This is a genomic window from Streptomyces sp. NPDC052040, from assembly GCF_044548405.1.
Classification (GTDB): Bacteria; Actinomycetota; Actinomycetes; order Streptomycetales; family Streptomycetaceae; genus Streptomyces.
The window spans coordinates 259,037-314,687 of record NZ_JBIUBV010000008.1; the positions used below are offsets into that span (position 1 = coordinate 259,037).

Consider the following 55,651-nt stretch of genomic DNA (forward strand, 5'->3'; position numbering starts at 1 on the left):
CACCGGGTGAGCGGCGCGGTGGTGCTGCCCGGTGCCGCCTACTGTGCCCTCGCCCTCACCGCCGCCTGCCAAACCTTCCGGGCCTCCCCGCAGGACGTCGAAGTCGCCGACATCGCCTTCCACGAACTGCTCACCCCGGCCGACCGCACCGACATCACCATGACCGCGGACCTCACCGCGCCGGACCGGGCCGCCTGCCAGATCTACGCCCGCGCCGACGGCGGGGACCGCGACGACGGCGACGAGAGCGCCGAGCAGTGGACCCTACACGCCGGTGCCACCCTGCGCACCGGCGGGCCCGCCCGGGAGCCCGAGCCGCTCTCCGTGCCCGAACTGGCCCTGCGCCACCCCGTGGCGCTGCCCGCCACCACCCTGTACCAGCGCCTGCGCTCCCGCGGCCTCCACCACGGGGCCGCCTTCGCGGGCATCGGCGAGGTGCACTTTTCACCCGGCGGCGACAGCGTCTGGGCCCGGGTCGCCCTCCCGCCCCCGGCGGGCCCGGTCCCCGGCTCGCTGCGGATCCATCCGGTCCTGCTGGACCTCTGCGCCCAGCTGGCGGTCGCGCCGCTGGCCGCGGACGACACACCGGGCGGCCTCGTCCTCCCGGTGGGCGCACGCTCGTTGCGCGTCCTGGGCAACCCCGCCGAGATCGTCCACGGCCATGCCGAGACCGTCCGGAAGCAGCCCGGCGGCATCACCGTGGACGTCCGGCTGCTGACCGCCGCCGGACACACCGTGATCGCCCTGACCGGGCTGCGCCTGGTACGCCGCGACATCACCGCGGACACCGACGCCGACCGCTGGTTCTACGCCGTCGACTGGCAGCCCGCCCCCGAGGCACCGCCCGCCGGGCCGGACGGCGACCCCGTGGCGGGCGGCTGGCTGGTGACCGGCGAGCAGGGCGCCCCGGCGGAGGCACTGGCCGAGGCCCTCCGTGCCACCGGAGCCGACGCCACCACGGTCCAGCTGGAGAAGTGCGGACACCGCGCCGACGCGCTGCGGACCCGACTCGCCGAGCCGGCCCGGGCCGCGGCGCCGGGCGCGGTGGTGTTCCTCTGCGCACCGGCCGCGACGCCGGAGACACCGTCCCCCTCCGGGGCGCCGCCGGCCGACCCCACGGCGGACGCCCTGGAGCGCGCCCGCCGCCTCCTCGACGTCGCCCGGGCCGTGGCCGACGCCGCCGCACCGCCCCGGCTCCACGTCCTGACCCGGGGCGCCCGCGCGACCGCCGCAGGGGAGAGCGAGGACCCGGCACAGGCACCGGTACGGGGCCTGCTGCGGGTGCTGGCCCATGAACACCCCGACGTACGGCCCGTACTCCTGGACATCGGCCGTACCGACGACGATCTGCGGCGGGCCGCCCGTCTGCTGTCCGGATCGCTGCCCGGTGACGAACTCGCCCTGCGCGGGGCAGAGGTGAAGGTGGCCCGGCTGGTCCCCGCTCCCGTGACCGACACCGAACGCCTGGCCGCGACCGCCCGCGCCGTGCGCTACGGCACGGACCGCTTCCGGCTGCGCGCCGAACGCCCCGGAGACCTCGGCTCGCTGCGCCTCGTACTGGCCGAACCCCGGCCACCAGGCCCCGGGGAGGTCGAACTGCGGGTCCACGCGGCCGGACTGAACTTCCGTGACGTCCTCACCGTGATGGGACTCCTGCCCGCACCGGAACGGGGGGCCGCGGGGGAGCGGATCGGCTTCGAATGCACCGGCACCGTGACCGCCGTCGGCCCCGGCGTCGACCATGTCCGCGCCGGGGACACCGTGCTGGCCGTGGACCTCGCGGGCGGCGCCTTCGCCTCCTTCACCACCGTCCGCGCCGACGCGGTGGTGCCCCTGCCCGAGGGCCTGGACACCGTCGCCGCGGCGGCCCTGCCGACGGCCTGCCTCACCGCCTGGTACGCCCTGCGCCATGTGGCACGCCTCGGGGAGGGCGAGCGGGTGCTCATCCACTCCGCCACCGGCGGCACCGGCCTGGCCGCGGTCGCCGTCGCCCGCTGTCTGGGGGCCGAGGTACTGGCCACCGCCGGGAACGACGAGAAGCGCGGATATCTGCGCGGGATGGGCATCGGCCATGTCATGGACTCCCGCTCGCTCGACTTCACCGAGCAGACCCGCGCGGCCACCGCGGGCGAAGGCGTCGACGTCGTCCTCAACTCGCTGTCGGGACCGGCGATCCGCGCCGGACTCGAGGCACTGCGCCCCTTCGGACGGTTCGTCGAACTGGGCGTCCGCGACATCCTCGGCGACACCGCGCTCGGCCTGGCGCCGTTCCGGCACAACGTCACCTTCAGCACCGTCGATCTCATCGAACTCCAGCAGCACCGGCCGAAGACCTTCCATCACCTCCTCCAGGAGGTGATGGACCTGTTCGCCGCGGGCCATCTGCGGGCGCTGCCGCACCGGGAGTTCCCGCTCGCCCGGGCCACGGAGGCGTTCCGTCTCATGGCAGGCGCCGGTCACCTCGGCAAACTCGTCCTGACCATGCCCGAACACGGCACGGGAACGGCCGTCCTGGCCGAGCCGCCGTCACCCGTCCGCCCGCAGGGCGCCTACATCGTCACCGGCGGACTGCGCGGCGTGGGCCTCGCCACGGCGGCCCACCTCGCCGCCCGGGGCGCCACCCATCTCGTCCTCAACGGCCGTACGCCGCCCGGCGACAGCTGCACCGCCGAACTCGCCCGGCTGCGGGCGGGCGGCACCCGGGTCACCGTCGAACTGGGCGATGCCGCGGAGCCCGGGGTCGCCGAACGGCTGGTGTCCGCCGCTACCGCCGACGGGCTGCCCCTGCGGGGAGTGGTGCACTCGGCCATGGTCCTCGACGACGCGGCCCTCACCCGCATCACCGACGAGCAACTCGACCGCGTCTGGCGGCCCAAGGCCACCGCGGCCTGGCGCCTGCACCAGGCCCTCGCGGGCCACGCACCCGACTGGTTCGTCCTCTACTCCTCCATGGCCTCCCTGCTCGGCAACCCGGGCCAGGGCGCCTACGCCGCCGCCAACGCCTGGCTGGACGCGTTCGCCTCCTGGCGCACCGCCCGCGGACTGCCCACCCTCGCCGTCAACTGGGGACCCTGGGGGCAGACCGGCGTCGCCACCGGATTCGCCGACCGCGGCTACGAGACCATTCCCACCCGGGACGGTCTGCGCGCCCTGCTCACCCTGCTCACCCACCGGCGGACGGCCGTCGGTGTGCTGCCCGGTCCGCCGTCCACCTGGATCCTGCCCAACGTCCGCACCAGCGCGTTCTTCGCGGGCCTGGTGGACGCTCCCCCCACCGGCGGCGAGGGCGGCGCACCCGCGCGCGGCGAGCCCGTCGCCGCAGCCGACATCCGCTCCCGGCTCGCGGGACTCGACTCACCGCTCGCCCGCCGCACCGCACTGGAGGCCTATCTCGCCGACGAGATGCGTACGGTCCTGCAATCCGGCAGTGCCCGGCCGGACCCCCAGACACCGCTGCGGAGCCTCGGCTTCGACTCGCTGCTCTCCATGGAGCTGCGCACCCGGCTTCAGACGGGACTCGGCATCCGGCTCGCAGGCGACTTCGTCTGGAAACATCCCACCATCGCCTCGCTCGCCACCGGCCTGGCCCAGCGGATGGGCCTGGACCTGGCATGACCGGGGAACAACGGCGCCTGTCACCACCCGTACACTCGGCAGTTGCCCGTAGGCCCGTAAACCGCCGACAGGAAGGTGTCGTTGCACGTGTTCCAGGATGCCCCGATCTATCACCGGCTCGTCGCGGAGCGTGGTGACGTGCCCGCGCGCGTCCGCGACGCGGCCGAGAGCATACGCCGCGAGCTGGAAGGAGTCATGCGAACGGGGCAGCCGCCCGGCCCTTCCCGGCAGGACCTGTTCACCCCCGCTCCGCAGCTGCGGCCGAACTCCGCGCTGCCGCCCGGTTCACTGCCGGGCTGACGCCCCGCGGGCGCCGCCGCCCACTCCCGTGGGCGTGGCGGCGCCCCCTCGGGCACGACGGACTGCACCGGGACTCCCGGTGGACACACCCCGTGTCCACCGGGAGTCCCTCGTTGCTTCCCGCGGCCCCCACGGCACACTGGGGTGCGTGGACGAAGACGTCAGGACCCTGCACGAGCGGCTCGCCCGACTGGAAGAACTGCTCACCGCGGCCCAGGAGGAACCGGCCGCCCCCGCCTGGCGCCGCCGCACCCGCGGCGAGTCGCGGTGGGCCGTCAGCGCGGCCGTGCTCGCCGCGGTCGCCCTGCAACTGCTGCTGCCCGAGCGGCTGGCCTTCCGGCCGGAGTGGCTGCTGCCCACGCTGGAACTGCTGCTCCTGGTGGTGCTCTTCCCGGGCTCCCGGCCCCGCACGGAACGGACGGCCTCGCTGCTGCGCGGCGGCGGGCTGACCCTGGCCGCCCTGGTGAGCCTGGCCAACGGCTGGTCCGCGGTGCTGCTGATCCGGGGCCTTGTGCAGGGGGCCGAGGGACACGACGCCCAGGCCCTGCTGACGAGGGGGGCGGCCATCTGGCTGACCAATGTCATCGTCTTCGCCCTCTGGTACTGGGAGTGGGACCGGGGCGGACCCGTGGCCCGCGCCGAGGGCAAGGCGGACCAACCGGACTTCCTCTTCCCCCAGATGCAGAGCGGGACGACCGCCCAGGCCGACTGGGAACCGGCGTTCGCCGACTACCTCTATGTGTCCTTCACCAACGCGACCGCCTTCAGCCCCACCGACACCATGCCCCTGTCCCGCTGGGCCAAGCTGCTGATGGCGGTGCAGGCGTCGATCTCCCTGCTCACCCTGGCCCTGGTCGTCGCGCGGTCGGTGAACGTCTTCGGCGGCTGACCGGCCGGGGCGGCACGGGTCACGGCTTCTTGCCGTCCGGTGCCGCCGGGCTCGGATGTGCCGTTCGCGCCGGTCCCTTGGAGTGGCTCGGGGACGCCTTGGGGCGAACGGGGTGCGCAGGGCGCGGGGGGTGCGCCGGATGTGCCGCGTGCGGCCGGGCCGGGGGCGGCACGGTACGGGTGCCGTGCGAGGCGCGCGCCGAGGGCCTGGCGGGCAGGGAGCGCTTCACCGGACCGCGGGGCGCCGCGGGCACGGGCCGCCCGGCCGACGCGGACGGCGCCGGAAGCGGGGCCTGCGGATGGGGCGTGGGCCGTGCCACGAACGGCCCGTACGGGGTCGCCGTGGGCCGCAGCACGAACGGTCCCCTCGCGCTCGCGGTGGGCGGCACCAGGAGCGGGACCCGCGGCGGCGCCATGGGCCCGGAGGGCGCGGCCGACGGCGTGGGAGTGGCGGTGGCGGTGTCCTCGGAGTGCGCGGGCGTGATCAGGTGGGCGAAGACCACCGTGTTGGACAGGTACTCGTGGGCGGCGTGGTCGTAGGAGCCGCCGCAGGTGATCAGACGCAACTGGGGGGTGGGGGCGTCGGCGTAGACCCGCTGGTCGGGGAAGTGGGCCTTGCTGAAGGTCTCCACCGAGTCGATCTGGAAGCGCAGCGTGGTGCCGTCGGCGCGGGTGATGTCGACGATGCCGCCGGGCTTGAGCAGCCGCAGGAAGACGAAGACGGCGGGACCGGTGGTGGTGTCGACATGACCGGCCACGATCGCCGTGCCCCGTTCCCCCGGTGAGGCGCCGTTCTTGTACCAGCCCACGAGGTTTCTGTCGTTCGGCGGCGGCGGGTTCAGATGCCCCGTTGCGTCCAGGGAGAGTTCGGTGAAGGGCGCGTCCACCCCGATCTGGGGGATGACGAGCCTCTTCGGTGCCGACCGCGCCAGCGACTGGAGCACGGAGGAGGAGCCGCCCTGCGGGGCGGGCCGGGCGGAGAGGGCCGCGGGCGGCGGCCCGGCCGGCGGCTGGAGCGCGGCCCTGGGCGGGGTGGGGGGCTTGGGATCGGCCGGGGGCGCCATCGAGTGGTGGATGAGCAGGCCGCCCAGTGCCACGGCCGCGGCCGGCCACAGCAGGGCGCGGCTGACGAGGCGGGCGGATGCGGCGGAAGGCCGGTCCTTCGAGGCCTGCGGTGAGGGGGTCATGGGAGCGCGCCTGTTCATCAGCGGGTGCGGCGATCGGGCACCGGCGGTCGGCCGCCGGTCGGTACCGGCACCCGTGCCGGCACGGCGGCCGCGGCTGCTGTCGTCCCGTTCCGGAGCGACAGCAGCCTGCGACCGCGAGCGCACGACTGCCGGCGAGGGGCCGGTCAGGCTCCCGCGGTGCCGGAGACGTTGCGGCGGCGCAGCATGTACGCGCCCGCACCGAGACCGCCCAGCAGCAGGATCGATCCTGCGGCCAGCCCGCTGCCGCCGGTGGCCTGGGACAGCGCACCGCCACCGGCACGGACACCGCCGCTGGGAGCCGTACGCGGTCCGTCGTGGTGGTGGTCGTGGTGGTCGTGGTCGGCGTGGTCGGAGTCGTCGTCCTCGTTGGTGACGGCCGGGGCGTCGTTGTCGTCCTGCGGGTCGGCCTGGGCGTCGTCGCTGTCGTCGTGGTGCCCGCGGCCGTGGTGGTCCTCGGCCAGGGCCAGCGCGCCGCCACCGGCACGGACACCGCCACGGGGAGCCTCCCCGAACCGGCCGTGGTCCGCACCTTCTTCGCCGTGGTGGTGGTGGTGGCGGTGGTGCCCCTCGTGGGAGGCGACACCGCTCGGAGCGCTCACGGCCTGCGCGGCCGGAGCGGCCAGCGCGACGGCCGCGGCAACGGCCGCGGCAGCGAACATGGTCCGGGTCACTCGCATCAGAGGTCGTCCTTTCGCCGCCGCCGCGAAGGCCGGCACCACGCCGGCACATCGGAATCGCAGCGGCAACGTGATCACCCTCAACCCGCCCCCGCCCCGCACCCCTCAAGGACACGGCCGGGGCGCCGGCGGTGTACTCCCTCCGAGTGCCTCCAGGTCGAAAAGTAACCCGGGTGGCCCCATCCCGGATCACCCGAAGGGCCGTACGTGGTGGTACAAGTCCGACCGCCGTCCGCGCCGCGCCCGGGCCGCCCGGCGCGGATCCCATACACGCGGGGCGGCCGGGGCGCATCCCGGGCCCTACTCCCTCGGCCGCCCCCACCGGCCCCCGGTACGCGCCGCCGGGCCGATGCGATGGCGCAGCAGAAGCCTCCGGGCGGGACGCTCCACCGCCTCGAAGAGCACCCAGGCCAGTCCGAGGGAGAGGGCGAAGGCCAGGGCCGTGACGGCGAGGGCCGTCGCGGGGCCGAACTGGGGCGAGACGCCCAGCAGATGGGTACCGGCCCGCAGCACCAGCAGGTGAACCATGTAGAAGGCGAAGGAGAGTTCTCCCAGCCGCACCAGTCTCCGGCCCCGCCAGAGCGAGGGCAGGCCCCCCAGATCGGCGACCGCCGCCGCCGGGATGAGCAGGGCGAAGCCGACGAGGGTGCAGGGAGTCGCCGGATACCCCGCGGTCACCTGCGGAACGAAGAAGTAGCCGATGATCGCCAGCGCGAGCGAGGCCTCCGGGCCGGGGCCGCGCCAGCGGTCCAGGATCACCAGCCGTGCGACGGCGGCACCGAGGAGGAACTCGGGCAGCCGCGCCGGGGGAAGGGAGTTGACGGTCCGGCCGAGCCAGTGATGGGCGTCGGCATGGCTCAGGAGCAGCACCGCGCACACCGACGCCGCGGCCAGCACCGCCGAGCCCCGGGCACCGAGGCGGCGCAGCGGGGCGGCCAGCAGCGGGAAGAGGGCGTAGAAGAAGGCCTCGCAGGCCAGCGACCAGCTGACCGGGTCGAGTGTCTGCCACCACGGCCGCCACCAGGAGTGGACCAGCAGGAGGTTCGCCAGTCCCTGGAGCGGTGTCGGCCTCGCTCCGTGGTCCAGCGTGCAGGCCAGGAGCAGCGCGAGCGCGGCGGTGACGAGATGGACCGGGTAGATCCGGGCGAGGCGCCGCCGCCAGAAGCCGAGCGCGCGGTCGCCGGGCCGCGCCGACCACATCAGAACGAACCCGGACAGGATGAAGAAGAACGACACCCCGGTGGCGCCCGCACCGAACCCCCAGGTCATGACGCGGCCGCCGGTGCCGCCGAAATAGCCGAAGTTGCGGACGTGCAGTCCGAACACCAGCAGCGCGGCGATCCACCGCAGCCCGGTGAGCGAGGGCAGCGCGGGCGCCTGAGGGCGCGGGGGGATCCCGGCGGTGGGTGTGTCGGCGGACTGCGTCCGGATCTCGCCGGTCGCCGCCGTCATCGTGCCGCCCGGCGAGGGTTTGGGGAAGGACATGGGAGGGAACGTTGCCGATCCGGACGATTTCATTCGGGAGCCGTAGCGCATCTCACATGCGTTGCGCCTCCCGCTCCCCGCGCACCGGTCAGCAGGGTTTGCGCCACACTCCGAGTTCCGGCTTCTTCTGCATCGACGACAGCTTCAGCCGACGGGACTCGGCGCAGAACTTCCCCGTCGGCTCGGCGTATTCGACATGGAAGACCGCCTTGCCCGCCGTGACGAAGGGGGTGAGTTCCGCGCATTCGTCGTACTGGGCGCACTCCTCGTTGACCGCGAAGTCGAAGTCCCCGACCAGCTGGGGGATTTGCGGCAGGTCGTTCTTGAGGCCCACCGACAGGCCGCGCTCATGGGCGAGATCGGCGATCATGCGGTTGTAGGCGAGCTGGTCGCGCGCGGTGAGCGGAAAGCCCGTCCGGTTGCCGTAGCCCTCCACCAGATCCGGCTCCACCGCGTCGAAGCCCTTGTCCCGGCACATGTCGAAGCGCCGCCCCATGATCGGCCGCAGCTCCGAGCGGCGGCGGATGTCCAGCCAGCGTTCCCCGGACCAGCCGTTGGAGCCGCCGAGCAGGGAGCGCGGGAAGGCGTCCTTGTCGGGGCGGAAGTCCTCCCAGGCGCCCACGTTGACATAGCAGATGACCTTGCGTCCGGCCCGGTGCAGGCGGGCCACGTCCGCCGCGGAGTTCTCGAAGCCGTCGATGTCGTAGACGGGCACGTTCACCGACGGATCGGCCCTGCCGTCCAGTTGCCACTGCCAGGCCAGCCCGGGGCGCGGCCGCCAGCGCGCCTTGGCCGGATGTGAGGGACGGGCCGTGGCGGGCGGCCGGGCGGTGGGAGCCGTACTGCCGGACGAGCCCCCGGACGTGCGCGCCGGGCGGCCGCCGTCCGGGTCGTGCCCGCCGTCCGGGCCGGAACAGCCGCTCAGTACGGCGCCCGCCAGCGCGGCCACCAGGGCGGTGCGGGCCCACCATGCGTTCCTCATCGCTCCGTCCCGGTCAGTGCGGGGGTCAACTCGGCCCAGGGATTGGGCGGTTCACCGGTCACCGGACCCGAGACCGCCGCGCCGCGCTCGTGCGCGGTGCGCACGGCGAGCGGCACCAGCGCCTCGGGCACCCCGTACACCAGGTGGCAGAACCGCTCGGGCGGCTGCCGCGCCGTCCACCGCGGTCTGCTGAACGCCGACACATACGTCGACCAGTGCCCCTCGAAGGTGACGGTCAGATCCGCGAGGCGGGCGTACCCCGGCGACGGATGGACCCCCGGATTCAGCACCACCGTTGTCGCGCCCAGCCGACGCAGGGAGCGGACCGTCCGACGGCATCCGGGCAGCCCGGCCGGGGACGCGGTCACCCGGTCCAGGAAGCAGCCGTCGGCCGCGTACCACCTCTGGTGGCGGCGCAGGTCCTCGGCGATCTCGGCCCGGTCGCGCTTGCCGTAGTCGGTGTCGACATAGCCGAGCAGCCGCGCCCCGGACCCCCGCAGCGCGTCGGCCACCGAGGCGAACGCCCGGTCCGGATCCGTGCCCGGCCCGTTCGCGGGGTTCAGTACGACGGCATAGGTGCGGGAGGCGGCCGTGATCAGCCGGTGCCAGGCGCCGGGGTCCTCGGCGGGGTGGACATACAGCGGAACCAGGAGGGTCACGGGACGCGCTCGCCTTCCGGACGGGAGGAGGAACCCTCGGCCGTGGCACTCCACAGCGCGGCGAGCGCGTCGTCCAGCGTGCGGGACGGCCGCCAGCCGAGGGCCTGCTCCGCGGCGGTGATGTCGGAACACTGCCAGGACACCACGGCCGAGCGGCCGGAGCCGCCCCCGTTCTCCTCGATCCGGCCCCGGAAACCCGCCGTGCGGGCCAGTCCCCGTACAACTGCCCGAACGGGCACGGCCCGGCCCGCGCCGATGTTGAGCACCGGGGGCAGCGGCCCCGCGGCGGTGACCGCCAGCTCCACCGCTCGGGCGACATCGCGTACGTCCACGAAGTCGCGATACGCGGACAGGTCCCCGAGCCGCAGCACCGCCCCCGGGTCCGCCCCCGCCGAGCGCAGCGATGCCACCACCCGGCCCGGCAGTCCGGTGGCCGGGGCACCCGGCCCCACCGGATTGCCCACCCGCAGCACCACCGCGTCCAGCCCCGAGGAGGCCACCGCGACCGTGCCCGCGAGCTTGGTCGCGCCGTACGGGGACACCGGCGAGGTTGGCGCCGACTCCGGCACCCGGGAGTCCGGGGTGCCGGGGCCGTACTCGGCGGCCGAGCCCAGATGGACCAGGCGCGCCGCGGGTGCCGCCTCCCGCAGCGCGGCGCACAGCACCGCGGGCCCGCGGGCGTTGACCTCGGCGAGGGTCACCGCGTCGCCGCCGGTGGAGCCCGCGCAGTTCACCACGGCGTCGGGTGCCGCCGCGGCCAGTGTCCGCACGAGCGCCTCGGGCCGGTCCGAGCCGAGGTCGACGGCGAAACCGGCACCGGGGGAGCGGCCGCCGTCGAGGACCAGCGCGCCCGGCAGGGCCCGCAGCCGCTCGACGGCATGGCCGCCCAGGAAACCGGTACCGCCCAGGACGAGAATGCGCATGCGGTGCTCAGGCTCCCTTGAGCAGAAGCGGCTTGCGGCTGGTGAACTCGGCGTTGGCCCGGTCGTAGTCGTCCGGACGCCCTATGTCCAGCCAGTAGCCCTCGAACTCGTAGGCGTGCGGCGGTCTCTGCTGGCGCAGCAGGTCCAGGACCAGCTCGTCGAAGCCCAGCGGCAGCCCGGCGGTGTAGCCGTCGAGCGTCTCGCGGGACACGCCGTAGACCCCCATGGAGACGCGGTAGTCAATGCTCGGCTTCTCGGTGAACGCGACGACCTTGCTGGACTCCGTGGTCAGCACCCCGAAGTCGATGTGCACCTTGCGGGCGTACGTGGCGATGGTCAGCGGCGCCCCCGATCCGCGGTGTGTGCGCAGGACGTCGGCGTAGTCCAGGTCGGTCAGGACGTCGCCGTTCATCACGAGGAACGTCTCGGGCAGCCGGTCCCGCAGGGTGAGCAGCGGGCCCATGGTGCCCAGCGGGCTCTCCTCGGTGGCGTAGCCGACGGTCATGCCCCACTGGGAGCCGTCGCCGACATAGGCGCGGATGATCTCGCCCAGATGACCGATGGCGATGGTGCAGTGGGTGAAGCCGGCCGTGGAGAGCTGGCGCAGCACGATCTCCAGGATGGCGTGCTGGTCGCCGATGGGGACGAGGGGCTTGGGCAGCGTGGTGGTGTAGGGCCGCAGCCGGACGCCCTTGCCTCCCGCCAGAATCACTGCGTGCATGGGGGCTCCTCCTTCGTGGATGCCGGGGACAGACGTGCCGGTGGGGATCAGATGTTGTAGATGCCGGTCTTGTAGCGCGCCAGGTTGGCCGGGTCGCGGAAGAAGTCCACGGTGTGCCCGAGGCCTTCCTCCAGCGAGTGGGCAGGGCGCCAGCCCGTGGCCGCGGCCAGCCGGGAGGCGTCCGCGACCAGCCGCATCACCTCGGAGTTCGCGGGCCGGATGCGCTCGGCGTCCTCCCGTACGTCCAGCGGGGTGTCCATCACCTTGCCGATCAGCGCCACCAGGTCGCCCACCGAGATCTCTCCGCCGGTACCGGCGTTGAAGGTGTGGCCCACGACCTGCCCGGCGGGCGCGTTGCCCACAGCGAGGAACGCCTGCGCGGTGTCCCGGACGAAGGTGAAGTCCCGCGTGGGACGCAGATCGCCGAGGGTGATGGTGCGCTGCCCGGCCGCCACCTGGCCGATGACGGTGGGGATCACCGCACGCATCGACTGGCGCGGGCCGAAGGCGTTGAAGGGCCTGAGCGTCACCACCGGGGTGTCGAAGCTCGCGTGGTAGCTGTCGGCCAGCCGGTCCCCGCCCGCCTTCGAAGCGGCGTAGGGGGACTGGGTGTTGATGGGGTGGTCTTCGGTGATCGGCACGGTCTGCGCGGTGCCGTAGGTCTCGCTGGTGGAGGTGTGCACCAGCCGGGGCGTGCCATGGGCGCGCGCCGCCTCCAGCACGTTCAGGGTGCCGGTGACATTGGTGTCCACATAACTGTGCGGCGCCCGGTAGGAGTACGGGATCGCGATCAGGGCGGCCAGGTGGTAGGCGACGTCGGCCCCGTCGAGCAGGCCGCGGACCGACCCGGGGTCGCGGACGTCGCCGAGGACGATCTCCACCTGGTCCAGCACGTCCGGGGTGAGGGTCTCCAGCCACCCGTAGGAGGAGAAGGAGTTGTACAGGACCATGGCCCTGACCCGGTGTCCGGAGGCGACCAGCGCCTCGGTGAGATGGGAACCGATGAAGCCCTCGGCTCCGGTGACGGCGGCGAGCGGTGCTGAGGTCAACTCGTCTGTCCTTCCAATGGGTTGGAGATGCGTGGTGGTACGGGGACCCGCGGCGCGGCCCGGCTGCGGCGTGCCCGGGCCGGTCCATCAGGCGTGCGGGGCGGGCCGTCCGAGCAGGCGCAGCGTGCACGCCGCCAGACACAGCGCGGCCGCGCCGCAGCACAGCGGCAGCATCACCGCGCCCGGTGGCAGACGCAGCAGGGTGACCGCCCCGGCGCCCACCGCGGCGGCGAGGCAGATCACCGCCGACGGCCAGGCCGCACCGAACGCCTGGAGCAGCAGCGCCGTCCACAGCGCGGCCGCGAGCGGCAGCAGGGTGCCCGGGGCGGCACCGGTGAGCAGCGCGGCGGGCAGCAGGGGCAGGACGTAGACGAGCAGACAGCCGGCGAGCACACCCGCCGACCGCACCAGGAATCCGGCGGGTGTCGCGGTGGCGCGCAGCGCGGACACCGACAGCCCCCGGTAGCGGTAGAGCAGCCATTCCGCCGGGCCCATGCTCACCGTCAGCACGATCACGGCATACGGCTCCCGCTGCCCCTCCAGCAGCACCAGTGTTCCCGCGGCCAGCCCGAACAGGCCGTACGGCACGGACACCCCGAGCCCCGGCCTGCTGCCGCCGGCCGCCGCCGGGACGGCGAGAATCTGCCGAAGAGCGCAACCGGCGGCGGCGAGTGTCGCGGCCAGCGCCAGCAGCGGCAGCCCGATCCGCAGCGCCCTCCCCGGCTCCCACCAGGGCAGTACGGCGGCACCTGCGGCCAGCGGGGACAGCGCGGCCAGCAGCAGCCGCTCCCGGCCCAGCACCAGCAGCACGCCCGCCGCCGCGAGATAGAGCGACTGTGCGGCCGCCGCCAGGGTCACCGGGCCGCCCCCGGCGGGCACCGCGGCCAGCGCGGTGGCCAGCGCCGCCCCCAGGGGCGCACCGGCCAGGAGCGTCCGCCCGGCCTCCCGGCGGCCGGTCGCCATCCGCAGATGGGCGCGGTGCCCGAGCGCCTGCCCCCAGGCCCAGGAGGCGAGTCCGGCCACGACGAGCACGGCGGCATGCCGACCGGGGTGCCACACCGGCCCGGTCAGCAGATAGGCCAGTCCCGGCAGGGCGAACAGCACACCCCGCAGCAGGCACCGCACCGTGTCGGGGCGCCAGGGGTCGGCCGCCGGGGCGGGCTCGGGGAAGACCCGGGGCACCCGCTCGTAGAGGGCGGCCGCGAGGGAGAACAGATCGGGGTGCCCGTAGCGCTGCCTGATCACCTCGGCGGACAGGCCCTCCGCCTCCAGCAGCGCGGCCACCTCGTAGGGATGGACCGCGGGACCGACGCGGTCGGCCAGTTCGGCGGCGAGCACGCTGACGGCACCCTCGTCGGGGCCGCGCCCCGGCAGCCGCAGCGCGAGGGTGCTGTCGTCCGCCCGGGGCCGCGGCGCGCGCCGCTCGGTCCCGGCCAGCCGCAGGGCCAGCGTGTCCCGTTCCGCACCGCCCGGTTCGAGCGCCATCGGCCCGCTCATCCGGCCAGACTCCCCGCTCCGGAGGCCGCCGGGGCCGCAGCGCCGTCCGGACCCGGCCCCGCGGGAACCCCCGGAGCACCGGGCGGCACGGGTGCGCGCGGCACCCCGGCCGACCGGGGCCGCCCGCCCGCCGACGGCGCGACGGGCGGTGCGGCGGGGGAAGTCCGGGCGAGCAACGGCAGCTCCAGGTAGATGGAGCGGAAGGTGTCGATGGTCTGGCGCAGGGTGAACTGCTCGATCACCCGCAGCCGCGCCGCCTCTCCCATCGCCCCCCGGCGCCCGGCGTCGCCCAGCAGTTCCAGCGCGGCTGCGGCCATGGCGGCGGGATCGCGAGGCGGCACGACAAGTCCGGTGTCGCCGACGGCCTCCCGCACCCCGCCGACATCCGTGGAGACGGTCGCCCGGCCGCAGGACATGGCCTCGATCAGGGTGAACGGAAAGCCTTCGCTGATGCTGGAGAGCATCACCACATTGCCCGCCGCGTAGGCGTCCCTGATGTCGTCGACCCGGCCCTCGAAGGTGACCGCGTCCGCATGCCCGAGTTCGGCGGCCAGCGCCTCGCACCGCTCCCGGTACGCCTCCCCGCCCCGGGGCGTCCCGCCGAACAGCCGCAGTCGCGCGTCGGGCAGCCGCTCCCGGACCAGGGCGAAGGCGCGGATCAGGGTCTCCAGGTCCTTGATGGGGTCGACCCGGCCCGCCCAGCTCAGGGTGGGCACCTCCGGTTCGGGCCCGGCAGGCGGGAAGGCCGCGGGGTCGACGCCGTTGTACACGGTGCGGATGGACTCCGGGGCGGCACCGCCCTGTTCCTCCCACAGCCGGTTGTAGCGGTTGCCCGGAGTGATCAGGGCCGCCCGGCGGTAGCTCTCCTCCGCCAGCAGCCGGAAGAAGCCGAGGACGACCGCCTTGACCGGCCAGCGGTAGGGGGCGGTGCGGTAGCCGAGGTAGCGTTCGCGCAAGTAGACCCCGTGCTCGGTCAACAGCAGCGGAACGTCGTACCGTTCGAGCCCGGCCAGCCCCGGCAGGACCGCGACACCGCCGCTGACCGCGTGCGCGACCCCCTGCCTCGGCGGCGGCGCGGCCAGCGGGCGCAGGGCGTGCTCCAGCAGTGCGGTGGCGGTGAGTGCGTCGTGCAGGGTGGGGCGGGCCTCGCGCACCGCGAGACCCGGGCGGTTCCACACCGCGGTGAGGATCGCGATCGCCCGGTCGCCGCGCAGGAACGGGCTGAGCGACCCGTCCCCCGCGGCCCGCGCCATCTCGTAGAGAGCCGGGGCGAATCCGTCCTCGGCGCAGGGGTCGAGCAGTGCGGTCAGAAAGCGCTCGTACGCGGCGGCCAGCCGGTTGCGGGCGCGGCCGTGCGGCGGACGGCCCTCGGGCGGGGCGCCCCACATCGGGACCGAGCGGACGCTCGCGACCTGTGCGGGCAGGTCCCAGACGACGGGTTCGCGTCCGGTGCCGGTGACGGCCACGACGTCGAAGTCGATGTCGGGCATGCCCTGGACGAGCTGGTCGCACCAGACGCTGACACCGCCGTGGCTGTGCGGGTAGGTGCCTTCGGTGAGCAGGGTGACGCGCGTCGCCCGGGGGCTACGGGCGCCGTGGTGAACGTGCATCGATGGGCTCCACGGCCGAGGTGTGAGTGGTCGTGCCGTCCCGGCCGCCGACGGGCGGCCGGGACCTTCGGTCGGTGCGCCGTTCAGTGGCCTGTGGGAGAGGCGGTCTGCTTCACGCCCGCCGGAACGCGGACGGCGGGGGCCGGCCGGGTGGCCGGAGCCGGGTGGGCGGCGTGGGCGGCCGGAGCCTTGGTGGCGGTCTCCGGCAGGGTGAGGACGAGCGGGAGGCCGATCGAGGGCGTCCAGCCGGACATCTCACCCGCGTAGGGCGTGCCGAAGGTGAGACCCATGAGCCGGGTGCCCGTGGGAAGGGTGGCGCTGGACGCCACACCGGCCGGTGCCTGGATGGTCACCGTGCTGCCGATGCGGTAGGCGGTGACCTGCCCGGCGTTCAGCGCGGCCTGCCAGGCGGCGCGGCGCTGGAGTTCGGTGCCGATGTCCTTCATCCGCAGGTTCACCACGGGGGTGTTGTCCGCGAACAGGGCGTTGTAGCCGTCGAGGACACCGTTCAGCACCGGGTAGGCGATACGGTCCTCGGAGAGGTTGGACTGGTGGATGAAGTGCGGCTTCGGGTCGTTGGAGAGCACATGGCCGAGGGCGATCCGGGTCTCCAGCGGGACGATGTAGCCGGTGTAGCCGGTCGAGGTGTCCAGTGGTGCGGGCAGGCAGGTGGTGGTCGCCGGGTTGTCCTCGCAGACCCCGCTGCCGCCCTGGGCGCGGCTGGTGTACAGCCAGTTGTACTCGTCGACCTCCTCGGCCGCGTGGCCCGCGTTGTAGAAGACGTTCATCGGGTAGCGGGGGACCGTCATGGCACCGCCCACCCGGCGCTGACCGGGGTCGCGGGAGCTGTCCGAGGCGAGCCAGGTCACCCCGTTGTCGGCGAGGGCGGGGGCCAGGTTGGGGTTGTCGTCCGGCTGCTGCGGCAGCACCTTCAGGCCCGAGTGCTCACCGGTGACCAGCTCGCTGGAGTCGAGAGGCAGTCCGGAGGCCAGCGCCCATGCGCGGTTGTTGGCGATCTCGTCGGAGATGGTGTTGCGGCTCACCCACTTGGTGCTGCCGTCCGGGTTCGTGGTGCACTTCCAGGGCACCACGGTGGTGTCCTGCTCGCAGCCGAGGAAGGCGTGCGTATAGGTGTGGTTGACCCAGCGGAACTGGTTGCGGTCGGCGACCAGCTTGTCGGCGAGCTGGTCCACGCCGTTGTTGTCCTCGCGCTGGTCGACGCTGCCCGAACCGTTGAAGACCAGGTCGAAGGTGAAGTGGTGGCTGTTCTGCCAGGCGGTCGCGTAGTCGACGTCCGCGGAGGTCATCCGGATCGGGTTCGGGGTGCCCGAGTCATTGGTGCAGTCGACGTCGCCCGGTGTGCAGTTGAGCTGGGTGTCCCAGCGGTCGTCGGCGGCGAAGACGTCGTCGACGTGCACGGCGAAGTAGTTCCGCGAGGCCCCGAGGTGCACGCCGCCGGTCATCCACTCGACAATGCCCCGGGCCAGCAGCCGGAACTGCTCCTGGTACTGGTTGTAGACGAAGGTCACGACCAGTTCGCGCCGCCCGTCGTGCCGGTACTCGCCCACCAGCGATCCCCGCTTGGCCGTGCCCGGGATGGGCGCGTCGACGTACGGGGTGAAGTCGGCGCCCGCGGCGGGGGTCGACAGATACGCGTAACTCTCGGGCACCGTCGGGGAGTTGTCCTCGAAGGGCACGGCCCCTTCGAGGTAGCCGAAGGGCCCCGCCTTGCCGGCCGCGGTCACCTGGGCCTGGACCCCGTCGAGGCTGCCGGAGTAGCCACCGGCGACCGGGTACTGGAGACCGGCCTCGGGGCGCGCGTAGGTGTAGGCGTCCACCTGCGGGATCGCGTACGTCTGCTCATAGGCCGCGAGGGCCGCCATCTCGGCGGAGCCCGCGGCGAAAGGGTTGTCGTTGGGCAGGACGACGGCCTGGAACTTGGCGCGGGGCCGTCCGCCCACCGTGTCGGCGAGGAAGGCCGCGTTGATGGTGGGCCGGTCGGATCTGCTGAGGTCGATCTCCGTGTACGGCGTTCCCGCGTCGTCCAGTTCGGCCGCGATGGCCTCGGTGGACGGTCCGCCGTCACTCACCAGGAGGACCCGCAGATCGATGCGGGGTGCGGTGGTGTCGGCGTGGGCCGCGCCGGCCGGCAGCGCCAGTGCGGCAATGAGTGCGCCCACGGTCAGCGTGCTGGTGCGTGTGATCCGCTTCATGCGGTGAAGTCCCCTCCCCGGGCAGGGGCGACCACAGCTCCCGTGGAGCGGACGCACCCCCTGGCGTGACCCCGGCGCCCCCTCAGAAGCCGGCTGTCGACGCTTTCGTCGCGTTACATGGTGATGGCCCTGTGTAGCTTTCGTGGTCCTGTTGCGAAACATGACGGAAAAGCGAAGGTGTCCAACTGGGCATCGTGGAAAGGGAATTGACCCGTATGACTGCCGTGGTGCGGGGATCCGCGCCGCACCACGGGAGTCCGGCCGCTGGTCCGGGCCCTGAACGGCGCACCGGCGGACCGAGTGGTCCGCCGGCCGGGGTGCCGGAGATCCGGGCCGCGGTGGGTGCCCGGTGGCAGGCTGATTCAGGTCACCCACCGCGGTGCCGGACGGCCGTCAGGAGCAGAGGATCCGCGTCTCGGGCGTGTAGACCGGGCCACCGTTGGTGTTGGAGCTGTCGCTGAACTCGGCGTAGTAGTACGAGTAGAAGCCGATGTTGCCGTTGCAGCCGGAGTCGGCGGCGACCTTCAGCGTCAGGGTGACGGTGCGGCTCTGGCCGGGCGGGATGGTGGCGCCGTAGTTGGTGCCGAGGTTGGACGGGCCGGTGCCGGAACAGGGGGTGCTGCCCGCGGCCGTGGCCAGGGCGCAGCCGGTGAAGCTGTACTTCAGGTCTGGGCGCTGCGTGGTCAGCCAGGTCGGGCTGATGGTCTGGTAGACGAACCAGACGTCGTAGGTCTTGTTGTTGGTGATCGTCATCGACAGGTTCACCGTCCCACCCGGGGTGGTGGTGCTGCTGTCGGTGGTGAACGTCAGCGCGGCCGGTGCGGGGTCCGCGCTCGCGCTGGGGGCGAGGCCGAAGAGGGCGAGGACGACGGCGAGGACGGCGGCGAGGCCGAGGTGTCTCTTCAGAGGTGATCGCATGGCCCGGGAGGCTAGGCACTGGGCGAGCGCACCGTCTGCCCCACCGTCCGGGTCCGAGGGGCGGGGCGGCCGGAAGTGCGCCTTGTGTGAAGGCGGTGCGGCGAACCTGTGACCGCACTGTGCCGACCGTATATGCGCACGGCACGGGCGGTGCGGTCCGGCACCGGGGGCGGCGCGGGGCCCCGGACGACGCGATGGTGCGGCCGGGCGTTATTGGCGCATACGAGACCTGAGGGACCGAACGGAGCGCCTGGGGCCCCTATGCATGAGGGGTGATGTTCTCGGCCATTCGTACGTTTCCTGCCGGTGCCCGGGGTGAGCAGGCGCACGGGTGAGGCGGCACCTCGGGCGGGCCGGCGCCCCGGGCGGGCCGGGGGCATGGGTGCGGGGAGTCCGGCGCCGGACCCGGCCCACCGCCGGACGCCCCGCGGTGGGCCGGGTCCGGAATCAGGCCGCCTTGGGGCGGCGCCCGGCCATCACGGCGTAGACGATGATCCCGGCGAACAGGAACAGCACTCCCTGGTACACCGCCGCGTACCCGGCGCCCGCGACGAGCCACAGGGTGAAGGCCGCCGCGATCGCCGTGACCACGGCGTCCCGCACCAGGCGCACCCGGTCGACCTGCTCCCGGCGGCCGGAGACCAGGTGGAACACCTGGGCGGCGGTGGCCAGCAGATAGGGCACGGTCGCGGTGAAGGTGGTGACCAGGACCAGGGTCTCGAAGACCTTGCCCGAGCCCGAGGTGTAGGTGGAGACGGTCAGCAGCGAGGCGAGGACCACGGTGACCCCGACGCCGACGGTGGGAACACCGCGCCGCTTGCGCCCGAAGACGGCCGGGAACAGTCCGTCCTGGGCGGCGGCGTACGGGGTCTGGGCGCTCAGCAGGGTCCAGCCGTTGAGGCAGCCGGTCATCGAGACCAGCGCGGCGAGCGCGACGGCCCAGCCGCCCCAGGAACCGCCGAACATGGCGTTCACGGCATCCGAGAAGGGCGCGGTGGAGTGGACCAGCCGGTCGTGCGCGACCGTGCCGAACACGCTGAGCGTGCCCAGCAGATAGACCAGCGCGGCACCCGTGGTGCCGATGACGGTGGCGCGCCCCACATTGCGCCGGGCGTTCCTGACCTCGCCCGCGCTGACGGCCGCGGACTCCACGCCCAGGTAGGAGAAGAGCAGGACCGCGGCGGAGGCGGAGACCGCCCCGATGGCGCTCCCGCCGCCCTCGTGGAACGGGCCGAGGTTGTGCGGGTCGAAGAAGAACAGCCCGCCGACCGCGACCAGCAGCAGCGGCACGAACTTCAGCACCGTGGAGACGAGTTGCACGGCGCCCACGTAGCGGGTGCCCGCGAAGTTGGCCAGGGCGGGCAGCCATTGGAGGGTGAGGGCGGCCAGGCACGCGGTCCAGCGGTGGCCGTTGACCGGGACCAGCACGTCGAGATAGCCGACGGCGGCCACCGCGAGGGCGGCGTTGGACACCCAGGTGGTGATCCAGTACGCCCAGGCGGCGAGGAACCCGGCGAAGTCGCCGAAGGCCTCGCGGGCGTAGACATAGGGCCCGCCGGTGCGCGGGTCCCGCTCGGCGAGCCGCCCGAAGACCAGGGCGAGGGCGATGGCGCCGACGGTCAGGACACCGAAGGCGACCAGGCTGATCGTGCCGTACGGGGCGACGGAGGCCGGGAGCAGGAAGATGCCGCCGCCGATGATGTTGCCCATGACCAGGGCCGTGGCGACGGGGAGGCCGAAGCGGCGGGAGTGCCGGGTGTTCCCGGCGGGACTCCCGTCGGGGGCGGGGGCCGCGGTGGTCGCCTGCGGGGCCGGAGCCGACTGCGGGACGGTTCCGGTGCTGTGCATAGGGTGGTGCTGCCTCTCTCGAACAGGTGCCCGGGATCGCCGGGGCGCGGCCCATGGTCGGCCATGGCGCGACACCGCTCCAAATCGCAGGTCTTTGTCCTGCGGGCCCCCTCGGACACCGCAAAAGGTGCGCCCACGCGGCCTCGGGGCAGGGAATCGTCCGGCGCTTCCGCCCGGCACCTCTCCGGGCTCCGTCCCAGGTCACAGGGCATGCGCGCGGAAGTCCGCGACGGCACCGCGACGCCTTGGGGGGCCGCCCGCCCGGCAGGCACGGCCGATTGTCAGTGGCTCGCCCTACGGTTTGATCAAGTGGACCGGCCGGAGGGGCCGGCGGTCCGTCCTGGGGAGGGGCGTGTCATGTCTGCGGGGTCCGCGGTGTCGACGACGTATCTGGAGCTGTCGCAGGACGGCGGTGGCGCCCACAAGTTCTACGAAGTGGCCGTGGACGGCCAGGTGGTGACGGTGCGGTACGGACGCATCGGGGCCGCGGGGCAGACCCAGACGACCACCTTCGCCACCGTCGAGAAGGCGCGGGCCGCGGCGGCCAAGAAGGTGGGGGAGAAGGTCCGCAAGGGGTACGCCCCCGCGGTCGCCGGACAGCGCGCCCCGCGCCCGGTGACCCGCCGCCAGGTGACCTCGGCCCCCTCCACCGCCGGTGCCGTCGCCCCCGTGCTGTGGCGGTTCCGCACGGGCTCCTCGGCCTTCGGCATCCATGTCGACGGCGACCGCTGCTGGGTGGGAAACCAGGCGGGCGACGTCTACACCCTGGACCACGAGGGCGGCGTGCTCGCCCGGTTCAGCCTGCCGGACGGTGTGAAGTGCCTGGTCGCCGACGACTTCTGGATCTACGCGGGCTGCGACGACGGCCGGGTCTACGACCTCTCCTCGAAGCTGCCGTTCGCCGCGTACGACATCGCCGCCGACGTCGACATCTTCTGGCTGGACATCCACGAGGGCATCCTCAATGTCTCCGACCGCGCGGGCCGGTTGACCGTCATCGACCACGAGGACGAGCACCAGTGGTCCCGCCGCAGCCAGGGCGAGCACGCCTGGATGGTCCGCGCCGACGACCAGGCTGTCTACCACGGCCACCAGCGGGGCGTCACCGCCTACGCGCCCGACGGCGGCGGCGAGCTGTGGCACACGCCCACCCGTGGCGGCGTCCTGTTCGGCTGGCAGGAGGACGACACCGTCTACGCGGGAACGGCGCACCGCGTGGTCCAGCGCCTGTCCAAGGCGACGGGTGCCATCGAGGCCACCTACGCCTGCGACAGCGCGGTGTACTCGTGCGCCACCTCGCCCGGCGGACGGTTCGTCTTCGCCGGTGACGCGGCGTCGTCCGTCTACTGCTTCGACCGGGACGGCACCCGGCTGTGGAAGCTCGGCACGGGCGGCGGCTCGGCGCTGTCGATGCAGTACCGCGACGAGCGGCTCTACCTGGTGACCACGGACGGCTCGCTGGTGTGCGTGGACGCGACCGAGGCGGCCATCTCCGCGGCGCAGCAGGGCACGGTGCCGGTGGCACGCGATGTGAAGCTGGCCGCCGCCCTCCCCACCTACGCCCCCGCCACGGCCGTGGCCGCGGTGGACACCGTGGTCCAGGTTCCCGCCGGGTCGGTCGTCGTGGAGTGCATCCAGGACCGGGGGCGGGTACGGGTGCATGTGGTGTCCGAGGGCTTTGAGCCCTCCTGGAACGTCCAGTTCCCGCGCGCGATACGCGAGCCGGGGGCGCGCTACGTCGTGGACGCCCTGCACGCGGCGGCGGGCGGCTTCTACCGGGTCCGCGGTGACATCCGGCGACTGGTCTGACCGGAGCGGGCCACGGCCCGGTCCTGATGACCGATGGGGCCGCGGACCGGTCCGATGCCTACCGGTGTTGCCTACCGGTATTGCCTACGGTGTTGCCTGCGCTGTGGTCTGTGGTGTGGCCCGCAGCCCGGCCAGCAGCACCTGGAGGGCGAGTTCGGCGGCCTCCTCCAGCGGGGTGTCGTCGAGCAGCCCGCCCACGGCCAGGGTGGCCAGCCCGTGCACGGTGGAGAACGCGACCTGGGCCAGGCGGACGGGGTCACCGGACCGCAGGACACCGCCGTCCTGCGCCTCGGCCACCAGCCGGGCGGCGATCTCCAGGGACTGGTGCCCGAGGTCCCGCAGCTCCTGGGTGGACTGCTCGGCGTGCTTCGCGGTGAACATCAGCTGGAGCAGGGCGGAGCGCTCGACGGCGAAGGCCAGATAGGCGCGGCCGAGTGCGGTCAGCCGCACCTCGACCGCCCCGGGGCCGTCCGCGGCCTCCTGGAGCCGCTGGTTGAGTTCGATGAAGCCGCTGACCACCAGTGCGTCCAGTACGGCCTGGCGGTCGCGGAAGTGACGGGTCGGCGCGGCATGGCTGACGCCGAGGTCGCGGGCGAGACCGCGCAGGGAGAGCCCGACGGCTCCGGTCTCGGTCAGCACGGCCTCGGCCCGCTCCAGCAGGGCCGCTCGCAGATTGCCGTGATGGTAGGAGCCTTCGGGCACGGCGCTCTCTCCTCGAGGTAGACGGATCAATGTTGGCGGTTGACTACAATGTTTTAGGTTGCCTACATTGATTGTCCCGCATGCCGTGGCAAGGAAGTGGAGCACCAGACAATGTCCAGAATGTCCTACCGGGGGACGACCGCCCTGATCACCGGAGCCAGCTCCGGCCTGGGCGAGGAGTTCGCCCGCCAGTGGGCCGAGCGGGGTGCCGACGTGGTCCTCGTCGCCCGTCGCGTCGAGCGGCTCCAGGAACTCGCCACCGAACTGGAGAAGACGCACGGCATCACCGCCGTGCCCGTCGAGGCGGACCTCGCGCGGCCGGGCGCCGCGGCGGCCCTGCGGGCGGACCTCGACGCCCGCGGTATCACCGTGCAGACGCTGATCAACAACGCGGGCTTCGGAAGCCACGGGGCGTTCCTGGACCAGGATCCGGACGAGATCTCCCGCATGATCCAGCTCAACGTCGGGGCGGTCGCCGACCTTTCCCGCATCTTTCTGCCCGATCTGGTGGCCGACGGCCGGGGCGCCCTGGTGACGGTGGCGAGCGTCGCCGGCTACCAGCCCACCCCCGCGATGGCGGTCTACGGCGCCACCAAGGCGTTCGTCCTCCAGCTGACGGAGGCCCTCGCCTACGAGACCCGCGGGTCCTCGCTGCGGGTGCTCGCCGTGTCGCCCGGACCGGTCAGTACGGAGTTCTTCGATGTGGTCGGCAGCCGTGACGCGATGGTGGGGCGGGTCGCCACGGCCAACGGCGTGGTGACCGCGGCCCGCCGTGCCCTGGAGCGCGGCAGTACTCCGCCCAGCATGGTCGTGGGGCTGTCCAACCATGTCTCGACAGTGGCAGCCGCGCTCGCACCGCGCCGCCTCGCTTTGCTGATCGCCGGGCGCTCACTGAAGGCCTGAAAAAACAGCCGGACGGCCTGATGCGCGGGGCCCGGGCAGAGGCGACTCTGCCCGCGCTCCGCGCATGTCATGGCCCGACGGCCACGGCGCTGCCTGAATCAGGCGAGGGATCAGGCGAGAGACTCGACGGCCGCCGTGGCGAAGGTGTGGTCCTGCTCGGGGGCGCCACCGCCCACGCCGATCGCGCCGATGAGCCGCCCCTCGCGGTGGAGGGGGAGGCCGCCCGCGATGAAGAGCAGCGGGCGGTCCAGAGCGGTGGGCAGCGTGTGGAAGGGGCCGCCCGGCTTGACCGCCTCGACCAGTTCGGCGGTGGGTGCGTTGAGCTGGAGCGCGGTGTAGGCCTTGCGGTTGCTGGTCTCCCCGGAGATCAGTACGGCCTGGTCGTCGCGACGGAAGGCGAGGAGGTGGCCCCCGGCATCGAGGACGGTGACGCTGACGGTGACTCCGGCGGCCTCGGCGGCGCGCCGGGCGGTCGCGACCAGGGCCTCGGCGTCCTGTGTGGTCAGCGGAGTGACGGCGGTGGTGCTCATGGGGATCGCTCCAAGGGGTGGTTCGGGAGGTGATCGTCTCGGCGCCCGGCGAATCGCGCGGGCAGGGGAGGGGCCCCCGCCCCGCACGATTGCGTGCGGCGCTTACATGCGAACACAATAATTGCAGACGCGCTATGAATCAAAGCGCGCCATACACTGCACGCCGTAAACCACCCCTTGCAACTGTCACGTCGTGCGTCAGCAGGCCCCCTCGTCCTCCCAGGGGCCCCAGGACGCCGCGCCGGGCACCTCGTTCTGGGTCCACCACTTCGCCTTCCAGTTGTGCCCGCCGTAGGACACCTCGTTGCCCGCCGTGTAGACCGCCGTCGAACTCCAGGCCGACTTGCAGACCGTGCCCGGCGGTGTCGGAGTCGGTGTCGGCGTCGGGGGAGAGGCGGGCGGGGTCGCACCGGCGAACTCCGTCGAGAACTTGGCGAAGTCCCACGCGTTCTGCGCCACGCTGGAGCAGGTGCCCGAGGTGCGGCCGTCGTTGTCCACGGGGGTGCACGGCCGGTCGCGGTTGAGGGCCCAGAAGGTGAAGCGGTCCATGGCGTGGCTGGTCGCGTAGTCCAGCACCGTCCGGAAATCGGCCTGGGTGAACATCTCACCGGTGTCGCTGCGCCCGTTCATCCCGGAGAAGCCCTCGTGGGCGTAGGCGGTCGCCTGGTCCCAGCCGAAGGTGGACTGGAGAATCGCGTTGAAGTTGGTGAGCGCGGCGGTCTGCGATGCGGCGCCGTTGAAGCCGCCGTCGAACGGCATGATGGAGAAGTTGTTCGGGGTGAACCCCTGCGACTTCGCCTCCAGGAGCATCTGCTTGCCGAACCAGCCGGTCCCGTCCGCGGTGCCGGCCGTGGTGACGGAGACATAGAGGCCGGGGTTGTTCTGCTGGAGCATCCTGGCGGCGCCGATCTCGTTCTGGATCGCCGCCGTGTTCTCGTACTCCGGCTCCTCCAGGTCGAAGTCGATCGCGTGCAGGCCGTACTTGGTGATGACCTGCTGGTACGCCGCCGCCGTGGCGGCCGCGTCCGGGCATGCCTGGCCGAGCTTGGTGCCGCCGTACCCGCCGATGGAGACCGAGACGTCACCGCCCTTGGCGCGGATGGTGCTGATCTTCGACTGGACGGCGGTGTCCGACGACACGGGTGCCGTACCGCCCCAGGTGGGCGAGCAGCCACCGCCGTCGGGGGCCAGGATGAAGGCGAGTTGGAAGGCCTTCAGGCCGGTGGCGTCCATGATGGCGGCCGGGTCCGGTGGGTCGTTGTCCAGAGGCATCAGATAGGGGGCCGCGGCGTACCAGCGGTTGTTCAACGCGCCGGCCGCCCCCGACGCATGGCCCGCGACCAGCGCCGTCGTGCCCAGCGTGGCGAGACCGAATGCGGCCGCGCCCAGGCAAGTGCGAAGACGTCTCACCGTATGTCTCCAGTGGGGGAGGGGGGGAGTCGCTCCAGGGTCTTCGCAGTGTTGCGAGCACGTCAACACTCTGGTCCAGACCAAATTCACGCTTGGTCTGGACCAGGACTGTCCTTGACCCGACCCGACCTGACTGACTCGACCTGGCTGGACCCGCCGGGACTCGACCTCGCACCTCCCCCTGTCCCTGTCCTCGGCCCCCGAAGGTGCCCGTACCTCAGGTGTCGTCCGTGCCCGCCCGGATCAGGCCGGGGCCGCGGTCGACGAAGGAGTCCCTGTCCGTCACGTCGTGGCCGTCCTCGCAGCGGAGCGCCGCGTGCACCGCGGCGCCGCACTCCTTGTGGCGTACGACCACCGGGGGGCCCTGTTCGTCCGAGGCCCAGGTGTCGCCCCACTGGCGCAGCGCCATGAGTACCGGCAGGAAGTCGCGGCCCTTCTGGGTGAGTTGGTAGGCGTACCGGGTCCGCTGGCCCGGCTCCTGATAGGGGACGCGCTCCAGAAGTCCGGCGGCGGTCAGCTCCTTGAGGCGGGCGGCGGCGGCGGGCTCGCCGATGCCCACGCGCCGGGCGAAGTCGTCGAAGCGGCGGGTGCCGAAGAACGCCTCGCGCATGATCAGCATCGCCGTTCTGGTGCCGACGATCTCCAGGGCGCGGGCGATGGTGCAGTTGGTCATGGACCAGGCGTCGCGTTCCGTCAGCAGATCGGTCATGGGTCCACCCTAACCTGACTTGCCTAACCCGTAGCCAGGCGGTAGCGTCCTGGCTGACTTCGGTAATCATTAGTCAGCCCGGGGCTTCCCCGGGGAGGAGGAATCAATGGACATCAGCACCGCAACCGCCCTGGTCACCGGCGCCAACCGCGGACTCGGCCGGGTTCTCGCCCAGGAGCTGGCCGCCCGCGGAGCCACGGTGTACGCCGCGGCCCGGCGGCCGGAGGAGATCGACGTGCCCGGAGTGAAGACGGTCCGGCTCGACATCACCGACCCCGACTCCGTCGCCGCCGCAGCCGAGCAGGGCCGCGAAGTCAACGTCCTGATCAACAACGCGGGCACCTCGACCGGAGCGGACCTGCTGACGGGCGACTGGGACGACATCCGCCTGGAGCTGGACACCCACTACCTGGGCACCCTGCGCATGATCAGGGCCTTCGCCCCGGCGATCGAGGCACAGGGCGGCGGATCGATCCTCAACATCCTCTCCGTCCTGTCATGGGTCAGCCTGCCCGCCATCGGCGCCTACTCCGCCGCCAAGTCCGCGGAGTGGAGCATGACCAACGCACTGCGCCAGGAGCTTGCCCCCAAGGGCATCACCGTCGCCGGACTCCACGTCGGCTACATGGACACCGACATGGCACGCCATGTGACCACGCCCAAGATCGACCCGCGGGACGTCGCCCGCGCGGCCGTGGACGGCATCGCCGCCGGGGCGCACGAGATCGTCGCCGACGACTTCAGCCACCAGGTCCAGGCAGGCCTCTCCGGCGGCGTCGCCGCCCTCTACCCCCAACTCGGCTGAGCCGGGAGGGCCGTGCTCCCCACTGTGCCGCGCCGCTCGGGTCCGCAGGTGCGGCACAGTGGAGGCACCGGAAGGACCGGCTCGCTGCTCCTCGACCATCCGGTGCCGCCCGTCCCCCCTCCCCCCCAGGCCCGCGTGCTCATCACGCTCATCGAGATGTTCCTCGTGGGTCACCGTGGCCCGCCCCCTTGTGGCGGCGGATCTCCACGTTGCAGTCGCTGACCTTGCTCAGGTTGCCCCGCCCCCAGGCCTCGTCCCGCTGCCGGGCGAGCGCACCACACACATCGCAGCCCTCCACCGGCACCGGTTCGAGTGGAGGAAGTCCGAGGTGGACGGGGTCACTTGCTGTCACCCGCCCGGTCCGCCCCGTACGTTGCCGCATGTCGTCGCTCCTTCGAAGCGTCGGCCGCGCCCCGGGACGGCTGGCACCGTCGCCGGGGTCTCTGTGCGTCAACCCTTGCGCCGACGCACCACCGGCATCAATCGGACCGCCCTATGGTGCGGCCCTATACCGTTGTGTCCATGGGGGAGTTGACGCCCGACCTCTGGTCCCACCCGCGTCTCGTCGCCGCTGTCGCCGCCGAGGACTGGGGAACGGTTCTGCGCGTGTACCGGACGCTGACCGGTCTCAGCCAGACCCGCCTCGGGGAACGGGTCGGCCTCGTTCAGCCCGACATCTCCGCCATTGAGCGGGGCCACCGCAGGGTCACATCCCTGGAGGTCCGGCAGCGCATCGTGGCCGGGCTGGACATCCCCACCGATCGTGTGCGCGTCCGCGCCGAGGCTCCGGCGGCGCCGGTCGCCGGGCTTGCGCTCTCCGGGCCGGTGCCCGACGAAGATCTTCTCACCCGGGTGACGAGTGTGGTCGGTTCGGGATGCCGGGTCGACGCCCCGACCCTGGACTGGCTCGACCGGCTGCTGTCCGAGCACCGTCGCGCCGAGGACCGGATCGGCTCCCGCCCGCTGGCGGAGATCATGCGGCAGCAACTCCGCACCGTGGTCGACCTGTACGCATCGGCCCGGGGCCCACTGGCCGACCGGGTCGTGCGCCTGGCCTCCGAACACGCGCAGTTCCTGGCCTGGATGGCGCAGGACCAGGGGCGGCCGGCCGCCGCACTCGCCTGGTACGACCGGAGTCACGAATGGGCCCTGGAGGCCGGGGACGCCGACATGGCCGCGACCACCCTCAGCATGAAGGCGCACATGGCGTGGTCGGGCGGCCGGGGTGACCGTACCGTCCGTCTGGCCGAAGCTGCGCGCTGGTCGGCCCCCGGCACTTCCCTCGGAGTCCAGGGCATGGCTGCGCAGATGGCCGCCAGGGGGCACGTACTCAACGGTGACGGCGGCGACGCCGAACGCCTCCTGGACGAGGCGCAGTCGCTCATCGGCCGGGCGGCCGAGCACCCCGAGGACGAGCCGGTCTGGATGTACTTCTACGGCGAGACCTGGTTCACGCTTCAGCGGGGCATGTCCGCACTGCACCTCAAGGACTGGCGGGGCGCCGTCGGTCACCTCACCGTCGGGCTGCACGCCCTTGCGGACGAGTACCGGCGGGACAAGACCTGGTACCGCACCTGCCTGGCTCATGCCTACGCCGGAGCCGGGGAGCCTGCCCAGGCACTCTCCGAGGCCCTGGCGTCCGCCCCCGACGCCTCGGCCGTAGGCCGCCCGCACTCCTGGAGTGAGCTTCACTCCACGGCGGTCCTGCTGCTGCGCCGGGGTGCACCCGAAGGGCGGCAGCTGGTGTCCGCGCTCCGCGAGTACGGCTGATCAGCTCCCCCCCACCCGTCACCTGAATGTTGATATGGGCTTCACATCCGGCATAGCCTCATTGAATGGTGCGGAGCTCGGCGGACGACGTAGACGGTTACCTGGCCGAGGTTCCCGGGGAACGCAGGGCTGTGCTGGCCAGGGTGCGGCGGCTGTGCCGTGCGGAACTGGTGGGCTTCGACGAGGTCATGGCGTACGGGATGCCCGCATACGAGCGGGACGGCGTCTGCGAGATCGCCTTCGCCGGCCAGAAGCAGTACCTCTCCTTCTATCTCCTGCGCAGTGACGTCCGTGAGGCGTTCGAGGAGCGGCTGTCCGGGCAGGACATGGGCAAGGGCTGCCTTAGGTTCCGCAGGCCGGAGAACGTCGACTTCGACCTGTTGCGAGACCTGCTCAGGGCCACCGCCGCCCGGCCCGGCACGATCTGCTGACGCTGCCAGGCACCCGGGCGCCGACATCCCGCTTCCTGCGGGTGCGGGGACATGCACGTGTGAGCCCTGCCCGGCGCTCCGCAGAGACCGCCCCGGAGTTCCGGGGCGGTCTTTTTCCGTCGGCCCTGCCCCGTCCCCCGCCCTCGTCACAGCTCGCGCAGCGCGTGCCCCATCCTGGTCACCGCCTCGCGCAGAATCGTCGGCGAGGTCGCGAAGTTGAGCCGGACGCACCCGGCCCCGCCGGAACCGAAGACATGCCCCGAACTGAGCGCCACCCGGGCCTTGTCGAGGAACAGCCTCGCCGGTCCGGCCACGTCGCTCACCACACCGGGGCCGTCGGAGACCGAGTCGTCGTGCAGGCCCAGCTCCGTGCAGTCCAGCCAGGCCAGATAGGTGCCCTGCGGGGGGACGTACCGGACACCGGGAAGGTGTTCCGCGACGAGCCGCCCAAGAAGCCGCCGGTTGTCGTCGAGCCCCCGCAGCAGGTCGTCCAGCCAGTCCCCGCCCTCGCGGAAGGCCGCGGTGTGCGCGATGACCCCCAGATGGCTGGGCCCATGGCCGACCTCCTCCGGCATCCGGCGCAGTTCGTCGGCCGCTTCCGGTCCCGCGATCGCCAGCGCGGCCTTGAGGCCGGGGAGGTTCCACGCCTTGGAGGCTGAGGTCAGCGCGAAGGCGTTCTCGGCGCCCGGGACGCGGAGGAAGGGCGTGAAGACGGCACCGGGCAGCACCAGCGGGGCATGGATCTCGTCCGACACCACCCGAACGCCGTGGGCCCGCGCCAGTCCCGCGACGGTCCGCAGTTCGTCGCGGGTGTGGACGACCCCGGTCGGGTTGTGCGGATTGCTCAGCAGGAACGCCGCGCGACGGCCGCCGCTCCGGGCCCGTACGAACGCCTGCTCAAGGGCGGCCGGATCGATCCGCAGATCCCGGCCGAGCCGCGCCTCGACGACCTCCCTGCCGTCGTGGGCGATGAACGCGTAGAAGGGCGGATACACCGGTGAGCACACCACGACGGCGTCCCCGGGATCGGTGACCAGCCGGAGCACCTCGACTACGCCCATCATGACGTCGGGCACGATCGCCGTCCGCTCGATGCGCAGATCGTCCCAGCCCCACCGGTCACGGGCGAACTCCGCGACCGCCTCGGCGTACGCGGTCCCGTGCGGGTAACCGGTGTCGCCGAGGTCGATCGTCGTGTGCAGGGCCTCGGCCACGGTGGGTGCGAGCGGCACATCCATCTCCGCGACCCACAGCGGCAGCACATCCGGGGGATGCACCCGCCACTTCATGCTCGTACGCTTGCGCAACTGCTCCAGGGAAAGCTGTGCGAGGGGGTTCGTCCAAGGACCCCTCCCGTCGTCGGAAGCCGCCCTCCGGGTGTGATCCATGCTCTGCGCTCCCCTGGCCGTGGACAAGCGGGCTTGGTCTGCCGGGCACCTCTCATGGTGGCGCCGTCGGCCGCCGACCGACAACGCTCGGGGACAGTCCGTTCGCCGCGGGTCCCGGGCGCCTCACCCTCCCGCCGTAGGCCGACCGCCGCAGCCGCCCCGCACCCCGGTAGGCCGTGCGGAGGAACCGGCCGCGCCGGATGCGCCGCGGACGCCCGGCCGGGATATGCACACAGGGGAGAACCGGGATGCCCGGACGGCACGGAGAAAGGGAGGCCGATGGCGACCACCACCGCGGACGGGGCCCTGGCGGGGCCCTCGCCCGTCAGCCTTCAGCTGCCGGGCATCGTGCTGGGGGTGGGCCTGGGCGGCTTCGTCGACGGCATCCTGCTGCACCAGCTCCTCCAGTGGCACCACATGCTCAGCAGCACCAACCACGACCGCATCGGCGTCAAGTACTACGACCCCCACACCGTCTCCGGGCTGGAGATGAACACCCTGTGGGACGGCATCTTCCACACCGTGTGCTGGATCGCCGTACTGACCGGACTCGCGGTCCTCTACTCCCGGGTCACCCACGGCCGCCGCCGGGTGTGGACGTCCCGGGTGCTGTGGGGCTGGACCCTGGTGGGCTGGGGCCTCTTCAACCTCGTCGAAGGCGTTCTGGACCACCAGATCCTCGGCATCCATCATGTGCACGGCGGCCCGTACCAGGTCTGGTGGGACATCGCCTTCCTGGTCCTGGGCGCCCTGCTGGTCGGCTTCGGATGGCTCCTCCAGCGCGGCGGGCAGCCCTTCGATCCCGACGCTCCCGTCACCCGCCCGTCGGCGCCGGGCGCTTGATGCACCCCGACGCCCCGCACATGCACCACGGCACCGGCACCGGCACCGGCATCGACCAGTGGGCGACGGTACCGACCGTCGTCACCCTGCTGACGGCTGCCGCGGGCTATCTCCTCCTCGCCCGGCGCGCCCGGCTCGGCAACCCGGTGCGTGGCTGGAACCCCTGGCGCACGGCCGCCTTCACCGCCGGGCTGGCCCTGCTCGCCGTAGCACTCCTGCCGCCGGTCGGGGACCTCGCCCGCACCGACTTCCGTGGTCATACGGCCCAGCATCTACTGCTCGGCATGTACGCTCCGCTCACCCTGGTGCTCGGCGCCCCGGTCACCCTGCTGTTGCGGACGCTGCCCGCGCCCCGCGCCCGCCGGGTCACCGCTTTGCTGCACAGCCGCCCCGCGTGGCTGCTCACCCGCCCGGCCGTCGCCCTGCTGCTGTCCGCCGGGAGCCTCCCCCTCCTCTACTTCACCCCGTTGCACAACCTCGCCATGGCCCGTCCGGCCGGACATGTCCTGCTGGGCGCCCACTTCCTGCTGTCGGGCTGCCTGTTTGCCCATGTCATCGCCGGACCCGACCCGGCCCCCGGGCGCCCCTCGGTCCGCACCCGACTGGTCGTCCTCGGCTGCGCCATCGCCCTGCACGCCATCGTCGCGCAACTGATGTACGGCGGCTTCTGGGTGGACATCCACGCCCCGGTCCCCGAGGTCCAGGGCGGCGCGGAGATCATGTACTACGGCGGTGATCTCGCCGAACTGCTCCTCGCCGGAGCCCTGGTGGCCACCTGGCGCCCCGAACGCCCCTCCCGCCCGGCCACGCGGCAGTACACCTCGTACCGCCCAGCCGGGACATGACACGCCCCGAGCCCCCAGACCACCCCCTTCCGGCCATCTGGCGGGATTCGCCGTGCCGCCATCTCCGGGTCACCCCCCGGACTCCTCCGCCTGTGACGGTCGACGAAGTTGGCTATACAACTTTGCCCCGAGGAGTGAACGTGCCCGCCCTGCCCAGCTTCCCGATCGGTGATCTGCCGGTGATGTGGCTCCGCGACAACTGCCCCTGCCCGGAGTGCCGCGATCCGCGGTCCGGGCAGAAGCTCTTCCAGATCGGCTCCCTGCCCGCAGGGCTGCGGGTCGGGTCCACGGCCGCCGCCGACACGGCCGGGGATCCGGCCGTCGAGGTGGTCTGGGCCCCCAACGGGCACCGCTCGGTCTACCCGCTGGCCTGGCTCGACGCCCATCGGCCGGGGCAGATGGGCCGCCGCGACCGGCGCACCGAGGCCGGAAAGGAGCTGTGGACCGCACGCGACCTGTCCGCGCGGCTGCCCGCGGCCGACTGGACCGACTACCTGGAGCGTCCGGCCGTCCGGGCCCGGATGCTGGAGTCCGTGGTGCGGCTGGGCTTCATGGTGCTGCGCGGGGTGCCGCTGCGCGAGCAGCAGGTGCTGGCCGTGGCGGAGACCTTCGGCCATGTCCGCGAGACCAACTACGGCAAGCTCTTCGATGTGCGCGTCGAGCCGGACCCGAACAACCTCGCCTTTACCTCGTCAGCCATCACACCGCACACCGACAACCCCTACCGGGACCCGGTGCCGACCCTCCAGCTGCTGCACTGCCTGGTCAACGACGCGGACGGCGGCGACTCCGGCCTCGTCGACGGCTTCGCCGCCGCCGCGCTGCTGCGGCGCGAGGACCCGGAGGCCTTCGAGGTCCTCACCCGCACCCCCGTGCCCTTCGTCTTCCGCGACGCGGGTACCGAGCTGCGGGCTGAGCGCCCGCTGATCGGCACCGACCCGCTGGGCCGGGTGCGGGAGGTGCGCTTCAACAACCGTTCGATCGGCACCCTGCGGCTGCCCGCCGACGCCCTGGAGTCCTTCTACGCCGCGTACCGCACCTTCGCGGAGGTGCTGCTCCGCGAGGAACTGCGCCTGGACCTGCGCCTGGTGCCGGGGGACTGCCTCGTCTTCGACAACACCCGGCTGCTGCACGCCCGTACGGCCTTCGCGCAGGACGGCGCCCGCCACCTCCAGGGCTGCTACGCCGATCTGGACGGCCTGGAGAGCACCCTGGCCGTACTGCGCCGCGCGGACACCCTGGAGCCGCTGGCCGAGCTGTTCGCCGGGGCCGGGTCGACCGAGTACCTGGGCGAGCCGGTCTCGATGGGCCGGCACATGCTCCAGGCCGGGGCCCTGGCGCAGGCCGCCGGTGCCCCGCCGCACCTGGTGGCCGCCGCTCTGCTGCACGACGTCGGACATGTCGAGGAGGACGTCGTCACCGGCCGGGAGCTGATGGCCGGCACCGACAACCGGCACAGTCACACCGGCGCCGATCTGCTGGGCCGCTGGTTCGGGCCCGAGGTCACCGAGCCGGTGCGCCTGCATGTGGCCGCCAAGCGCTATCTGTGCGCGGTGGAGCCCGGCTACCACGACCGGCTGTCCGAGGCGTCGAAGTACACCCTCCAGGTGCAGGGCGGGGTGATGACCCCGGCGCAGGCGGCCGCGTTCGCCGCGCTGCCGGGTGCCGCCGACGCGGTCGCCGTGCGCCGCTGGGACGAGGAGGCGAAGGACCCGGACGCGGGCACCCCGCCGTTCGAGCACTTCCTCCCGCTGCTCACCGCACTGCTGCGCGGCTGACGCCCCGCCCCTGCGGCGCACGGCTGGGACCTTCCTCAGCCGTGCGCCCGCTGGGCGTGCCGGGGCAGCAGGCCCACCAGCAGCAGGGTCAGGAAGTTCAGCCCGGCGGCGATGCCGAAGACGAGTTCCGCGGCGGCGAGGCAGGACGGGACGGACGCGTGTCCGGCCCGGGTGAAGAACACCGTGCCGAGCGCGGCGACGCCGATGGCACCGGCGAACTGCTGTACGGCGTTGAGTGTGCCCGCGCCGGTGCCGACCTCCTCGGTGGTGGCGTCGCCGAGGACGAAGTCGAACAGCGGGACGAACACCAGCCCGGAGCCGAAGCCGGTGAGCACCAGTGCGGGCGCCAGCTTCCAGACGGTGATGTCCGCGCCCCAGTGGGCGACGGACCACCACAGGGCCAGCAGGCCGATCACGGCGAGGGACAGCCCCAGATGCAGGGCGGCACGGCCCAGCTTCTCGGCGAGTACGGCACCGGCGAGCAGCACGGCGACGGCGGTGCCGAGGGCCCAGGGGAGCAGGGTGAGGCCGGTGTGCAGCGGGGTCCAGCCCAGGCCCTGCTGGAGCAGCAGATTGATGACGAGGACGAACGCGCTGAGGGAGGCGTAGAAACCGCCCACGATCATCAGGCCGACGACGAAGCTGCGCCTGCGGAACAGCGACGGTGCGATGACCGGGTGCGCGCTGCGCCGTTCGGAGACGGCGAACAGGGCGAGCAGGGCGACCGAGGCGGCCATCATGACGTAGGTCCAGGCGGGCCAGCCGAGTTCGCGTCCCTGGATGAGCGGGACGATGAGCAGGGCCGAGGCCGCGGTGAGCAGGCCGACGCCGGTGAGGTCGAGGCGGGCGGCCGGGTCCTCCCCGCCGCGGTGCGGCAGCACACGCCGGGCGAGCACCAGCGCGAGCACACCGAACGGGATGTTGATCAGGAAGATGGAGCGCCACTCGCTGCCGAACAGGTTCAGACGGAGCAGCCAGCCGGCCAGTACGGGCCCGGCCACGGTGGCCAGCCCCATCAGCGGCCCGATGGGCATCAGGGCCTTGCGCAGGTGCTGGGGCGGGAACACGATCTTCATCAGGGCCAGACCCTGCGGGATCATCACCGATCCGCACAGGCCCTGCACCGTGCGGGCGACGATCAGAAAGACCGGGTCGGGGGCGAGACCGCAGGCCAGCGAGGCCAGGGTGAAGCCGGTCATGCCGAGCAGGAAGAGCCGTCGGCGGCCGAGCAGGTCGCCGAGCCGTCCCGAGGTGACCAGGCCGAGGGCGAAGGCCGCGGTGTAGGCGCTGAGCACCCACTGCACGGTGACCGGGCCGCCGCCCAGGTCCGCCCGGATGGATGGCCCGGCGAGGTTGGCGATGCTGGAGTCGATCAGGTCCATGACGTCGGCCAGGAACACGACGACCAGGACGAGCCATGCGGTGCGCAGCGGAAGCACAGGAGTGCTGGGCGCTTGGGAAGACTGCTGAGTAATGGACACGAACACCGTTCTACAATGGAACATCATTCTGTTCAATACGAACACCGTTCTTAGTGACGCGGAACGCTGTTCGTGGATTCGCTAGACTGCCCGTATGTCACCGACTCCGCAGGAACGGCGCGCAGCGCGGCACCAGCTCGGACCCGGCCCGGACGCACCCGCAACCCGGCGCGGACCCTCCGGTGGGCGCAAGAAGCCGATCACGGTCGACGCCATCATCGACACCGCCTTCGGCATCGTGGCGGAAGAGGGCTACGAAGCCCTGACCATGCGCCGCGTGGCCACCGCGCTGGAGACCGGACCGTCCTCGCTCTACGCCCATGTGGTCAACAAGGAGGACCTCGACGAACTCCTCATCGGCCGCCTGTGCGCCGAACTCGACCTGCCCGAGCCGGATCCCGCCGCCTGGCGCCAGCAGATCATCGGAGTCTGCACCCAACTGCGCGACCAGTATCTGCGCTACCCCGGGATCTCCCGCGCGGCCTTCGCCGCCGCTCCGTCCAATCTGGACACGCTGCGGGTCAGCGAGGGAATGCTCGCCCTCCTGCTCGCCGGAGGCATCGAACCGGAGACCGCAGCCTGGGGCGTCGACTCGCTGTCGCTCTACGTCAACGCGTACAGCCTGGAAGTCTCCCTGGCGAGGCGACGGCTCGGCCGCAGTGGCGACGACTGGGTCGTCAGCCGCGACGAACTGCTCCGCCGGTTCGCCGCGCTGCCCGACACCTTCCCGCAGACCAAGCGCTACGCCGCCGAACTGACCGCCGGGACCGTCCAGGACCGCTTCGACTTCACCATCGGCCTGATGATCGACGGCCTCCAGGGGGCGCGGTGAACCGGCCGGGTCAACTGCCGGGCGCCGTACGGGGGCTGTGGTGGCGGCCCAGGGTGGAGGCCGCCACGGAGTTGTGCACCGTGAAGGCGATGGTGCCGGGCAGATACCGGTCCTCCGACCACTCCACCGGCACTCCCGCCGGATCCGTGCTGCGGCGCCGCTCGCGCAGCAGGACCTGCCCGGGCGGGCAGTCCAGCAGCCGGGCGTCGTCGGTGTCGGCCCACGCCAGGTCGATGGTGTGGTCGGCGTCGGTGAAGAGCACCCCATGCGTGAGCAGGGCCTCGGTGTGCGAGACGACGTCCGGCGGCAGTTCGGCCACCAGTCGGCCCACCGGACCGGGGTAGAGCGAACGCTCGACCATCACCGGCGTCCCGGACAGGGTCCGCACCCGCAGTACGAGATACACCTCCGCTCCCGCCTCCAGGCCCAGTTGGGCGGCTTCGGAGGGCTCGGCAGGGCGCCGCTCCACCTGCTCCATCCGGCCGCCGGGTGTCTCGCCGATGGAGCGGGCCCAGTTGGTGAAGCTCAGCAGCTCCGAGAAGCTCTGCGCCCGGGGGCCGCCGAGCACCGTGCGCCGGGTTCCGCGGCGGGAGGTGACCAGGCCGTCCGCCCGCAGGACCGCCAGCGCGTGCCGGATCGTGCCGCGGGAGACACCGTGGCGTTCGGCGAGCGTCCCCTCGGGAGGGAGCTTGGCGCCGGTGGCGTACTCGCCCGAGACGATCGCCTCACGGAGTTCGGCCGCGACCTTGCGGTACCGCAGTTCGCTGTCCGGGCTGCCGTGCTCCTGCCGCACCGTGTCTCCTGAGCCGCTCATGGTCGGGCGGGCCGGATGTCCGGCCTCCCGCCGACCCTACCCGCCGGAGCGGGCCGGGCCCCGCGCGACGGCCGAGGGTGAGCGGGGACCGGCTACTGGGCGGTGCCGAAGTCCTGGGTCCAGTAGCTGTCCGGCTGGGCGAGACCGACGCCGATCTGCTTGAACGAGCAGTTGAGGATGTTCTCCCGGTGGCCGGGGCTGGCCATCCAGCCCTCCATGACCTGCTCGGGAGTGGCGTATCCGTAGGCGACGTTCTCGCCGTAGCTGCTCCAGTCGTACCCGGCCCGGGTGATCCGGTCGCCCGGGGAGGAGCCGTCGGACCCGGTGTGCGACATGTTCCGGTGGGCCGCCATGTCCTCGCTGTGGGCCTGTGCGACCTTGGCGAGGGTCGGGCTCACGGTCAGGGCCGAGCAACCGGCCTTGGCGCGCTCGGCGTTGACCAGTTCGACGACACGGGCGGTGGCGCTGGACGCGGTGGCCCTGGGGGCGGGGGCGGCGGCGACGGGGGAGGAGGTCTTCGGGGCGCTGGGGGTGCTGGTGGTCCTGCTCGCGCGAGGGTGGGGGGCCGACGTCTTCTTGGTGCTCGGCTTGCGCTTCGGCGCCGCGGGCTTGGAGGTGCTCGCCGAGGGGGTGGGGGTCGCCGACGGTGTCGCGCTGCCGTCCGCCGCGGCGGGGCGGCGGCCCTGCCCGTCCGTGTGGTCCCAGGACACCGGGGTCGAGGTCTTCGCGGTGGTGTGGGTCCCCCGGTCCCCGCCGTCCCGCCAGTCCACACATGCCAGGGCCGCGGTGGGCACACCCACGGCTCCCACGGCGACGGCGGCGATGGCTATGCGCCGGTAGTGCCCGGCCTTGCGATGCTTTCCCATGCGTGACCTCAAGAATCGGTCTGAACTGCGGCGACGTTCTGCCGGTCGATTCTTGGTAGGGCTCCGTACGAAGGGCAAAGAGGCTTCCTACTACTGTGCTTAGTAGACCCGGAGCGGCCTTGCGGCGCGAGCGGCGGCATGCTGGTCCGGTCGGCGGCGGAGGCGTACGACCCTGGTGCCTCGTCAGAAAACGGCCCGGTCCGGAACATGGGGGAGAGCGCTCGGCGGCCGGACGGGTGTGCGGTCCGGCCCGCCGTGAGCGGTGGCAAGCCGGACAAATTCCTTATGTCGCCAAAGCGGCATCTACTAACGGACCCGCATAGATCCCCAAGTTGCTGTGACGGATGTCACGAAACCGTCCCGCGCTGCGCCTGGGCTTCCCGTCGGGGGACTCTCCTTGACCTCTAAGTGAGTGAGTTATAACTTACTAATCTGTTGACGCCGGAATCCACCCCGGAAATCCACACCGAAGGAGAGTGCCGCCATGCCGCATCTACAGCTGGATGTCCCCGCCCACTACCCGACCGAGACCAAGAGGGCGCTGGCCAAGCGCATGGGCGAGCTGTACGCCGAGCTGATGCAGACCACCCCGGACCTGGTCGATGTGACCTTCCGTGAACTCGGCGAAGGGGGCGTCTGGCACTGCGGCTACGGCGACCCGACGCCCGCCGCCGTGCTGTCGCTGGAGATCCGCAGGGGGCGCTCGCCGGAGCAGCGCGAGCGCTTCGCCGAAGCACTCCACGAGCTGGTCGGGGAGGCGCTGGGGCTGGACCCCTTGGCTCTGACGATCGAGTTCACCCAGCACGCCGGGGACGAGGTGTACAAGAAGGTCCTGATCGACGGCGAGCTGCGGGGCGGCCTGGGCGCGGACTGGACTCCCGGCGAGACCACGACTCCGCTGCTGGACACTCTGCGGGACCGGGCCCGCACCCCCCAGGGCTGACCGCGCGTCCCCGGAGCCGGGGCTGCCCGGGCCGGGCACCGCGCGCGGTGCTCGGCCCGCTACGGTCGGGGACGGGATCGTCAGGACAAGCAGGGAAACGGATGGCCATGGCCCGTATGAGTGCAGCCGAGCGGCGTGAAGTGGTTCTCCAGGCCGCGGTGGCCGAATTCGCCCGACGCGGCTTCGGGTCCGCCTCGACGACCGCGATCGCCCAGGGGGCGGGCGTGTCCCAGCCGTATCTGTTCCGGCTGTTCCCCAACAAGCGCGCGGTCTTTCTGGCGGCCGTCGAGGAGGGATTCGCCCGGACCGAGGCCGAGCTGACCACGGCGGCCGAGGGGCTGACCGGTGACGAGGCGATCGACGCGGTCCGTCGGCGCTACCAGGAGCTGCTGACGGACACCCGTCTGCTCCAGTTCCAGCTCCAGGTGTACTGCGCCGCCCTCGACGACGACGAGTTCCGCGAGAAGGCCGCGTCCTGCCTGGCCCGGCTCTGGCGGGCGGTCGCCGGGGCGAGCGGGGTCCCGCCCCAGGACGTGTTCCGCTTCTTCGCCAACGGCATGCTGCGCAACGTGGTCACCGCCCTGGGCCTGCCCTGCCCGTCGGACCCCGACGAACTGGCGACCGGACTGCACAGCTGGGCGATGCGGGAGGTCTGACGACCGGAGCCGAGGCACGCACCCGCGGGCCCCGGCCGGCCGCCCGCCCGGGACACCCCGTGGCCCGCTCGCGCAACGGGCAGCCGGAGTCCGACAACCGTTGCCCGCGTCGGCCGGTTGAGGAATGTGGTCGCGGTGGATTGGGCGGATGCGGTGATGCTCCGGCATGAGTAGAGACGCCGAGGTCATCGTGCTCGCCCGCTGGTCGGACGAGGTCATGGAACCGTTGACCCGGGACGATCCAGAGCGCACGTGGCGAGGTCGCTTCGTCCCGATAGCGGGGCAGTGGGGCTACGAGTTCGGATGGGCCCTGGAGTTCGAGAAAAGGCGTGCCCGCGCAGGCCTGCTCAAGCACCTGGAGTCGCTGCCGTGGCCGCATCCGCATACGGTGCAAGTTCTGCTCCGCGACCAGGACGACGACTGCTTCGGGCTATGAGCCGGTTGACGTTCCGCTCGACTTCGTTGCGGCGGCGGTAGATCGTCCTGTCGAACCCTGTGGTGGCGCGGGGTGCCGCTGCTGGCGGCCGGCCCCGACATCACTCCGCAGCTTCGGCATGAAGTGGCACGATGCCCCGGGCGACGCGGCGTGGCAGATCACCGCCCGGTCGAGGCCCTGCGGTGGGACAGCGGGCGCATCCCGCGCGAGGCCGGTTTCGCGTTGTGCGACGCCTTCGCCTCGAAGGAGAAAGCGTCGAACGCCAACGCCGGGATGCACGTCGATCCGCTCCCGCTGGAGGCGCACAGCGCGACCCGGTCCGAGTGTGGTGGCAAGACGCTTCGTGCACATCTCCCTTGATCCGAACCGTTGGCCCCGCCCCGCCAGTTGGGTGGGCGCGGCACTTGAACGACACGAGCGTGCCGGGCGCTCCGTCCGTCCCGCCGCAAACTCCAGGCGCTTTGGGACGCAGAAGCGCGGGAGTGCCCTCTGACAGGGGCAGGCGCAAGCTGGCGATGGCTACGAGGCCGCAGCATCAAAAGCGATTGGCCATGTCCATGGGGGTGCGGCCGTCTGGGGCTGCGCGTTCAGGATCAGCCCCGAAGGCCAGCAACACGGCCGTGGTGTGCACAGTCAATGGCTGCCCGCTCTGCAGGGAGCCATCGCCTTCAATGTCGATCGCGTGCGTCAGCAGCGTCATGTTGCCGAAGACCTCATCGGGATCGGACCCGGTAGCCAGCAACCGAGCCAGGGCCTCTGCGTCCTCCTGCTCGACCGCCTGATGCGCCGGTGTCCAGTAGTCGCTCACCAACACATTCAACCGGCCTCACAGTACGGCTGCCAAGCGACTATCCACGCCACCAGCCACCAATTGAGACGACGTCCAAGGCACGTCCGGCAGCTCGGCACCGACCCGTCGGACACGCTCTAGGAGGTCGGGCCGCCGCGGTGGCGGTCCCGCCACTCGCCCGGGGCGTAGCCGCAGGCCCTGCGGAAGCGGCGGGAGAAGTGGGAGGCATCGGAGAAACCGCAAGCCCTGGCGATGGCGACGACGGGTGACCGGGGCTGGGCCAGCAGCCGCCGCCGGGCGGCCTCTAGGCGCAACTCCATGACCGTCTCGGTGAGCGCGAGCGGTTCGGACTGCCACAGCCGGAACAGATGGCGGACGGAGATCGCATGCGCCTGCGCGATCCGGGCCGGATCCAGTCCCGGATCGCAGCAGTGCTGCTGTACGTAGAGCCTGATGCGGGCGAGCAGTTGGTCCTGCACGGCCTCGCGGCCGCGCCTGCCGTCGTCGACGGCGGTGATCAGCAGACCGCGCAGCAGATGGGCCGTTGCCTGGGCCAGGGCCTCCTGCGCCTCGGGCGATTCCACCAGCGGCGCCTGGTCCACCAGGGCGGCCATGTGCCGCCGTACCAGGTCGTAGAGGGGGCTGCCGGGCAGCCTGTGGTCGGCCAGACGGACCGTCTCCACGGACACGCCGAGCCGTGCGCGCTCCACCTGGACGATATGTGCGACCCCGGCTTCGGGGCGGCGGTAGGCGAACACGCCGTTCAGGTCGGTGACGCACAGCTCGCCCCGGCGCAGTGGTCGGCCGTGCCCGGCGTGCTCGTACTGTCCCGGCCCCGCGTCATGCAGCACGAACGCCAGCAACTGGGGTCCCTCGTGCCGGAGTTCAGGCTCTCCGCGCTCATGGACGACGGCCGCCGTCTCGGTGCGCAGCAGAGCCATGTCCCGGTCGAGCACACTGCGCGAGACCCTCGCATGGATCTTGGTACCGGGCGCCAGGAAACGTACCCGGTGCGGGGCCGTGGCCGCGACCAGGGCCGCCTGGTAGGCCTCTTCCCGCTCGGCCGCGGCGAACGGTTCGACGTCGAAGAGGATGGTCATACGCCCCGGCCTCCGTCCCGGGAGCGGTGCGAGCCGCTCGGACCGGTGCCGTACGGCGGAGGGCCTACGGCCGCCGCACCGAAGACGCGAAGTCCGGAGAAGCGAAGTCCGGAACACACCCTGCCCGAGAGCCCTGTCATCCGGTTTCACCCCCCATGCCCCCCATGTGCAGGGCTGACGCTAACAGGTTGTCGACCGTGACCGTGACCGTGTCTTCGGCCGGTGACCGCGCCCGGCCCGCGGAGCCGGGCCCCGCCGGTGCTCCCGGCGGCCATCATGGCCCACTTGGCAGGGTGGGACCAGAGCACAGCACGCTGGTCCCTGGCCCGTCCGGCCGTCCCGTGCCAGCCTCTACACCGGCCAATGTCCGCAACAGCGACGGCGGTTCCATCCTCGGGGGAGAGGGCGGAAGCGTTCCCGGCGCTGTCCGGTCATCCGGCTGGTCATCCGGCTGGTCATCCGGCTGTTCATCCGGCGGCGGCGCACCCCGGCAGGCCCACTTCCTCGGCGGCGACGCGAGCGGCAGCAGCCGCCGCGCACCGCGGAGGCGGCCGCCCGGCCGTCTCCGCCCGCTCCGGGGAGGCGGCAGGACTGGGCGGGCGGCAGGACCGGCCCGGGACCGGACCGGTGCCGGACACCCGCCAGGACCGGGAAGGCGGCCGTACCGGCCCGGGACCGGGCAGTGGCCAGGACCGGACCGGCCCCGGCCGGGTCGGACGAACGCCGCGTCCGGAGCGTGGATAGCCGATGGAAGGGTCGGGCGGTTGCGAGACGACAACAGAAGAGAACTGGTGGGACGCGACCGTGAGATCGACCGTCTCACCCACCTGCTCGACCGGGCCGCCATCGGACAGGGATCGCCGCTGGTGGTGCGCGGCGAGGCGGGCATCGGGAAGTCCGCCCTGCTGGACGTCGTAGGACGGGAGGCGGCCGCGCGGAACCTCCTGGTCCTCAGGGCGAGCGGGGTCGAGTCGGAGTGCCGGCTCGCCTACGCGGCCCTGCACCAGGTGCTGTACCCGCTGCTCGACCGGGTGTCCGGACTCCCCACCGCCCAGCGCCGCGCACTGCGCACCGCACTGGGCCTGGAGGACGGCGTCACGGACGTCTACACGGTGGCCCTGGCCGCCCTCGAACTGATCGTCGACGCCGCGTCGGGCCGCCCCGTCGTCGTCCTCGTCGACGACGTCCACTGGGTCGACACCCAGTCGACCGACGTCTTCGCCTTCGTCGCCCGCCGGATCGGCAGCGAACCCGTCTTCGTCCTGGGCGCGACCCGCGTGGTGGACCCGGCCGATCCGCTGCGCCGCACCGGCTTCCCCGAACTGTGCCTCGGACGCCTGGACGACCGGGCCGCCGCCGCGCTGCTCGACGCGAGCACACCCGCACTGGCGGCCCCGGTCCGGGCCCGGATCCTGACCGAAGCAGCCGGAAACCCGCTGGCCCTCGTGGAACTGCCGCAGGTCTGGGACGATGTCGTGCCTCCCGGCGCCCTCCCCCTCAACGCCCGGCTGCGGGCCGCCTTCGCCGCCCGGGTCGACACCCTCGACGCGCCCGCCCGCGCCCTGCTGGCCATACTGGCCGCCGACCCCCGCTGCGGCACCGGACCTCTGCTCGCCGCGGCCGGGGAGGCCTGCGGCAGCCCAGTGGGCACGCACGAGGTGCAACAGGCCCTGGACGCGGGGCTGATCGAGCCCGCCGGAGCCGAGTTCCGCTTCCGTCACCCCCTGATGCGGTCGGCGATCTACGCCCAGTCGTCCCTGACCGAACGGCTCGCGGCACACCGCGCCCTGGCCGCACAGCTCGACGATCTGCCCGACCGGCAACTCTGGCACCGCGCCGCCGCCGTTCTGGCCACCGATGAGGACATCGCCGTACAACTGGAGGCCTATGCCACCCGGTCCCGGCAGCGGGGCGCCGTGATGGCGGCGGTCGCCGCCCTGCGCCGAGCCGCCGAACTCGCCGAGGCCGCGCCCCGCCGCACCTCCCTGCTGCTCTACGCCGCCGAGTTGGCCGGTGAGGTCGGACAGCGCAGCACCGCGGCGGACCTCGCCGCAAAGGCCGACCCCCGCCTCCTCGGCCCGGTGGAGCGCGGACGGCTGCTCGCGGTCCAGGAGGTCGTCGCCCCCGGCGAGTTGGGGGACACCGCACGGATCCGGGCACTGATCGGCCACGCACACGACGCCAGGACGGCGGGCGACACCACCCTGGCCGTGAATCTGCTGTGGCGGGCCGCCTCCCGCTGCTGGTGGGCCTGCGTCACGCCGGCGGTCCGCCAGGCCGTGGCCGAGGCCGTGCAGCCGCTGGCGCTGCCTCCGGAGGATCCCCGCCGGCTCGGGATCCTCGCCTTCGCGCAGCCCGAGATCCACGGCCGCCGGGCCCTCTCCCTCATGCGGCGACTGGACACCGCCCGGGTCGAGGGGGAGGCGCTGCGCTTTCTGTGCAGCACCGCGGTGATCCTCGGCGACTACCACCGTGCCTCGGCCTACGTCCGCACCGTCGCTGGGGCCTGCCGGGCGTCGGGGCAACTGGCCGTACTGGCCCGCACCTTGGGAGCCGGGAACTGGTGCAGAGTGTGGACCGGCGAATGGGACCGGGTACGCGCCGAGGCGCAGGAGGCCGCCGAACTGGCCGAGGAGATCGGCGACTCCTTCTGGGCACTGTCCGCCAAGGTCGACCTGGCCATGCTCGCCGCCCAACGCGGAGACCATGAGGCCGCCGAAGAACTGGCCCGCGAAGCGCAGGGCAGCCCGCTGGTCAAGGGGGTCGCCTTTATGCAGTGCGCCCTTCAGCACGCGCGCGGCACGGCGGCTCTGGTCGCGGGCCGCCACGAAGAGGCCTTCACCCGGCTGGGGCGGGTCTTCGACCCGGCCGGCCCCGCCCATCACGACCAGCGGTGGTGGGCCGCCCCCGACTTCGCCGACGCCGCACGGCATCTGGGACGACAGCGCGAAGCCCGGCCCGTCCTCAAGGAGTTGGAGCAGGTCGCGGAACGGCTGCCGTCACCGATGATGCGTATGTGCCGCGGCTACGTCCGTGCCGTCCTCGCGGACGACGACAGCGCCGAGCAGCTCTTCGCGGACGCCCTCGCCGACGATCCGGACGACTGGCCGCTCTTTCACGGGCGACTGCTCCTCGCCCAGGGCACCTGGCTCCGCCGCCAACGCCGCGCGGCCCGGGCCCGGGAGTCGCTCCGCGCGGCCCGCGACGCCTTCGACCGCCTGGGGGCTCCGTACTGGAGCGAACGCGCCCGGCTGGAGCTGCGCGCCGCGGGGGAGTACAGCGGCCTGAGGGTGCCGCACGCGCGCGAGACCCTCAGCCCGCATGAACTGCGCATCGCGACCATGGCCGCTGAGGGACTGACAAACCGTCAGATCGCCGCCTGCCTCTATGTGTCGCACCGTACGGTCGGAGCGCATCTGTACCGCATCTTCCCCAAGCTCGGCATCACCTCCCGCGCCCAACTCGGCACCGCACTCCGGACGGCCGTGGCGGACGTCGCTGTCGGGGCGGAGGACCAGATGCCCCGGATCGCCTCCGCCGAGGGCCGGGGCGCGGCTGATCAGCATGATGACGGCCGGGTGACGCCGGTCCCCGGCGGGGGCGCTCAGGAGCGGTCGGCCGAGAACGTCGTGCAGTTCGGCCCGTAGACCCGCCCGTCGAGATGGTTCGGTGTGGAGGGGGCGAACGAGCCCTGGAGGTCGACCGTCAGGAAATTCGGCGGCTGGTTGATCCAGTGGGTGGCCCGCAGTGTCAGCACACCGTTCTGGACGCCTCCGGCCATCGCGAACGAGCCCCGCGGCACCTGGGGGTTGGAGGGCGCCGGATAGAACGCGAACACGGCGCTCGCCGTGCCGTCGTCGTACTGCTCGATGGTGAGCACCAGACCGGTGATGCCCTGGTTGCACACATAGCTGCCGTTCCACTGCCCCGTCAGACCGACGGTGCTCGTGTCCGGGGACGAGGGACTCTCCTCGGGAGTCGGTGTGTCCTCCGGCGTCGGGCTGTCCTCCGGTGTGGGTGTGTTCTCGGGCGTGGGTGTGTCCGCCGGGCTCGGGGTGTCCTCGTACGGGGAGTCGTCCGGAGAGGTGTAGGGAGAGGCGTACGGCGACGAGCCCGACGTCGAGGTCCCGCCTCCGGAGCCGGGCGTGCCGCCGAACAGCGCGTCCGCCTGCCAGGCCCCGAGCCCGATCACCAGGACCGCGGCGAGGACTGATCCGACCACGGCCGCGCGCCGTCTCCGGGAGGAGCCCCCGGAGCCTCCCGGCCTCCCCGGCACGGGAGTCGGCAGGACGCCGACGCCAGGTGGCTGACTTCCGGGCGGGGGAGTACCGGGCGGGGGAGTGCCGGAGCCCGAACCACTTCCCGCGCTGTCCGACACCATCGCGGTGGGCGTGTACGCCGGGGGCGGCGTCGGCGGAACCGGCCCCGGCGCGGTGGGGGCCTGGTGGTCCGGCGCGGAGGGGACAGCGGGGCCGGGGCTCGGCGGATGTCCGCCGCCCGCGGGCCGCGAGGTGCCGTACGGAGCCGCCCCGTTGTGGTCCGGGGGTGCCTCCCTCCCGTCCGCCGCGGGCTCCCCGCCCGCCCCGTCCCATGCCTGCCGAACTGTCGAGGCCACCGCCTGCGGAAGCCAGGACGCATTGGTGAACAGCAACGTCGTACGGGCCGCGCCTGCCGCGTCCGTGAGTTCCGCGAGGAGCGCGTCGACGGACGGGCGGTCCTCGGGGCGCTTGGCCAGGCAGCGTGCGACCAGCCCCCGCACCGACTCGGGAACCGCGGTAAGGTCCGGTTCGCCGTGCACAACCCGGTACATCAGTCCCTGGGCCGACCCCGTGCCGAAGGGACCGGAACCGGACGCGGTGAACGCGAGCACCGCGCCCAGCGCGAACACATCGCTCGCCGGTCCGACCGGGTCCCCGGTGAGCTGCTCGGGCGACATGAAGCCGGGAGTGCCGATGACCACACCGGTACGGGTGATCGCACTCGCCTCGGTCGCGGTCGAGATGCCGAAGTCGATGACCCGTGGGCCGTCCGCGGCGAGCAGCACATTCGACGGCTTCAGATCGCGGTGGACGAGCCCCGCCCGGTGGATCGCCTCCAGCGCCTCGGCCAGCCCGGCCGCCAGCACCGTCACCGGGCCCGCCTCCCAGGCGCCGTGCCGGGCGACGGCGGTGTCCAGCGAAACACCGGGCACATAGGCGGTGGCCAGCCACGGCGGGTCCGCCTCCGGGTCCGCGTCCACCACACCCGCGGTGAACACACCGTTCACCCGGCGGGCGGCCGCGACCTCACGCGCGAACCGCTGCCGGAACTCGCGGTCCTCGGCGAGTTCCGGCCGTACGACCTTCACCGCGACCGCCCGGCCGCCCTTGGACCGGGCCAGATAGACCCGCCCCATACCACCGGCCCCCAGCCGGCCCACCACTCGGTAGGGCCCGGCCCGATCGGGATCCCCCGCCCCCGGCGCACGCAAAGCCTCCATAAGACCCCCAAGGTCCACTGCGTCCCCACGCAGGGTCACATCATGACGTCAGCAAGCGCTTGCGGTACGTCCTATTTCCACATACTCGAGGGAAACGCGAGAACTCGGGTACGGTCGGGCCGAGTTGCTGCGCTCCATGCCGGACCGCACAGGTAATGACAGGGCCCTGCCAAATTCTCAGGGCCGGTCCGACTGCGAGCCGCCGGAACCGGCACCGGGCGGCCGTGCCCGAGGGCCCCATCGCGCAGGGAGAGATCGCCGCGCTCACCCGCCGCTTCGGACAGGTGGCCAAGACGACGGACCGGGAGTTCGGGACCGTCAAGAGCGATCTCACGGCCCTGCGCCTCCAGGTCGGCAACCTTGATCAGAAGACAGGCAACCTCGACGCGAAGGTAGACGGCCTCACCGGCGAGGTGCGCGTCCTCTCGGAGAAGATCGACCGCAATCAGGCGCAGATCGTCGAGCTGCTGACCCAGCTGATCGGGCGTAACCCCAACGCCACCTGATCTTCCTACTGGGACGGTCCGGCCTCGGATGCTCCGCGAAATACATCTCCGCAGGCGCGGCGATCAGGACGGCGACGGCCTGACGCACGGTGTCACCCCCACTCCTCGGCTCGGTGAAGCGGAGCATTGGTCAGGTCTGAGCAATCGGCACCTTTGCAGGCTGGTTGCAAGGTGGGAGACCATGGCGCCATGGATTTGGCTGAGCAGTTTACGCAAGCCGCCGGCGCGGGCGATTCAGGAGGCGTGCAACGGTTGTTGCAAGAAGGCGTCCCGGTAGACGTCACCCATGCTCACCGGAGTGCCCTGGATCTGGCAGTGGTCGGCAATCGTCCAGCAGTTGTCCGTCTGCTGTTGGACGCGGGCGCCGACCCCGACCAGCCGGTCGGTGAATACAGCGAAAGTCTTCCTCTGCGGTATGCCGCTACTCGCGGCATGGGAGAGGTCGTGCGCCTCTTGTTGGCCGCAGGGGCACGACCGGACGGACGACTTGATGAACAGCAGAGCACGCCTCTGTCCGCAGCGGCCGCCCAGGGGCATGTGGACATCGTGAAGATGTTGCTGGACTGCGGAGCTAGTGTGGAAGGGTTCGGACATCCATCAAGCGACCCACTGGGCAGTGCAGCGTGGAGTGGGGAACTGGATGTGGTCCAGCTCTTGTTGGCTCGGGGAGCCGTCGCTACAGCTCTAACCCTCGAGTCGATCCGACATGGCCAGTTGACTGCCGAGACTTTGGCCTCGCAGGGGCATCTGACGCCCGAGCAGCTCGCTGAACAGAACACTCGCTATGAGGCTGTTGTTGCCCTACTAGAGAATTCGATGGCTTGAAAAATCTGCCATCGACGAGATAAGCACCTCAGTAATCCTGCTAAATGTTACCAACGTGTACTAAGTGGCCTTTTCCTGTTCAGTTCCATATGGGTCATTTTTGCAAGAAAGTACGGACGAGATTCAGTCGTAGGTGCCATCGCCACTTACACACTGCTGTGCAGCATAGGTATATTTCCCGTACATCATCATGAATAGATGAAGGGTATGAAGTGAAGGTAGCAAGAGTCCGGAGGCAGCGGCTCATAGCGATCCTGGTGGGCCTCTTCACCGTAACATTCGGCCTAGCAAGTTCCACCGAAGCCGCAGCTCTGGCTGCCCGAAATACCACGGAACCGGCGAGCCTGCAAAGCGCCATGCGCACGCCTGCAGCACCTCCCATCCATAGTCCGACCCGCCCCTGAGTCAAAACAGCCTCCGCAGCGGCACCTGTACCTTTCTCGTGCAGCGGTACACCGTATACCACGTCAGCTGCCGTTACCTACGACAACGAAACTCCAGCAATGCTTGCCGGACTCGCATGGACAGGCAACGGAAGCGTCCAATGCACCATTCCTGCGGCGGCGCTATCACTCACTATTTTCGTTGTTGACCCCAAAGGTGCTTCTCACACAGTAGCCAAGGGCTCTTGCGCTGGGTGCGCAAATCTCACTGCGGCAAGCACTGGGTACTCGTGCAAGCAGGCCGCGCAGGACTGTTCAGGCATATGGCAGCAAGGCTATCACTCTGTCTACGAGGCACCCGCAGGGCAGAAATGGAATACCTCGTCGGGCCCTTGCACGGTAGAAGGGGCTCTTCTTACCTGCGACTACAAGGGATTCAGAGGAGCTCAACCGCTTTTCCGGCAAACTAAGGCCGCTTGCAAGGCACCGCAGCCATCGGCGGCTCCCCAATCCCTCCTCATTGCCGCCAACGTCAGCGCTGATGACTGCTACAACCTTCCTCCCTCCGGAAACCTCCCTCTCTTGACGCTGCGAGCGATCAATAACATTCGCGACTCCCACTTCCAAGGCGGAACCAAGGCCGACCAGACCAAAGGTCTTTTCTTGCCGAGTGTGACGAATAAGACCCTGTCGCAAATTTATGACGCGGGCCTGTCCGATGCAAGCGCATGGAAACTCAACAGTAGTGGGTATTATGAGAAGACGTTCCCGTACGCCAATGTGGGGCTGAGATCGGAAAAGTGCGGTAACAGCCTACCGTCAACGCAAGTGACCATCGTTGTCGAGCGGTACGGGGCGAACGGATACAACGAAGTGGTCACCATGTATCCAGCGGACAAGTGACTGTGACGTTCCGATAGGAACTTCGAAAATTAGCCGCCCCAGAATCGGGGAACGCAAGGTGTCCCATGAATGGGACACCTTGATTATTTGCCCGGGTACACAGCTTGGGGCCGAACTCGACGTCGGTGACTGGAGTACCAGGCCAGGCTTGTATCGGTGAGGGCATGCATGCAGGTGCAGGTATCGGGACGACATGCAACTGCCGCGGGGCAGGCGGGGCGGCCGCCCGCCTTCATCCCTTTCGGTAGCAACGGCTTCAACACGCACGAGTAGAGCCGGTGCGCACCCTCCTGCCCTCCAGCCGTGAGTGGCTGAGGCAGCTGCGGTTGGCTGCCGCCATTTTCATGATCTCAGCCATGCCGCAGCTGTGATCACGCCATGTCAGGCGCGTCGCTGGGCGGGTGGATCATTTGTTCGGTAGGTGTTCTTCCGGCCAAGTGCCGGGCATTCGAGCCCGGCGCTGCATGAGTTCGGGGGTTCGACTACATGGACCACAGATGGGTGAGGCGCCTCGTCGGCCAGATCGCTGCCGCGATGCTGCCAGTGGCGGTCCTCACGGCGACGCCCTCGGCGGCGAGCGCGGACGACGTTGGCGAGCTGCGGGTGGAGTCCTATGTACTGCCTGTTGGCGCGGCGAAGCCGTCGCTTGAGCAGTTGCAGAACGGAGACGGCTTGGCACGACTGCGGAAGCTCGCCGCCGCGTCAGAGTCGCAGGCGCAGATGCCGTTTGAGACGGTGGGACCAGCGGTGTCCTACGCTTCTCTAGCGCGGCGGGATTCCGGCTCGCCGGCAGTGCCAGGCGGGTCGGGTGAGCGATCTGCGTCTGCTGCGGCGCCGCGGGCGACTGCTCCGGAGCCGGCCCGGACGATGACCTTCGATGAGTGCAAGAAGGGCCTAGGCAGCGACAACAAGTTCTTCGTCAAGTCACGCTTCGCGGTGTGCGACGGGGCTTCGTTCCTGCAGACCTGGGTCCAGAACAACCGCCCGGTTGGCGAGAGCATGTTCAACCTCCGGGTGATCGGCACTATCCCGAGCAACAGCCGGATCAACTTCCAGTACTACTTCACCGACTTCGTCACCACCGGCGAGACCGGCGCCGCCTCCATGCCCATTACAATGAAGGGGAACATCCCGCAGAGCTGGCCTTCCCGGGTGCGCTACACCCGCGGCGGCAGTCTGCCCGCCGGGAGCAGGACCTTCGTTCAGCTGAAGGCTGCGGGCACCTTCAACGAGACCGTGACCGCCTCCCCGGGACAGGGCAGCAGCGGCACGACCGACCTGATCTTCGCGGTGTACGAGCCCGCCGTGAGCTACACGGCCCCCGCCCCCTGGAAACTCAGCGGCGCAACCGGCGGCAAGCTGTCATGCTCGCACCGCGCTGGGACTCCGCCTCCTACCTGGCCAACTCCACCGGCGGCGGCAACCCGGCCAAGAAGGGCGCCGCGACGTTCAGCTACATCACCACGCTCACTCTGAGCGCCAAGCAGGGAGCGGAAGAACAGGCAGAAGCCGCGCACATCCGTCAGGCTTTCCTCGTCCCGCAGGACACCAAGCCGTACATGTCGGCGAAGAAGGTGCCTGGCCAGACGGTTGAAGAACCGCTGCACCGCACGGTGAGCAGCGACCGCAACGATAAAAACCGGTCTGAAGCGGTCAAGCAGTGCAAGCGCTACTGGGGGCCCAACTACGCCAGCGGGGGCAAAGAGTGCGACGAGTACCCCTTCGCCAGCACCTACGAAGGAGCCGCCCAGCCGCAGTACGACCCGGACGCCAAGAAGTTCAACTTCTCGGTGAAGCCGATCCCCAGGGACGACAACCAGGCCGGCGGCCTCATCCTGAAGAGCTTCTACGCCAAAAACCGCATCATCGACGGACTGGAAGACGGCTTCACCGTCAGCATCGTTGCCTGATCTGATCCTTACTCGGCGGGGGCGACGGCACGACCGCCCCCGCCGCAGCATTTCCGCCCTACAGGTCGGCAGGCCAGAACTGGATGAGGTAGCGCTCCACGCCGACACCGGTGCCTTCCCCCTCCGAGAGGGCAGCGGCCTCGGCACGGCCGGCGCCGCTGACCCGCACGTGCCAGGAGCCGCCCGAGTCCGCCAGCGTGATGACGTCGTCCATGCGGCCCGTGTGCATGGACCACACCGCAAGCTGTCCGCTCGTGGACTCGATAGCGGCTTCGGCCTGCTCGTCCCAGTCGGCAGGATCCTGCAGCGGCGGAGCTGCGTCCCACACTTCGGCGTCCACCGTGGCGGTGTGGGTGTGGCCGCCGCTGGTGATGTCCAGACGCCCGGGGTGGGTGCCGAGGAAAACGTCGCGGTGGAAGTCGTCGGGGAACGGAACAGGCAGGTCCGCGTCGTCGGACTCCTGCAACCCGAACGCGTAATACCCCACGTACGCGCTCACGCGCTGTCGTCGCACAAGCTGCGCCACGAACACCCCTTCGCTTCAGCGGACACGCCTCACCTGGATGCTAGACCTCGAGTGGCACGGACCCAGGGACACAGCGCACAGAACCAGTCGAAGAGTGCCTTGTGATCATGGCCCCCGGCCCTCGCCCGTCCCAGGGAGGCGCTCCCGAGGATGGGCGATTCGTGCGTTGTGCGCCAACGGCGTAGCGCTGAACTTTTTCGTGCCCCTTCGCGCCCGGTCCCCGCGCGGTAAGGCCACAGCCGACTGGGGCAGCATCTGCTCACCCATTGCCTGCACGTGAGAGGTCGTCATGCGCTCCACCCACTCCGCCGCGCCATTTGTACTGCTCTCCTGTCTGCTGTTGGCTGGCTGTTCATCTGCTTCGTCGGGCAGTAGCTCGGGCTCGTCTGGAGTGGGCGGCCCCGCGGCCGCCCACTCGGCGACGGCGTCTGCGAGCGACGCGTCGGTGCATTCGATCCCTGTCGGGGCTGGCCCGCAGTCGACGTACACCGTCCAGCAACAGCCACGGCGGGCAGTTGCCACTACCGGTACGAACAGGGCGAGCCGCTTCCGGATCCCAAGTGCACCCCAGGCGCCACCTCGCCGGCTGTGACCTAGCAGAACCTGAAGTCGACGATCTGCCGCCCAGGTGGCTACGCGAAGGGGATCCGGCCGCCCGTCTCGGTCACCAGCAAGGAGAAGAAGCTGAATGCGGCTTCCTATGGCTACACAGGCCACCTGGGGGACGCCGAATATGATCATCTTCTGAGCCTTCAGCTTGGCGGCGACCCCAACGACCCCAGGAACCTCTGGGTGGAACCAGCCGACCCCGGTCACAAGTCCGGTGGCGGAATCAACAACAAGACGGACCCGGTGGAGACGAAGCTGCACACCGCGGTCTGCTCCGGCAAGGTCACCCTCGCCGCCGCCCAGGAGGCCATCGCCACCGACTGGACCACTGCCTTGTCCAAGCTGGGCCTGACCTGACCTGACCTGACCAGCCCGGCCAGGTGCCGACGCGACCGCGGGCCGTCGACGACGTCCGCGGCCGCCGGCCGCAGAGCGGGTGTGAGTGGGCTGTGCGGTGGCAGCGGGTGGGCGTCAGCGGATTAGCGAGTGGATGTCCTGGTAGCGGGTGCAGGACGGGGCTGTGGTCGCTGTCATGGGGTGACCAAGCGGCTGCTGTTTTCTGACCTGTGTGGGGTGGGTCGGCTGTTGTGGGGGTGGCTGTTCCTTTGAGTGGGCTGGGGGTGCGGGGGTGGGCTCAGGAGGGGGTGCCGGTGGTGTCAGGGGTGGTTTGGGGTTGGCCGGGTCGGCGGTCGCGGAGTGCTTGGAGGATGTTGGTCTGGTGCGGGTCGGTGGGGGGTGGGGTGTCGGGGGAGTTGTTGAGGTGGGGTGTGAGGCGGGTGTAGAGGTCGTCGTGGGTGAACATGCCGTCGAGGCCGGCCCAGGTGTCGTTGTCGAGGAGGGGGAACGGGAATTGCTGGGGCGTGATGAGCGCGGCCAGGAGCGGGAGGAGTTCCCATCCGTGGTCGAGGCGGTTGTGTAGCCAGGTGCGGATGCCGGCGGGGTCGGTGTGGCGCCACATCCAGATCAGGGTGCTGTCCTGGTCGGTGAGGTCAGAGGTGGGCCGTGCGGCGGCTGGTGTGAGGTGTTCGGCCAGGCGGCCGGTGAGGGCGTCGCGGGCCTGGGCGGCCCATGGTTCGGTGGTCGTCACCTGTTCGGAGGCGGTGTCGTCGGGGTTGGTGGCGCTGTGGAGGGTCCGGGTGGCCAGGACTGCTCCATAGGGTGTGGCTGCCATAGCCGCCACCATGGCGGGACGCTGGTCGGGAGGCAGGTCGAGGAGGAGGCTCGGGGTCATTGAGCGCACTCTTCGGTCGGCGCCCAGCAGGCCCATGGCTTCCGGGTCGGCGGTCAGCTGGCCGTAGTTGTCGGCCATGGCCTGGAGCAGTGCGGCTGCGGGGACGGGGATGTTGTCGGCGCGTAGTTGGTCGATGCGCCGGATGATGCGGTGGGTGTCGTCTCTGAGCCGGAGCAGCAGTTGTGCGGCCTCATCGCCTTCAGTCCCTGATGCCATTTGGGCGAGGGCCTGCTGGAAGACGGCTTCTGTGAGGTCGTCGGCGGGGACGGTGAAGACGACGTACCGGTCGAAGTAGTCCTGGCTGCCGATCCCGCGTCGGCGCGCCGAGGCGCGGGGGTCGCCGCCGTTGCCGACGGCCTGCTGGACTGCGGGGAACAGCAGGCCAAGCAGCCCGAGCACCCCGTCGAGGTTCTCCTGGGCAACGCCGGCCTGGCGCAGGCGTTCCTTCCATCGCTCGGCGTGTTCACCGGGTCTGGAGTCGCGGTGGAGCGCCGGGTCGATGCTGGTGCCGGTCAGTTCGGCGCGGTGGCGTCCCAGCATCCGGTAGACGCCTGGCTCGCTGGTCCGCAGGAAGGTGACGACCAGGAAGTCGGCGATGTCGATTTCCCCGGCCAGTGAGTATGGCGTAGCTGGTGGTGTGCTTATTGATCTTGATTGTGGCCTGCTGTTGTTCAGTTGTACTGGGTGGTAGTTCTGGTCAGTTGGTGGGGCTTACGCGGAATCGAGTGTCTGGTGTCGAGGGATACGTGGGCTGAGCTGAGGGTTTGGTGTTGCGCAGTGGGCTGAGCGGGATGGTGACTTTTGCTCAGTGTGGTTGGCGCGTCTATAGGTACCGGTGCTGGCTG

48 protein-coding genes and 1 pseudogene (1 of these 49 only partly in view) are annotated in these 55,651 nt (G+C 71.5%); 23 read left to right on the forward strand and 26 right to left on the reverse strand.

Translation table 11 applies throughout. The features are described 5' to 3' along the window. From ACIHAA_RS18870 to ACIHAA_RS18880, 3 genes are all read left to right on the forward strand, one after another. On the forward strand, nt 1-3,615 hold the 3' portion of the coding sequence (locus tag ACIHAA_RS18870; RefSeq protein ID WP_399818457.1) for an SDR family NAD(P)-dependent oxidoreductase. Its footprint begins 2,826 nt before the window's first position; 3,615 of the gene's 6,441 nt are visible here — the last part of the coding sequence; its start codon lies beyond the left edge, outside the window; its stop codon occupies nt 3,613-3,615. A gap of 87 nt (nt 3,616-3,702) precedes the next feature. Further along, entirely contained in the window at nt 3,703-3,915 is a 213-nt protein-coding gene (locus ACIHAA_RS18875) for a hypothetical protein (protein ID WP_399818459.1), read from the forward strand. A 148-nt stretch (nt 3,916-4,063) separates the two neighbouring features. Beyond that, nucleotides 4,064-4,804 (forward strand): hypothetical protein, encoded by a 741-nt coding sequence (locus ACIHAA_RS18880; RefSeq protein WP_399818461.1) that lies wholly within the window; start codon nt 4,064-4,066, stop codon nt 4,802-4,804. A 19-nt stretch (nt 4,805-4,823) separates the two neighbouring features. Here ACIHAA_RS18880 and ACIHAA_RS18885 read toward each other — a convergent pair whose 3' ends face one another. The 13 genes from ACIHAA_RS18885 to ACIHAA_RS18945 form a co-directional block, all read right to left on the reverse strand. Further along, nucleotides 4,824-5,990 carry a class F sortase gene (locus tag ACIHAA_RS18885; RefSeq protein WP_399818464.1) on the reverse strand — a complete coding sequence of 389 codons (1,167 nt, stop codon included), beginning with the start codon at nt 5,988-5,990 and terminating at the stop codon, nt 4,824-4,826. A 164-nt stretch (nt 5,991-6,154) separates the two neighbouring features. Beyond that, entirely contained in the window at nt 6,155-6,688 is a 534-nt protein-coding gene (locus ACIHAA_RS18890; protein WP_399818466.1) for a hypothetical protein, read from the reverse strand. A gap of 300 nt (nt 6,689-6,988) precedes the next feature. Further along, nucleotides 6,989-8,173 (reverse strand): acyltransferase family protein, encoded by a 1,185-nt coding sequence (locus ACIHAA_RS18895; protein WP_399818468.1) that lies wholly within the window; start codon nt 8,171-8,173, stop codon nt 6,989-6,991. An 88-nt stretch (nt 8,174-8,261) separates the two neighbouring features. Further along, nucleotides 8,262-9,155 (reverse strand): endo alpha-1,4 polygalactosaminidase, encoded by an 894-nt coding sequence (locus ACIHAA_RS18900; protein WP_399818469.1) that lies wholly within the window; start codon nt 9,153-9,155, stop codon nt 8,262-8,264. Continuing rightward, nucleotides 9,152-9,814: a spherulation-specific family 4 protein gene (locus ACIHAA_RS18905; RefSeq protein WP_399818471.1), complete on the reverse strand. Its 663-nt coding sequence runs from the start codon at nt 9,812-9,814 to the stop codon at nt 9,152-9,154. The genes ACIHAA_RS18900 and ACIHAA_RS18905 overlap by 4 nt, the downstream gene beginning before the upstream one ends. Then, nucleotides 9,811-10,737, reverse strand: a complete 927-nt coding sequence (locus tag ACIHAA_RS18910) for an NAD-dependent epimerase/dehydratase family protein (protein ID WP_399818473.1) — start codon at nt 10,735-10,737, stop codon at nt 9,811-9,813. The genes ACIHAA_RS18905 and ACIHAA_RS18910 overlap by 4 nt, the downstream gene beginning before the upstream one ends. A gap of 7 nt (nt 10,738-10,744) precedes the next feature. Further along, nucleotides 10,745-11,458, reverse strand: coding sequence for an NDP-sugar synthase (locus ACIHAA_RS18915; RefSeq protein WP_399818475.1), 714 nt, complete (start codon nt 11,456-11,458; stop codon nt 10,745-10,747). Nucleotides 11,459-11,505: 47 nt separating this feature from the next. After that, nucleotides 11,506-12,507 carry a GDP-mannose 4,6-dehydratase gene (locus tag ACIHAA_RS18920; protein WP_399818477.1) on the reverse strand — a complete coding sequence of 334 codons (1,002 nt, stop codon included), beginning with the start codon at nt 12,505-12,507 and terminating at the stop codon, nt 11,506-11,508. 87 nt (nt 12,508-12,594) lie between these two features. Further along, nucleotides 12,595-14,004: a hypothetical protein gene (locus ACIHAA_RS18925; RefSeq protein WP_399818478.1), complete on the reverse strand. Its 1,410-nt coding sequence runs from the start codon at nt 14,002-14,004 to the stop codon at nt 12,595-12,597. Continuing rightward, entirely contained in the window at nt 14,001-15,614 is a 1,614-nt protein-coding gene (pelF, locus tag ACIHAA_RS18930) for a GT4 family glycosyltransferase PelF (protein ID WP_399818480.1), read from the reverse strand. The genes ACIHAA_RS18925 and pelF overlap by 4 nt, the downstream gene beginning before the upstream one ends. Nucleotides 15,615-15,697: 83 nt before the next feature. Continuing rightward, the gene (locus tag ACIHAA_RS18935; RefSeq protein WP_399818482.1) at nt 15,698-17,827 is read right to left on the reverse strand and encodes a hypothetical protein; all 2,130 of its coding nucleotides are present in this window, start codon (nt 17,825-17,827) and stop codon (nt 15,698-15,700) included. 393 nt (nt 17,828-18,220) lie between these two features. Next, nucleotides 18,221-18,745 (reverse strand): hypothetical protein, encoded by a 525-nt coding sequence (locus ACIHAA_RS18940; RefSeq protein WP_399818483.1) that lies wholly within the window; start codon nt 18,743-18,745, stop codon nt 18,221-18,223. 447 nt (nt 18,746-19,192) lie between these two features. Further along, nucleotides 19,193-20,593 carry an amino acid permease gene (locus ACIHAA_RS18945; protein ID WP_399818486.1) on the reverse strand — a complete coding sequence of 467 codons (1,401 nt, stop codon included), beginning with the start codon at nt 20,591-20,593 and terminating at the stop codon, nt 19,193-19,195. A 357-nt stretch (nt 20,594-20,950) separates the two neighbouring features. On the opposite strand from ACIHAA_RS18945, the gene ACIHAA_RS18950 reads away from it, so the two are divergent. Continuing rightward, nucleotides 20,951-22,402 carry a WGR domain-containing protein gene (locus ACIHAA_RS18950; protein ID WP_399818488.1) on the forward strand — a complete coding sequence of 484 codons (1,452 nt, stop codon included), beginning with the start codon at nt 20,951-20,953 and terminating at the stop codon, nt 22,400-22,402. 84 nt (nt 22,403-22,486) lie between these two features. On the opposite strand, the gene ACIHAA_RS18955 is transcribed toward ACIHAA_RS18950, so the two are convergent. After that, nucleotides 22,487-23,104: a TetR/AcrR family transcriptional regulator gene (locus ACIHAA_RS18955; protein WP_399818490.1), complete on the reverse strand. Its 618-nt coding sequence runs from the start codon at nt 23,102-23,104 to the stop codon at nt 22,487-22,489. A 111-nt stretch (nt 23,105-23,215) separates the two neighbouring features. Between ACIHAA_RS18955 and ACIHAA_RS18960 the strand changes: the two genes are divergently transcribed. Then, nucleotides 23,216-24,007 carry an SDR family NAD(P)-dependent oxidoreductase gene (locus tag ACIHAA_RS18960; RefSeq protein ID WP_399818491.1) on the forward strand — a complete coding sequence of 264 codons (792 nt, stop codon included), beginning with the start codon at nt 23,216-23,218 and terminating at the stop codon, nt 24,005-24,007. Between the two features lie 110 nt (nt 24,008-24,117). Here ACIHAA_RS18960 and ACIHAA_RS18965 read toward each other — a convergent pair whose 3' ends face one another. The 3 genes from ACIHAA_RS18965 to ACIHAA_RS18975 form a co-directional block, all read right to left on the reverse strand. Further along, on the reverse strand, nt 24,118-24,537 hold the full coding sequence (locus ACIHAA_RS18965) for a heme-binding protein (RefSeq protein WP_399818495.1): 420 nt from the start codon (nt 24,535-24,537) through the stop codon (nt 24,118-24,120). Nucleotides 24,538-24,735: 198 nt separating this feature from the next. Beyond that, the gene (locus ACIHAA_RS18970; RefSeq protein ID WP_399818497.1) at nt 24,736-25,947 is read right to left on the reverse strand and encodes a carbohydrate-binding protein; all 1,212 of its coding nucleotides are present in this window, start codon (nt 25,945-25,947) and stop codon (nt 24,736-24,738) included. 217 nt (nt 25,948-26,164) lie between these two features. Beyond that, nucleotides 26,165-26,656, reverse strand: coding sequence for a winged helix-turn-helix transcriptional regulator (locus ACIHAA_RS18975; RefSeq protein ID WP_399818500.1), 492 nt, complete (start codon nt 26,654-26,656; stop codon nt 26,165-26,167). Between the two features lie 106 nt (nt 26,657-26,762). Between ACIHAA_RS18975 and ACIHAA_RS18980 the strand changes: the two genes are divergently transcribed. The 3 genes from ACIHAA_RS18980 (at nt 26,763) to ACIHAA_RS18990 (ending at nt 29,662) form a co-directional block, all read left to right on the forward strand. Then, nucleotides 26,763-27,461: an SDR family oxidoreductase gene (locus ACIHAA_RS18980; RefSeq protein WP_399818502.1), complete on the forward strand. Its 699-nt coding sequence runs from the start codon at nt 26,763-26,765 to the stop codon at nt 27,459-27,461. Between the two features lie 522 nt (nt 27,462-27,983). Beyond that, the gene (locus ACIHAA_RS18985) at nt 27,984-29,231 is read left to right on the forward strand and encodes an XRE family transcriptional regulator (protein ID WP_399818504.1); all 1,248 of its coding nucleotides are present in this window, start codon (nt 27,984-27,986) and stop codon (nt 29,229-29,231) included. Nucleotides 29,232-29,296: 65 nt separating this feature from the next. After that, nucleotides 29,297-29,662 carry an iron chaperone gene (locus ACIHAA_RS18990; RefSeq protein ID WP_399818506.1) on the forward strand — a complete coding sequence of 122 codons (366 nt, stop codon included), beginning with the start codon at nt 29,297-29,299 and terminating at the stop codon, nt 29,660-29,662. Nucleotides 29,663-29,808: 146 nt separating this feature from the next. Here ACIHAA_RS18990 and ACIHAA_RS18995 read toward each other — a convergent pair whose 3' ends face one another. After that, nucleotides 29,809-31,050: a MalY/PatB family protein gene (locus ACIHAA_RS18995; RefSeq protein ID WP_399818508.1), complete on the reverse strand. Its 1,242-nt coding sequence runs from the start codon at nt 31,048-31,050 to the stop codon at nt 29,809-29,811. Between the two features lie 279 nt (nt 31,051-31,329). Here ACIHAA_RS18995 and ACIHAA_RS19000 point away from each other — a divergent pair, with 279 nt between their 5' ends. The 3 genes from ACIHAA_RS19000 (at nt 31,330) to ACIHAA_RS19010 (ending at nt 34,516) form a co-directional block, all read left to right on the forward strand. Further along, complete coding sequence (locus ACIHAA_RS19000; protein ID WP_399818510.1) at nt 31,330-31,893, forward strand: DUF2243 domain-containing protein; 564 nt, start codon at nt 31,330-31,332, stop codon at nt 31,891-31,893. A gap of 20 nt (nt 31,894-31,913) precedes the next feature. Beyond that, a complete protein-coding gene (locus tag ACIHAA_RS19005; RefSeq protein ID WP_399818512.1) occupies nt 31,914-32,738 on the forward strand; it encodes a cytochrome c oxidase assembly protein in 825 nt (274 codons plus the stop codon). Between the two features lie 140 nt (nt 32,739-32,878). Continuing rightward, complete coding sequence (locus ACIHAA_RS19010) at nt 32,879-34,516, forward strand: TauD/TfdA family dioxygenase (protein WP_399818514.1); 1,638 nt, start codon at nt 32,879-32,881, stop codon at nt 34,514-34,516. Between the two features lie 35 nt (nt 34,517-34,551). Here ACIHAA_RS19010 and ACIHAA_RS19015 read toward each other — a convergent pair whose 3' ends face one another. After that, a complete protein-coding gene (locus ACIHAA_RS19015) occupies nt 34,552-35,997 on the reverse strand; it encodes a DHA2 family efflux MFS transporter permease subunit (RefSeq protein WP_399818516.1) in 1,446 nt (481 codons plus the stop codon). 94 nt (nt 35,998-36,091) lie between these two features. Between ACIHAA_RS19015 and ACIHAA_RS19020 the strand changes: the two genes are divergently transcribed. Beyond that, on the forward strand, nt 36,092-36,829 hold the full coding sequence (locus ACIHAA_RS19020) for a TetR/AcrR family transcriptional regulator (RefSeq protein ID WP_399818518.1): 738 nt from the start codon (nt 36,092-36,094) through the stop codon (nt 36,827-36,829). A 10-nt stretch (nt 36,830-36,839) separates the two neighbouring features. Here the strand turns inward: ACIHAA_RS19020 and ACIHAA_RS19025 are convergent, their stop codons facing one another. Then, the gene (locus ACIHAA_RS19025) at nt 36,840-37,622 is read right to left on the reverse strand and encodes a GntR family transcriptional regulator (RefSeq protein WP_399818520.1); all 783 of its coding nucleotides are present in this window, start codon (nt 37,620-37,622) and stop codon (nt 36,840-36,842) included. Between the two features lie 113 nt (nt 37,623-37,735). Continuing rightward, nucleotides 37,736-38,509, reverse strand: coding sequence for a CAP domain-containing protein (locus ACIHAA_RS19030; protein WP_399818522.1), 774 nt, complete (start codon nt 38,507-38,509; stop codon nt 37,736-37,738). Nucleotides 38,510-38,993: 484 nt separating this feature from the next. Between ACIHAA_RS19030 and ACIHAA_RS19035 the strand changes: the two genes are divergently transcribed. The 4 genes and pseudogenes from ACIHAA_RS19035 (at nt 38,994) to ACIHAA_RS19050 (ending at nt 40,904) form a co-directional block, all read left to right on the forward strand. Beyond that, nucleotides 38,994-39,452 (forward strand): tautomerase family protein, encoded by a 459-nt coding sequence (locus tag ACIHAA_RS19035; RefSeq protein ID WP_399818524.1) that lies wholly within the window; start codon nt 38,994-38,996, stop codon nt 39,450-39,452. Between the two features lie 107 nt (nt 39,453-39,559). Next, on the forward strand, nt 39,560-40,108 hold the full coding sequence (locus ACIHAA_RS19040; protein ID WP_399818526.1) for a TetR/AcrR family transcriptional regulator: 549 nt from the start codon (nt 39,560-39,562) through the stop codon (nt 40,106-40,108). A gap of 166 nt (nt 40,109-40,274) precedes the next feature. Beyond that, nucleotides 40,275-40,541 (forward strand): annotated as a pseudogene (locus ACIHAA_RS19045) (hypothetical protein); the annotation flags it as partial. A gap of 75 nt (nt 40,542-40,616) precedes the next feature. Next, a complete protein-coding gene (locus ACIHAA_RS19050) occupies nt 40,617-40,904 on the forward strand; it encodes a hypothetical protein (RefSeq protein WP_399818528.1) in 288 nt (95 codons plus the stop codon). A 175-nt stretch (nt 40,905-41,079) separates the two neighbouring features. Here the strand turns inward: ACIHAA_RS19050 and ACIHAA_RS19055 are convergent, their stop codons facing one another. Together ACIHAA_RS19055 and ACIHAA_RS19060 are read right to left on the reverse strand one after the other, a co-directional pair. Beyond that, on the reverse strand, nt 41,080-41,352 hold the full coding sequence (locus tag ACIHAA_RS19055; RefSeq protein WP_399818530.1) for an ankyrin repeat domain-containing protein: 273 nt from the start codon (nt 41,350-41,352) through the stop codon (nt 41,080-41,082). A gap of 119 nt (nt 41,353-41,471) precedes the next feature. Next, nucleotides 41,472-42,434: a helix-turn-helix domain-containing protein gene (locus ACIHAA_RS19060; RefSeq protein WP_399818532.1), complete on the reverse strand. Its 963-nt coding sequence runs from the start codon at nt 42,432-42,434 to the stop codon at nt 41,472-41,474. A gap of 791 nt (nt 42,435-43,225) precedes the next feature. Here ACIHAA_RS19060 and ACIHAA_RS19065 point away from each other — a divergent pair. Next, nucleotides 43,226-46,081, forward strand: a complete 2,856-nt coding sequence (locus ACIHAA_RS19065) for an AAA family ATPase (RefSeq protein ID WP_399818534.1) — start codon at nt 43,226-43,228, stop codon at nt 46,079-46,081. Here the strand turns inward: ACIHAA_RS19065 and ACIHAA_RS19070 are convergent. After that, nucleotides 46,039-47,913, reverse strand: a complete 1,875-nt coding sequence (locus tag ACIHAA_RS19070) for a serine/threonine-protein kinase (RefSeq protein ID WP_399818536.1) — start codon at nt 47,911-47,913, stop codon at nt 46,039-46,041. The genes ACIHAA_RS19065 and ACIHAA_RS19070 overlap by 43 nt on opposite strands. Nucleotides 47,914-48,137: 224 nt before the next feature. On the opposite strand from ACIHAA_RS19070, the gene ACIHAA_RS19075 reads away from it, so the two are divergent. The 5 genes from ACIHAA_RS19075 to ACIHAA_RS19095 all read left to right on the forward strand — a co-directional run bounded on the left by ACIHAA_RS19075 (nt 48,138) and on the right by ACIHAA_RS19095 (nt 52,440). Next, nucleotides 48,138-48,419, forward strand: a complete 282-nt coding sequence (locus ACIHAA_RS19075) for a hypothetical protein (RefSeq protein WP_399818537.1) — start codon at nt 48,138-48,140, stop codon at nt 48,417-48,419. 189 nt (nt 48,420-48,608) lie between these two features. After that, nucleotides 48,609-49,244 (forward strand): ankyrin repeat domain-containing protein, encoded by a 636-nt coding sequence (locus ACIHAA_RS19080; protein WP_399818539.1) that lies wholly within the window; start codon nt 48,609-48,611, stop codon nt 49,242-49,244. Between the two features lie 965 nt (nt 49,245-50,209). Further along, complete coding sequence (locus ACIHAA_RS19085) at nt 50,210-50,530, forward strand: hypothetical protein (protein ID WP_399818541.1); 321 nt, start codon at nt 50,210-50,212, stop codon at nt 50,528-50,530. Between the two features lie 501 nt (nt 50,531-51,031). Continuing rightward, a complete protein-coding gene (locus tag ACIHAA_RS19090; protein ID WP_399818543.1) occupies nt 51,032-52,006 on the forward strand; it encodes a hypothetical protein in 975 nt (324 codons plus the stop codon). Further along, nucleotides 51,895-52,440, forward strand: a complete 546-nt coding sequence (locus tag ACIHAA_RS19095; protein ID WP_399818545.1) for a NucA/NucB deoxyribonuclease domain-containing protein — start codon at nt 51,895-51,897, stop codon at nt 52,438-52,440. Before ACIHAA_RS19090 ends, ACIHAA_RS19095 begins: the two co-directional genes overlap by 112 nt. A gap of 58 nt (nt 52,441-52,498) precedes the next feature. On the opposite strand, the gene ACIHAA_RS19100 is transcribed toward ACIHAA_RS19095, so the two are convergent. Then, nucleotides 52,499-52,966, reverse strand: a complete 468-nt coding sequence (locus tag ACIHAA_RS19100; RefSeq protein WP_399818547.1) for a hypothetical protein — start codon at nt 52,964-52,966, stop codon at nt 52,499-52,501. A 792-nt stretch (nt 52,967-53,758) separates the two neighbouring features. Here ACIHAA_RS19100 and ACIHAA_RS19105 point away from each other — a divergent pair. Further along, the gene (locus ACIHAA_RS19105; protein ID WP_399818548.1) at nt 53,759-53,932 is read left to right on the forward strand and encodes a hypothetical protein; all 174 of its coding nucleotides are present in this window, start codon (nt 53,759-53,761) and stop codon (nt 53,930-53,932) included. Between the two features lie 277 nt (nt 53,933-54,209). Here ACIHAA_RS19105 and ACIHAA_RS19110 read toward each other — a convergent pair whose 3' ends face one another. Continuing rightward, the gene (locus ACIHAA_RS19110; protein ID WP_399818550.1) at nt 54,210-55,346 is read right to left on the reverse strand and encodes a hypothetical protein; all 1,137 of its coding nucleotides are present in this window, start codon (nt 55,344-55,346) and stop codon (nt 54,210-54,212) included. Nucleotides 55,347-55,651: the final 305 nt, after the last annotated feature.

Coding starts and splice junctions, on each gene's coding strand:
- ACIHAA_RS18885 (WP_399818464.1), bottom strand. CDS start 5,990: ATGACCCCCTCACCGCAGGCCTCGAAGGACCGGCCTTCCGCCGCATCC.
- ACIHAA_RS19035 (WP_399818524.1), top strand. CDS start 38,994: ATGCCGCATCTACAGCTGGATGTCCCCGCCCACTACCCGACCGAGACC.
- ACIHAA_RS18950 (WP_399818488.1), top strand. CDS start 20,951: ATGTCTGCGGGGTCCGCGGTGTCGACGACGTATCTGGAGCTGTCGCAG.
- ACIHAA_RS19020 (WP_399818518.1), top strand. CDS start 36,092: ATGTCACCGACTCCGCAGGAACGGCGCGCAGCGCGGCACCAGCTCGGA.
- ACIHAA_RS19060 (WP_399818532.1), bottom strand. CDS start 42,434: ATGACCATCCTCTTCGACGTCGAACCGTTCGCCGCGGCCGAGCGGGAA.
- ACIHAA_RS18895 (WP_399818468.1), bottom strand. CDS start 8,173: ATGTCCTTCCCCAAACCCTCGCCGGGCGGCACGATGACGGCGGCGACC.
- ACIHAA_RS18900 (WP_399818469.1), bottom strand. CDS start 9,155: ATGAGGAACGCATGGTGGGCCCGCACCGCCCTGGTGGCCGCGCTGGCG.
- ACIHAA_RS18910 (WP_399818473.1), bottom strand. CDS start 10,737: ATGCGCATTCTCGTCCTGGGCGGTACCGGTTTCCTGGGCGGCCATGCC.
- ACIHAA_RS18975 (WP_399818500.1), bottom strand. CDS start 26,656: ATGACCGATCTGCTGACGGAACGCGACGCCTGGTCCATGACCAACTGC.
- ACIHAA_RS18980 (WP_399818502.1), top strand. CDS start 26,763: ATGGACATCAGCACCGCAACCGCCCTGGTCACCGGCGCCAACCGCGGA.
- pelF (WP_399818480.1), bottom strand. CDS start 15,614: ATGCACGTTCACCACGGCGCCCGTAGCCCCCGGGCGACGCGCGTCACC.
- ACIHAA_RS18935 (WP_399818482.1), bottom strand. CDS start 17,827: ATGAAGCGGATCACACGCACCAGCACGCTGACCGTGGGCGCACTCATT.
- ACIHAA_RS19040 (WP_399818526.1), top strand. CDS start 39,560: ATGGCCCGTATGAGTGCAGCCGAGCGGCGTGAAGTGGTTCTCCAGGCC.
- ACIHAA_RS18940 (WP_399818483.1), bottom strand. CDS start 18,745: ATGCGATCACCTCTGAAGAGACACCTCGGCCTCGCCGCCGTCCTCGCC.
- ACIHAA_RS18995 (WP_399818508.1), bottom strand. CDS start 31,050: ATGGATCACACCCGGAGGGCGGCTTCCGACGACGGGAGGGGTCCTTGG.
- ACIHAA_RS19005 (WP_399818512.1), top strand. CDS start 31,914: ATGCACCACGGCACCGGCACCGGCACCGGCATCGACCAGTGGGCGACG.
- ACIHAA_RS18960 (WP_399818491.1), top strand. CDS start 23,216: ATGTCCAGAATGTCCTACCGGGGGACGACCGCCCTGATCACCGGAGCC.
- ACIHAA_RS18890 (WP_399818466.1), bottom strand. CDS start 6,688: ATGCGAGTGACCCGGACCATGTTCGCTGCCGCGGCCGTTGCCGCGGCC.
- ACIHAA_RS19070 (WP_399818536.1), bottom strand. CDS start 47,913: ATGGAGGCTTTGCGTGCGCCGGGGGCGGGGGATCCCGATCGGGCCGGG.
- ACIHAA_RS18945 (WP_399818486.1), bottom strand. CDS start 20,593: ATGCACAGCACCGGAACCGTCCCGCAGTCGGCTCCGGCCCCGCAGGCG.
- ACIHAA_RS19080 (WP_399818539.1), top strand. CDS start 48,609: ATGGATTTGGCTGAGCAGTTTACGCAAGCCGCCGGCGCGGGCGATTCA.
- ACIHAA_RS19000 (WP_399818510.1), top strand. CDS start 31,330: ATGGCGACCACCACCGCGGACGGGGCCCTGGCGGGGCCCTCGCCCGTC.
- ACIHAA_RS18925 (WP_399818478.1), bottom strand. CDS start 14,004: ATGAGCGGGCCGATGGCGCTCGAACCGGGCGGTGCGGAACGGGACACG.
- ACIHAA_RS18915 (WP_399818475.1), bottom strand. CDS start 11,458: ATGCACGCAGTGATTCTGGCGGGAGGCAAGGGCGTCCGGCTGCGGCCC.
- ACIHAA_RS18965 (WP_399818495.1), bottom strand. CDS start 24,537: ATGAGCACCACCGCCGTCACTCCGCTGACCACACAGGACGCCGAGGCC.
- ACIHAA_RS19110 (WP_399818550.1), bottom strand. CDS start 55,346: ATGCTGGGACGCCACCGCGCCGAACTGACCGGCACCAGCATCGACCCG.
- ACIHAA_RS19095 (WP_399818545.1), top strand. CDS start 51,895: ATGCTCGCACCGCGCTGGGACTCCGCCTCCTACCTGGCCAACTCCACC.
- ACIHAA_RS18985 (WP_399818504.1), top strand. CDS start 27,984: ATGGGGGAGTTGACGCCCGACCTCTGGTCCCACCCGCGTCTCGTCGCC.
- ACIHAA_RS19030 (WP_399818522.1), bottom strand. CDS start 38,509: ATGGGAAAGCATCGCAAGGCCGGGCACTACCGGCGCATAGCCATCGCC.
- ACIHAA_RS18990 (WP_399818506.1), top strand. CDS start 29,297: ATGGTGCGGAGCTCGGCGGACGACGTAGACGGTTACCTGGCCGAGGTT.